General features: G+C 36.6%; 55 protein-coding genes and 1 pseudogene (2 of these 56 only partly in view). 11 read left to right on the forward strand and 45 right to left on the reverse strand.

All coding sequences use genetic code 11. The features are described from left to right. From MHI47_RS16340 to MHI47_RS16380, 9 genes are all read right to left on the reverse strand, one after another. Window positions 1-2,220 carry the 5' portion of a YcdB/YcdC domain-containing protein gene (locus MHI47_RS16340; protein WP_340831507.1) on the reverse strand. The gene continues 9 nt to the left of window position 1, outside the view, so only the first 2,220 of its 2,229 coding nucleotides appear in the window; the start codon lies at window positions 2,218-2,220; its stop codon lies beyond the left edge, outside the window. Between the two features lie 80 nt (window positions 2,221-2,300). After that, window positions 2,301-3,050 carry an EcsC family protein gene (locus tag MHI47_RS16345; RefSeq protein ID WP_340831508.1) on the reverse strand — a complete coding sequence of 250 codons (750 nt, stop codon included), beginning with the start codon at window positions 3,048-3,050 and terminating at the stop codon, window positions 2,301-2,303. Between the two features lie 159 nt (window positions 3,051-3,209). After that, on the reverse strand, window positions 3,210-3,509 hold the full coding sequence (locus MHI47_RS16350) for a DUF1292 domain-containing protein (RefSeq protein ID WP_093538312.1): 300 nt from the start codon (window positions 3,507-3,509) through the stop codon (window positions 3,210-3,212). Window positions 3,510-3,585: 76 nt separating this feature from the next. Next, window positions 3,586-3,864: a DUF1292 domain-containing protein gene (locus MHI47_RS16355; RefSeq protein ID WP_093538360.1), complete on the reverse strand. Its 279-nt coding sequence runs from the start codon at window positions 3,862-3,864 to the stop codon at window positions 3,586-3,588. Window positions 3,865-4,098: 234 nt separating this feature from the next. Then, complete coding sequence (locus tag MHI47_RS16360; RefSeq protein WP_093538311.1) at window positions 4,099-4,629, reverse strand: D-glycero-alpha-D-manno-heptose-1,7-bisphosphate 7-phosphatase; 531 nt, start codon at window positions 4,627-4,629, stop codon at window positions 4,099-4,101. 72 nt (window positions 4,630-4,701) lie between these two features. Beyond that, window positions 4,702-5,196 carry a GNAT family N-acetyltransferase gene (locus MHI47_RS16365; RefSeq protein ID WP_340831509.1) on the reverse strand — a complete coding sequence of 165 codons (495 nt, stop codon included), beginning with the start codon at window positions 5,194-5,196 and terminating at the stop codon, window positions 4,702-4,704. 123 nt (window positions 5,197-5,319) lie between these two features. Next, entirely contained in the window at window positions 5,320-5,955 is a 636-nt protein-coding gene (locus MHI47_RS16370) for a lysozyme inhibitor LprI family protein (RefSeq protein ID WP_340831510.1), read from the reverse strand. 146 nt (window positions 5,956-6,101) lie between these two features. Next, complete coding sequence (locus MHI47_RS16375; RefSeq protein WP_093538309.1) at window positions 6,102-6,419, reverse strand: hypothetical protein; 318 nt, start codon at window positions 6,417-6,419, stop codon at window positions 6,102-6,104. Window positions 6,420-6,436: 17 nt separating this feature from the next. Next, window positions 6,437-7,144, reverse strand: coding sequence for a nucleotidyltransferase domain-containing protein (locus MHI47_RS16380; RefSeq protein WP_340831511.1), 708 nt, complete (start codon window positions 7,142-7,144; stop codon window positions 6,437-6,439). 298 nt (window positions 7,145-7,442) lie between these two features. Here MHI47_RS16380 and MHI47_RS16385 point away from each other — a divergent pair, with 298 nt between their 5' ends. Both MHI47_RS16385 and MHI47_RS16390 read left to right on the forward strand, forming a co-directional pair. Then, entirely contained in the window at window positions 7,443-8,393 is a 951-nt protein-coding gene (locus tag MHI47_RS16385) for a DUF1672 family protein (RefSeq protein WP_340831512.1), read from the forward strand. Window positions 8,394-8,406: 13 nt separating this feature from the next. Then, window positions 8,407-10,485: an SA1320 family protein gene (locus MHI47_RS16390; RefSeq protein ID WP_340831513.1), complete on the forward strand. Its 2,079-nt coding sequence runs from the start codon at window positions 8,407-8,409 to the stop codon at window positions 10,483-10,485. A 53-nt stretch (window positions 10,486-10,538) separates the two neighbouring features. On the opposite strand, the gene MHI47_RS16395 is transcribed toward MHI47_RS16390, so the two are convergent. The 11 genes from MHI47_RS16395 to MHI47_RS16445 all read right to left on the reverse strand — a co-directional run bounded on the left by MHI47_RS16395 (window position 10,539) and on the right by MHI47_RS16445 (window position 22,402). Further along, a complete protein-coding gene (locus MHI47_RS16395) occupies window positions 10,539-10,715 on the reverse strand; it encodes a hypothetical protein (RefSeq protein WP_340770333.1) in 177 nt (58 codons plus the stop codon). Between the two features lie 120 nt (window positions 10,716-10,835). Further along, the gene (locus MHI47_RS16400; protein ID WP_340831514.1) at window positions 10,836-11,897 is read right to left on the reverse strand and encodes a sugar ABC transporter substrate-binding protein; all 1,062 of its coding nucleotides are present in this window, start codon (window positions 11,895-11,897) and stop codon (window positions 10,836-10,838) included. Window positions 11,898-11,909: 12 nt separating this feature from the next. Further along, window positions 11,910-13,457 carry a response regulator gene (locus MHI47_RS16405; RefSeq protein WP_340831515.1) on the reverse strand — a complete coding sequence of 516 codons (1,548 nt, stop codon included), beginning with the start codon at window positions 13,455-13,457 and terminating at the stop codon, window positions 11,910-11,912. Further along, window positions 13,432-14,895 carry a sensor histidine kinase gene (locus MHI47_RS16410; protein WP_340831516.1) on the reverse strand — a complete coding sequence of 488 codons (1,464 nt, stop codon included), beginning with the start codon at window positions 14,893-14,895 and terminating at the stop codon, window positions 13,432-13,434. The genes MHI47_RS16405 and MHI47_RS16410 overlap by 26 nt, the downstream gene beginning before the upstream one ends. Beyond that, window positions 14,892-15,872 carry a sugar ABC transporter substrate-binding protein gene (locus tag MHI47_RS16415; RefSeq protein ID WP_340831517.1) on the reverse strand — a complete coding sequence of 327 codons (981 nt, stop codon included), beginning with the start codon at window positions 15,870-15,872 and terminating at the stop codon, window positions 14,892-14,894. The genes MHI47_RS16410 and MHI47_RS16415 overlap by 4 nt, the downstream gene beginning before the upstream one ends. A 239-nt stretch (window positions 15,873-16,111) precedes the next feature. Then, on the reverse strand, window positions 16,112-17,287 hold the full coding sequence (locus MHI47_RS16420; RefSeq protein ID WP_093538302.1) for a sugar ABC transporter permease: 1,176 nt from the start codon (window positions 17,285-17,287) through the stop codon (window positions 16,112-16,114). 13 nt (window positions 17,288-17,300) lie between these two features. Beyond that, window positions 17,301-18,821 (reverse strand): sugar ABC transporter ATP-binding protein, encoded by a 1,521-nt coding sequence (locus tag MHI47_RS16425; protein WP_093538301.1) that lies wholly within the window; start codon window positions 18,819-18,821, stop codon window positions 17,301-17,303. Between the two features lie 235 nt (window positions 18,822-19,056). Further along, the gene (locus tag MHI47_RS16430) at window positions 19,057-20,160 is read right to left on the reverse strand and encodes a sugar ABC transporter substrate-binding protein (protein WP_340831518.1); all 1,104 of its coding nucleotides are present in this window, start codon (window positions 20,158-20,160) and stop codon (window positions 19,057-19,059) included. A gap of 294 nt (window positions 20,161-20,454) precedes the next feature. Then, window positions 20,455-20,814, reverse strand: coding sequence for a helix-turn-helix domain-containing protein (locus MHI47_RS16435; RefSeq protein ID WP_340763536.1), 360 nt, complete (start codon window positions 20,812-20,814; stop codon window positions 20,455-20,457). Between the two features lie 176 nt (window positions 20,815-20,990). Then, the gene (locus MHI47_RS16440; RefSeq protein WP_340831519.1) at window positions 20,991-21,803 is read right to left on the reverse strand and encodes a class I SAM-dependent methyltransferase; all 813 of its coding nucleotides are present in this window, start codon (window positions 21,801-21,803) and stop codon (window positions 20,991-20,993) included. A 170-nt stretch (window positions 21,804-21,973) separates the two neighbouring features. After that, window positions 21,974-22,402, reverse strand: a complete 429-nt coding sequence (locus MHI47_RS16445) for a MarR family winged helix-turn-helix transcriptional regulator (protein WP_340831520.1) — start codon at window positions 22,400-22,402, stop codon at window positions 21,974-21,976. A gap of 140 nt (window positions 22,403-22,542) precedes the next feature. Between MHI47_RS16445 and MHI47_RS16450 the strand changes: the two genes are divergently transcribed. Further along, window positions 22,543-23,061: a CarD family transcriptional regulator gene (locus tag MHI47_RS16450; protein WP_340763539.1), complete on the forward strand. Its 519-nt coding sequence runs from the start codon at window positions 22,543-22,545 to the stop codon at window positions 23,059-23,061. Window positions 23,062-23,155: 94 nt separating this feature from the next. Here the strand turns inward: MHI47_RS16450 and MHI47_RS16455 are convergent. Next, window positions 23,156-24,063: pseudogene (locus MHI47_RS16455) on the reverse strand (DNA-3-methyladenine glycosylase family protein). A gap of 178 nt (window positions 24,064-24,241) precedes the next feature. Between MHI47_RS16455 and MHI47_RS16460 the strand changes: the two are divergent. Then, complete coding sequence (locus MHI47_RS16460; protein WP_340763543.1) at window positions 24,242-25,381, forward strand: fused response regulator/phosphatase; 1,140 nt, start codon at window positions 24,242-24,244, stop codon at window positions 25,379-25,381. Window positions 25,382-25,549: 168 nt separating this feature from the next. On the opposite strand, the gene MHI47_RS16465 is transcribed toward MHI47_RS16460, so the two are convergent. The 5 genes from MHI47_RS16465 to MHI47_RS16485 all read right to left on the reverse strand — a co-directional run bounded on the left by MHI47_RS16465 (window position 25,550) and on the right by MHI47_RS16485 (window position 32,927). Beyond that, entirely contained in the window at window positions 25,550-26,404 is an 855-nt protein-coding gene (locus MHI47_RS16465) for a CheR family methyltransferase (RefSeq protein WP_093538288.1), read from the reverse strand. A gap of 14 nt (window positions 26,405-26,418) precedes the next feature. Next, entirely contained in the window at window positions 26,419-29,205 is a 2,787-nt protein-coding gene (locus MHI47_RS16470) for a CHASE3 domain-containing protein (RefSeq protein ID WP_340831521.1), read from the reverse strand. Window positions 29,206-29,413: 208 nt separating this feature from the next. Then, a complete protein-coding gene (locus MHI47_RS16475) occupies window positions 29,414-29,983 on the reverse strand; it encodes an SF0329 family protein (protein ID WP_340831522.1) in 570 nt (189 codons plus the stop codon). Window positions 29,984-30,293: 310 nt separating this feature from the next. Beyond that, complete coding sequence (locus MHI47_RS16480; protein ID WP_445678298.1) at window positions 30,294-31,745, reverse strand: vWA domain-containing protein; 1,452 nt, start codon at window positions 31,743-31,745, stop codon at window positions 30,294-30,296. Between the two features lie 6 nt (window positions 31,746-31,751). After that, a complete protein-coding gene (locus MHI47_RS16485) occupies window positions 31,752-32,927 on the reverse strand; it encodes an AAA family ATPase (RefSeq protein ID WP_340831524.1) in 1,176 nt (391 codons plus the stop codon). Between the two features lie 460 nt (window positions 32,928-33,387). On the opposite strand from MHI47_RS16485, the gene MHI47_RS16490 reads away from it, so the two are divergent. Then, window positions 33,388-33,594, forward strand: a complete 207-nt coding sequence (locus MHI47_RS16490; protein ID WP_340832085.1) for a tyrosine-type recombinase/integrase — start codon at window positions 33,388-33,390, stop codon at window positions 33,592-33,594. A gap of 67 nt (window positions 33,595-33,661) precedes the next feature. Here MHI47_RS16490 and groL read toward each other — a convergent pair whose 3' ends face one another. Next, a complete protein-coding gene (gene groL / locus MHI47_RS16495; RefSeq protein ID WP_093538283.1) occupies window positions 33,662-35,293 on the reverse strand; it encodes a chaperonin GroEL in 1,632 nt (543 codons plus the stop codon). A gap of 42 nt (window positions 35,294-35,335) precedes the next feature. Continuing rightward, window positions 35,336-35,620: a co-chaperone GroES gene (groES, locus tag MHI47_RS16500; protein ID WP_340770366.1), complete on the reverse strand. Its 285-nt coding sequence runs from the start codon at window positions 35,618-35,620 to the stop codon at window positions 35,336-35,338. 187 nt (window positions 35,621-35,807) lie between these two features. On the opposite strand from groES, the gene MHI47_RS16505 reads away from it, so the two are divergent. Further along, window positions 35,808-36,536 (forward strand): CPBP family intramembrane glutamic endopeptidase, encoded by a 729-nt coding sequence (locus MHI47_RS16505; RefSeq protein ID WP_340831525.1) that lies wholly within the window; start codon window positions 35,808-35,810, stop codon window positions 36,534-36,536. Between the two features lie 85 nt (window positions 36,537-36,621). Here the strand turns inward: MHI47_RS16505 and MHI47_RS16510 are convergent, their stop codons facing one another. Continuing rightward, a complete protein-coding gene (locus MHI47_RS16510) occupies window positions 36,622-37,251 on the reverse strand; it encodes a redox-sensing transcriptional repressor Rex (RefSeq protein WP_340831526.1) in 630 nt (209 codons plus the stop codon). 129 nt (window positions 37,252-37,380) lie between these two features. Here MHI47_RS16510 and MHI47_RS16515 point away from each other — a divergent pair, with 129 nt between their 5' ends. After that, a complete protein-coding gene (locus MHI47_RS16515) occupies window positions 37,381-39,312 on the forward strand; it encodes an ABC-F family ATP-binding cassette domain-containing protein (RefSeq protein WP_340763549.1) in 1,932 nt (643 codons plus the stop codon). A gap of 562 nt (window positions 39,313-39,874) precedes the next feature. Here MHI47_RS16515 and tsaD read toward each other — a convergent pair. The 6 genes from tsaD to MHI47_RS16545 all read right to left on the reverse strand — a co-directional run bounded on the left by tsaD (window position 39,875) and on the right by MHI47_RS16545 (window position 43,937). Further along, window positions 39,875-40,894: a tRNA (adenosine(37)-N6)-threonylcarbamoyltransferase complex transferase subunit TsaD gene (gene tsaD / locus MHI47_RS16520; RefSeq protein WP_340831527.1), complete on the reverse strand. Its 1,020-nt coding sequence runs from the start codon at window positions 40,892-40,894 to the stop codon at window positions 39,875-39,877. Continuing rightward, entirely contained in the window at window positions 40,891-41,346 is a 456-nt protein-coding gene (rimI, locus tag MHI47_RS16525) for a ribosomal protein S18-alanine N-acetyltransferase (protein WP_093538277.1), read from the reverse strand. The genes tsaD and rimI overlap by 4 nt, the downstream gene beginning before the upstream one ends. After that, complete coding sequence (tsaB, locus tag MHI47_RS16530; protein ID WP_340763551.1) at window positions 41,336-42,022, reverse strand: tRNA (adenosine(37)-N6)-threonylcarbamoyltransferase complex dimerization subunit type 1 TsaB; 687 nt, start codon at window positions 42,020-42,022, stop codon at window positions 41,336-41,338. Before tsaB ends, rimI begins: the two co-directional genes overlap by 11 nt. Next, window positions 42,019-42,471 carry a tRNA (adenosine(37)-N6)-threonylcarbamoyltransferase complex ATPase subunit type 1 TsaE gene (tsaE, locus tag MHI47_RS16535; protein WP_093538275.1) on the reverse strand — a complete coding sequence of 151 codons (453 nt, stop codon included), beginning with the start codon at window positions 42,469-42,471 and terminating at the stop codon, window positions 42,019-42,021. The genes tsaB and tsaE overlap by 4 nt, the downstream gene beginning before the upstream one ends. 382 nt (window positions 42,472-42,853) lie before the next feature. Then, on the reverse strand, window positions 42,854-43,264 hold the full coding sequence (locus tag MHI47_RS16540; RefSeq protein WP_093538274.1) for a YugN family protein: 411 nt from the start codon (window positions 43,262-43,264) through the stop codon (window positions 42,854-42,856). A gap of 61 nt (window positions 43,265-43,325) precedes the next feature. Beyond that, complete coding sequence (locus MHI47_RS16545; protein WP_340831528.1) at window positions 43,326-43,937, reverse strand: GDSL-type esterase/lipase family protein; 612 nt, start codon at window positions 43,935-43,937, stop codon at window positions 43,326-43,328. A gap of 110 nt (window positions 43,938-44,047) precedes the next feature. On the opposite strand from MHI47_RS16545, the gene MHI47_RS16550 reads away from it, so the two are divergent. Further along, a complete protein-coding gene (locus tag MHI47_RS16550) occupies window positions 44,048-45,094 on the forward strand; it encodes an acyltransferase family protein (RefSeq protein ID WP_340763554.1) in 1,047 nt (348 codons plus the stop codon). Window positions 45,095-45,594: 500 nt separating this feature from the next. Here MHI47_RS16550 and purU read toward each other — a convergent pair whose 3' ends face one another. Next, a complete protein-coding gene (gene purU, locus MHI47_RS16555; protein WP_340763555.1) occupies window positions 45,595-46,503 on the reverse strand; it encodes a formyltetrahydrofolate deformylase in 909 nt (302 codons plus the stop codon). 142 nt (window positions 46,504-46,645) lie between these two features. On the opposite strand from purU, the gene MHI47_RS16560 reads away from it, so the two are divergent. Continuing rightward, a complete protein-coding gene (locus MHI47_RS16560) occupies window positions 46,646-47,164 on the forward strand; it encodes a hypothetical protein (protein WP_340831529.1) in 519 nt (172 codons plus the stop codon). Window positions 47,165-47,189: 25 nt separating this feature from the next. Here the strand turns inward: MHI47_RS16560 and MHI47_RS16565 are convergent, their stop codons facing one another. Continuing rightward, a complete protein-coding gene (locus tag MHI47_RS16565) occupies window positions 47,190-48,182 on the reverse strand; it encodes an ABC transporter substrate-binding protein (RefSeq protein ID WP_340763557.1) in 993 nt (330 codons plus the stop codon). A 113-nt stretch (window positions 48,183-48,295) separates the two neighbouring features. On the opposite strand from MHI47_RS16565, the gene MHI47_RS16570 reads away from it, so the two are divergent. Further along, window positions 48,296-49,330 carry a FecCD family ABC transporter permease gene (locus MHI47_RS16570; RefSeq protein ID WP_407691723.1) on the forward strand — a complete coding sequence of 345 codons (1,035 nt, stop codon included), beginning with the start codon at window positions 48,296-48,298 and terminating at the stop codon, window positions 49,328-49,330. Continuing rightward, complete coding sequence (locus MHI47_RS16575) at window positions 49,327-50,355, forward strand: FecCD family ABC transporter permease (RefSeq protein WP_407691721.1); 1,029 nt, start codon at window positions 49,327-49,329, stop codon at window positions 50,353-50,355. The genes MHI47_RS16570 and MHI47_RS16575 overlap by 4 nt, the downstream gene beginning before the upstream one ends. A 55-nt stretch (window positions 50,356-50,410) precedes the next feature. Here the strand turns inward: MHI47_RS16575 and MHI47_RS16580 are convergent, their stop codons facing one another. The 8 genes from MHI47_RS16580 to MHI47_RS16615 all read right to left on the reverse strand — a co-directional run. Next, on the reverse strand, window positions 50,411-51,169 hold the full coding sequence (locus MHI47_RS16580) for a 3D domain-containing protein (protein ID WP_281249763.1): 759 nt from the start codon (window positions 51,167-51,169) through the stop codon (window positions 50,411-50,413). 169 nt (window positions 51,170-51,338) lie between these two features. After that, window positions 51,339-51,965, reverse strand: coding sequence for a 3D domain-containing protein (locus MHI47_RS16585; protein WP_093538267.1), 627 nt, complete (start codon window positions 51,963-51,965; stop codon window positions 51,339-51,341). 332 nt (window positions 51,966-52,297) lie between these two features. After that, complete coding sequence (locus tag MHI47_RS16590) at window positions 52,298-53,248, reverse strand: sensor domain-containing diguanylate cyclase (RefSeq protein WP_093538266.1); 951 nt, start codon at window positions 53,246-53,248, stop codon at window positions 52,298-52,300. A gap of 290 nt (window positions 53,249-53,538) precedes the next feature. Next, a complete protein-coding gene (locus MHI47_RS16595) occupies window positions 53,539-54,417 on the reverse strand; it encodes an ROK family protein (protein ID WP_340831530.1) in 879 nt (292 codons plus the stop codon). Between the two features lie 5 nt (window positions 54,418-54,422). Continuing rightward, a complete protein-coding gene (locus MHI47_RS16600) occupies window positions 54,423-55,127 on the reverse strand; it encodes an N-acetylmannosamine-6-phosphate 2-epimerase (protein WP_340831531.1) in 705 nt (234 codons plus the stop codon). A gap of 18 nt (window positions 55,128-55,145) precedes the next feature. After that, window positions 55,146-56,057, reverse strand: a complete 912-nt coding sequence (locus MHI47_RS16605) for a dihydrodipicolinate synthase family protein (RefSeq protein ID WP_445678299.1) — start codon at window positions 56,055-56,057, stop codon at window positions 55,146-55,148. A gap of 16 nt (window positions 56,058-56,073) precedes the next feature. Continuing rightward, window positions 56,074-56,955, reverse strand: coding sequence for a carbohydrate ABC transporter permease (locus MHI47_RS16610; RefSeq protein ID WP_245762756.1), 882 nt, complete (start codon window positions 56,953-56,955; stop codon window positions 56,074-56,076). A gap of 14 nt (window positions 56,956-56,969) precedes the next feature. Continuing rightward, window positions 56,970-57,671: the 3' portion of a carbohydrate ABC transporter permease gene (locus MHI47_RS16615; RefSeq protein ID WP_445678300.1), read on the reverse strand. The gene runs 195 nt beyond the window's last position; 702 of the gene's 897 nt are visible here — the last part of the coding sequence; its start codon lies beyond the right edge, outside the window; its stop codon occupies window positions 56,970-56,972.

Here is a 57,671-nt window from a genome sequence, read left to right on the forward strand (position 1 = left end):
AAAAGTTCTTCCTTTTTCTGAAATCTTGTGAGCAAGGTGAATTGTTGAAACTACTAGTTCTGCATAGGTTACTTCTTTTTTAGGATTGAATACTCCTTTTTCCGCCTCCAATAATTCTAATGAATTAGCAAGTGCGACATAACCTAGTAATTCCTTTTGTACTTTATCAGCATCTGTAAAAGGAAGTTTATAAATAGTCGAATTTTTGGCAGCCTGTTCGAGACCTAATGCACGAATATACCAAACTGCTAGCTGTTCTTTACTTACCGGCTCATCTATCGCAAAACTCTTTGTATCAGCTTTTAGGATTCCCATATCCACAGCACGCTCGACCGACTGGTATAGTGGATGCTTAGGATCGATATTGTCAAATGATTGTTTCTGATTGTCCTGCTCAGGATAATAATAGCCATCATACATATAAGTAAGTGATTTCATCATTACTTTTAGCGCTTCTCCCTTGGAAATAGCAGCATCTCCGTCAAACTGTTTTGGATCTTTGACATCAAGGATTTTTGCATTTATAAAATAATTTAGTTCCTCTTGCGCCCAAGGATGGGAAACAACAGTTGTATTGTTCTCTCCATTAAGCACTTGCCACTCACCTGTTAAAGCATCTAAAGTACTAAAAGATTTCTCATTAAATAATTGAGAGTAGACTAGGTCATAGTGGTTATTTCCCTCTTTTTGATTGGATTTCATATAGTTAAGTCTTAAACTCAATGCCTTAGTTATTATTTCCTTCGCTTCTTTTTCTGATATTGCTTTTTCTGGTGATGGCCAACTCTTCACCTCTTGATAATTAACATAAAGGTTATTTAGTGAACCATCCTTCGCCACTCCGACATTAATAGAATCACCCGAAACCACAACTCCATTTACAACTCTCGGGAAATTAAACATAAAGCTACCCTGCATTTCATCTATATATGCTACCTCTGTAGGTTTTGCATAGTTATGAAGGTAAGATGGAATCCACTTTTTCATATGTTCCACTGCTTTTTCAAGCGCTTGTTTTTCGGAAAGAGGCTTCGCTTCACTTGGCTTCTCACCCATCTGCGCTAAGATCTCACTCTTCATATTATAGTACTGAATTACTTCACCTGTTTGTTTGTCTATCTCTATACTTGCTCCAGTACCGCCATTTGGAAAATTATACATATATTGAACACTAATAACTTCCTGTCCGTTATAATTAGTCATTTCTCTGATAGAGTCGATGTTCAACTTAACATTTTTCAAATCTATTTTCAGTAATTTCTCGGACATTTTCTTTGCTTCTTCTATAGTGATCCCATTCTTATAGTTGGCTGGGAGCTGCTTGGAAGAAAGCAGCGAAATGGTTGATTTTTTAGGGAAATCTACTGAGTATCCTTTGGAAGTTAAGTATTTTCCAGAAGAAGCATGAACACCAAGTAAATTTGGTGACGGTTGATATACGAGTCGTACATGTCGTTCACCAGTTTGGTAATCTGTTTCTACTTGATATTGCTTTTCCACATATATATTTTCTTTTACCTTTTTTAATACGCCATCTTTCGCTTTTACTTTTTTCACGTCATCAAAAGTGGATGCTTTGTTAGTTTCTGGATTTCTATAAAAGCCAACAATTTCACCGTTTCCTAGAATGGAAACTTCAATTCGTTGGTCAGTAACAGAAACTTTGTTTTTCAAACGAGTGTAGGAAAATGAATATCGTATTGGTTCCGTTAATATCTGATTTGGATAATAGCCATAAGAATCCGTCTCTAATTGATATTCACCGCCATCTAGATATTTTTTCATAAAATCTCCGGCTATCTTTTGCGCTTCCACTTTAGAAACTTTAGCTGGAAAAAGCGCTTCTGTTACAGTTGCAGGTTGATAAGAGAAGTTTTCTATTTGTAAATCTTTACCTACAAACGAAACATTGCCATATAACTGTTTTCCATCGATTGTTTTTGTGAAGTATAGATCATAACGCATTGTCTCGTCACCAGGAAAATAATAACCACCGTTCATCTGGAAATCGGAACTCTTCAAGAAATCGAATTGCTTTGGAAATAGACCTCGAAACTTTTTGATCAAATCCTCTTTTGTAAAAACATTGTCTGTTGATGCTGCTTGAATTTGTACAGGGGGTTGTTCTTTCAAAGTAGTAGTTGCATGGACGTTCGCTGAAAAAAGTCCGATTGATAGTGCAGAAGCGCCTAGTATGATACCAACATATTTAAAACTCATAAAAAAATCTCTCCTTCTTTTGCAGTCTTTGAAGTCTATGATTGCAAGATAGAGAAAATACCAATAATTTGGTATGGAATCTAATTATTAAAGTCAATGCCCTTTGTTATTTCAAGACCATTTTTTGACAATAAACGAAGTCGGTATGAATTCATCGCTGTTTCACCAAGTTGATCGAGCAAATTATAGTTAGCAACAGCTCCTACCATCGCTCCTATTCCAGGTAGTAATTGGAGCATTTTCACTAGATCAATATAATCCCGATATTCCTGTTGGAAATCTCGCCAATCCATCTCGCCAATTAAGCTCTTTTGTTGCTCCCAGTGCTCCATAATTTCTAGCGTTTCTTTTCTTTTTTCCTCACTAGAAAAAGCTAAAAGGAATATATGCAATATATATAACCTTTCCTCGTATTCATCCGTGTCGAATCCATAAACCGTGGCTGCTTCAAAGAGAAACTTCATCTTAATTGATAATAGTAGCGGGAAGTCAGCGAGTCCAAGGAGTATACCTCCTGCTCCTGTCCCTGCTCCTTCTACTACAGCAGTTTTTCGGAACGTAGTAAGTTTTTCCTGTAAAAGTTCATCTCGCTCCTGAAGGTTAAGTTCCAGTGGCAGCCTTTTTTTCATTTTTATATTTGACCCAACAAGCGTCACCTTTACCATATTCTTAATACTTTCCGTTATCACTTGATGGACCTTTTCAGGAATAAGTCCGTTAACCTTTGTTTGTACATTCTTAGACGTACGACCTATTAATCCCGTTCGTTTCGTCATCTTCCTTTTCCAAAGAAATAGTTCCTCTTCAACTTTCCATCTATACGTATCCACTAGTTCTACCCCCTTATCTTTTACTATTATTATTCATTTTATCTTATTATAGCTATATTAAAATTAGCCCCTAGGTACGGTTCTATCTCCGCCTGAAGATGTATATAAAAAAACATGATACCTATTGTGTTAGGTATCATGCTTTAAAGTTACAAGTATTTATCTTTTTTTCTTTTTAGCAAAGTTATTTTTCTCTAGCTTGATATATGCTGCCGATACATTTTCGAACTCTTCGTCGCTTTCCATCATGACAAAGTTTTTGTCTTCATCTAACCGGAAAAAGAAAATACCTATATCTTCTTCAGAATCTTCTTGTATATCCTCTAGGAAAATGACTGCAACATATTCCATCTGTTCTACAGTCAAATATCCTACAACTTTCATTTCTTGTTCTTGGTTATTTTCATCTAACACTTTAAATGTACTGCCAATATCTAGTTTACCTTCATTTTGTAACATTCCATTTACCTCCTACCAAAGCTATCCTACTACTAATTGAAAAAAAGAGGAGATTATCCTCTCTTTTCTAGTTTTTCTATTCTTCGTCTTCTACTGCCTCTTCTGCTTCAAGAAATGCTGCAGATACTTTTTCAAATTCTTCATCTGTTTCGATTTCCGCTAAGTCCTCACCTTCAACTACTTGGAAAAAGAATACATCCATGTCTTCGTCGGTTTCTTCTTGCGTATCCTCCGCAAATGCAACTGCTGCATATTCTTTTTCTTCAATTGTTAAAAGCCCGATTACTTCGATCTCTTGTTCGCGATCTTCTTCATCTAATACCGTTAGGATTTCTCCTACTTCAATACTACCCATTTTTTCTTCCATTTCAAATTCCTCCTATTAATATCACGTATTCTTTCTAGTATTCACTACCCAATACAACTTGCATTTACACAAAACTTATATGATTTGTTTATCCATATAGTATTTCACATACATATGGTATTATTCGTGGATCCATGCATATTCAAATCATCTCATATTCACGAGTCTTTAGCAAAATCCTACTCCTTTTCAAATTATACGCTTGATGTAACATAAAATACCTTAACTTGTTTTTGCATCCTGTAAAATCCATTCTACCGCGCTTATAAGATCCGGAAATACAGCATCCGCAATAGGATCGCTTTTCCCTAGAAAAACTCCTTTTGTTCCGGCTTTTTTCCCAGCAATAATATCTGTGTCCGTATCCCCCACCATATAGGATTTAGACAAATCCACATTATACTTTTTACCCAGATCTACTATTAACTTACTGTTTGGCTTTCGACATGCACAACCAGACTTTGGCTTATGCGGACAGTATACAACCTCATGAATAGTAGCACCTTCCTTTTTTAAAACTGCAATCATATGGTCATGGATTCTTTGCAACTGGGATTCCTTCATAAACCCCAATCCTACTCCTCCTTGATTGGTAACGACAAATATATGATCGAAGGAAGCGTTCAATTTCTTAATAGCTTCAGGGACCCCTTGTAAAAAATATAGCTGCTCTGGTTTGTTCACAAATTTAACTCGCTCCGTGAGCACCTCATTAATTACACCATCCCGATCCAAGAAAACTGCAGTCTTCATGTGAAACACACCCTTGTTTAAGATTTAAATAGTCACTTTAGTTGTTCCCCAAACTGACTTTATTATTTAATATTAAACTTTGCTCTCTTCTCGGTAAATCATCGTTATCGATGTCCCTGATATGCCGTAGTCTACAAAACCTAGCTGTCGATAAATATGAACTGCGCTTCTGTTATTAGGGTCAACACTTAAGGAGAGCGTTTTATATCCATCCACTGCAGCCTGTTCGATTATCTTTTTCATAAGTAAAGTGCCTACTCCTAATCCTCTTGCTTCTTTCATAACTGCGATTCCTAATTCCGGAGTTTGATTGTCTACATAGCCATATCCCATATTAGATTCATCAAAAAGTCTATACCAAACTGCTCCTACTGCTCTATTATTGGCATCAGTTGCTATTAATGCTATATCTCCTTTTCTTCCCCAATCTTCATAATACTTTTTTATTGAAGGGGAGTTTAATAGCTTTGCTTTATCTTTTACATCCTCTGGCATATAAATCGATTCATATAGCATATCCTTCAAGAATTCCAGTTCCTTATTCTCCATATTTTTAATGATCCACATGGTTTTTCACCTCATATTTAAGCCTATTGTTTAATTCAACAAATGAGTAATTATTCCTTCAGGTATATTGAGTAAGTACAAAAATAGTTGAAAATCAACATTAGCTGACTTTCAACTCTATTTTCATTTCATATATTTTTGTACTAATTCATAACAGCGTTCTTTCGTCAGCTGTGCCTGTGTAGATACGTATATAGTAGCTTCCATTGTTCCACCTGTAAAAACAGAGGATTCATCTTTAGCCTTTTGATCTCTTTGTTTAATCCAATTTCGCTGTTCCACTTTTAGACTACTCATTTCATCTGCAGACAGCTGTTTTTTCAATACACCATAGATCTCGTTTAAGGCTACATCCCATTTATTTAAAATTTTTGACTTTGCTTCGTGCATCTCGGTTTGTGTACCATTGTTGTATTGATTGTTTAAATCACCTAGACTATTTTCAATGTCATTTAGCTGCTTTAAATATTTATCTTTTGTTCCGGAGAGATTTACAGTTTCTGTTTTTTCTTTAGTTACAGGTTTTTCCTTCATTACTGGCTTTTCACTCGTATTCTTATTTTCCTCCACTGCATTATTATTATTATCTTCTTCAACAATAGTAGTCTCTTCTACATCACTTTCTTCAACCTCTTCTTTTGGCTCGTCTATTACCGTCTCGCTTCCAAGCTTATCGGTTTCTGTAGCGGGTTCTGTCTCCTCATTATTGCACCCTACCAATAGCATCATTGGCATTAAAAGAACTAGTAAATTCTTCACGCTATTCCTCCTGTTATATGCCTATTAAACCGGACTTTTTAAAGTTAGTATTTATTAGACGTCGAACAAGAGTTAAAAGTTTGCAAATTTTTTAATAGTCGGCATTATATTTATTTTGGACATCGACTTCATTCCAGCTCATTATCCTATAGTTCTAAATAATCTACTAATGAAAATAACAAACCAAGGATAATTATGGTCATTCCAAAACTGCTACCTGCTTCACCTGGTTTCAATACGAACGCAACTCCAAATAATATCATCGCAATACCTATTCCTATAACTCTTGTATAAATTTTACCATTTGTTATTTTTCGATTGCTAAGTACATTAGCACCGAGTACACATAACGTTATCCCGTAAAAGGTCAGCATAATATTTCCTATTTTCTCGAATTGATTAATTGTGATATTTATAAACAATGCTCCAAATAATATGGATAATATTCCAATTATAGTTCTCATATGACCTCCTTATTCCACTATTTCCCTAATGAAAAACTTTCTAGCAACCGACCCCCATGAGGCTCCATCGCTGCCTCTACTAAACAAATTACTCTGCTTTTATCGCCGGTTGTGTAATATGTATCAAACGCTTCAACAAATTGATTGACGAAGTCTTCATCAAATGCTTTTAAAGTGCGAACAATCCATTTAGAAGTTCCTATCCAACGTTGGTTAGTTCTAAGAACAAATTCGCTTGTAAGTTCTGCTAATGTGTTTGCGATGAATATTCCTTCCGCTCTATTAGAACTTCCTATAAAATCATCTAATGTATCTGTAAGAAAATACCGTTTGATTCGTATAGTTTTCTCGGTCCATTTTTCTGGTCCTTCCTTTAAAAGTTCCTCTGCTTCTTTTTTTATAGCTTCTATAATCCCGTCGTTTCTTAAAATTATTCCCTCTGACACCATTCTAGGCAGCGAAGGTCGTGCACGCTCTCGATCAATCTCAAAAAACGACTTATAGGAGCTTCCATTATGTACAAACACTTCAATCGGCCACTCGAATTCTATAAATGTCTCTCGATAAGAAGAAGGAAACGTTTCATCAAAAATTACAATGTCTAAATCAGACGTTTCCGTCGCCTCTCCCCGAATGACACTCCCTGCTAACAAGGCCCCATTACAATTTGGAAAATACTTATGTACAAATTTCTGCGCCGCCTCGTATGGATTATTTTTTTTCATATCTCTCGCCCCCATCCCTCTAATAATTTCTATATTAACGAGGAAATACCTTCATCATTTTGATAATGGATAAAATAAAAAACCATTTTAACTCTGATCATCCAATTCGAAGTTTAGTCCTTTCATCTAAAACAAAAGTCCTGTTTATTTTTTATTAAGTCATACCCTTACACCTGTTTTTTAAAAATTCAAACAAAAAATAGGTTTATATTTTCATATTACTTCTCGTTTTAATATAATTAGTAAATATAGGAATTTGAAAATATAAATTGTATATCCACGTTAGGAGGATTTTCATATGCGTAAGAACAATAAAGTCTTGGCAATTAGTATAGGCATAACAGTTATGCTAGGAGGATGCAACATGGAAACTGATAATACAAAAGGTACTCAAGCGAAAACTGAAACAGAAGAACAACCAGTCCAAGATCAAGAGATTGCTATCAACACAGAAAATCTAGTTAGCATTCAGGATTATAACGGGGAAGGCTACGCGTTAAAAAATGGTGAAGAAACAGATAAGATTGCAGAAACTAACCGCGAGGATATTGAAGTTGCGGTTAAAAAATTCTTTAGCGATAAATATAAAACGGAAGTAATTGTGCATAATCTGGTAGGTGCTGCCGACGGTGTTTCGGTATTTGTAGAATCAGTAGGTGAACCACATTTTCACGCTTTTGCAATAGTACCAATTGATGTGAAAGGTAAAACAGTGAAAACAGATAGTGTTTGGTCACAAGAAGGTCAAGTAGAAGATGCTTTATCGGGTGGATTATATGCAATGGCGTATGAAAAAGAAATGAGTAATTTGGATACCTTTGTAAATCAAGTAATTACGAATTATCCTGTTATAGGTAAAAATATGGAGGCAGTAAACAATACTGACTCTGGTTACTCTACCCCCTATTACTATATTAGTGTGTTCGATGATGTCTTCAATGAGCTTAACAACTTGTATTTAAAGAACCAAAATATTAGTAAAGAAGAGTTGAGAAAAATACTAGATGAAAGTAAATTTAATCCAGATGCAGTTAACGTAACTCTTAACTTTTTCATGAAGGAAGCCAACACTGACCCTGACGAGGAAGCTTACGATGAGATATATAATAAGATTAAAACTACAGATGGGTTACCAAGAGGCTCCTATGCTTTGATATTAAATGACAATTTAATTAATAGTAAATATGGCTCTGGTTCAAAACCAAACACTCTAAATAAAAACGTGTTGAATCAGATTATGAAGGAATAGGAGTTGATCACCTATGACCACTATTAAGAATGTATCAAACACAAACGACAAGGATTTGGTCGAGCTTGCGGGATATCACGCATACAGGCATTATCTTGTTTACCAAAGTATACAAGTTAATGGAAAAAAATTTGATGTAATAGACACAAGATATGATTCTTCCTCTGGTTTAGATGCATTAACTATACAAAATTTTGAAACGAAAGAGCTATCGATTGTATTTGTAGGTAGTGAACAATTAGATAAGGACTGGCTCGAAACGAATACTACGTTAATCGGCAAAGTTCCACCACAGCAAATTTTAGATGCCAAAACATATTATCAGCAAATGCATGATAAATATGGACCAATTTCTTCGGTCTCCGGAAATTCACTAGCCGGTGCCTTAACAAATGCAGTTGCAATGGAGAATCCTAAGGTGAAAGCAGTAACGCTTAATCCTGCTATTCTTCCTTTTGGAATGGTCGACTCTAGTAAAGAATATCCCAATATTACAAATTACTATAGTAAGTACGATTTTCTAACCGGGACGGAGGAATCTCTTGGTTTAGGCGATCGAATTCCTGGAAATAAATATGGCATAAACAATGGTGTTCCTCTTTTTTCAATGCTTGGTTCTAATCACACAGGCTACGTAGAAGCCGATGAGAATGGTGAATTTAAAATTGAAGTTGGGATAAAGGGCCAGCCAGGGCATGGATTTATTTACATTGGTGCAGATGATCACATCGTCACAAGCCTTTGGACTGGTTCCCCTTTATATGGTGGTCAAACAGAAAAAATTGTTTTAAACAAAGAGAATATGCTACTACTATCAAACGGTATTCGAGATCAGGTAAAAGGCAGAATTACGAATGTACAAAGCTATCTAAACAATTCCGTAAGCATTGTATTAGATGAAAGTATGCAGTTTAGCAATCGCGTAACTGTCTTACAACAAACCTTTCAAACTATGTTTGATGAAGCTGCCGGTGATCCTTTATACAACGGCATCTCCAACACGGGGACGATTCTTAAAGGGTGTATCGACTATTTAATTTCTCTATTAGACTCTGCAGAATCTAAATGCAGAATACTAAATTCTATCCTGAACTCTAAGCCTGCAGAAATAATAGAATTTATCACTTCGATAAATATTGATGTAGAGAGCCTCTTTGCTCCTGCAAGAGAATATTTAAATCAGTTAAAAGATGATGTCGATAACTTAGTGAATGGTGCTCAAATAATCATCCAAACACACATACCCGAGCTTTTTAAAGGTGGCAAGGATATGTTTGTAGATGCAATAGTGGGTGAACTAAATGCGCATTACTCAATCGTTCACAAGAACAAAGAGGCTGTTCATAACCAATTAACAAACTATGAAACCCAAGTTAAGGATATTGCTACTTCCATGTTTAACAAGGATCAAAACCTAGGAGGTTCTATCCAATCAGGAAAATCTCTTGCAGATGGTGTAGATACTATACAAAAAACGGAAATCATGAATATTGATACTTCTCCATATTTGACAATTGGGATGAAAATAAAAGAAATTCAAGTGGAGCTAGCCCATAAACAAATTACATCATTAGTAACTACTATAGTACACCCAATTGTTGACAGAATTTATACTGTTGCTCTAATGATTGAAAGTGCAGTATCCGCTATAATTTTTTCGGTAAAGGCAGCTTTAAATGTCGGACTCTATGGTAATCCAATTAGCTTACTTATAAGTATATTTACGGATTATGAGGAAAAAGTAAAAGCAGCAGTAAATAATGCATTAGTTCCATTAGAAGAGATAGAAACAATAGCAGAAACCGTTCGTATGGGATCAGGTAGTCTATCAGCTAACCTTCCTGAAATGCTTCAAAATTTTATGCCTTATCTAGATACTGCTATTTTCGAACCTGGGAAATTTGATGATGTTCGTCTCTATAACATTTCGACGTTAGCTATTTTAGACGAAATGGAACTACTTTTTAATGATATTATTTTTCAATTATCCGGCGAAAAAGCTAAAGCTATTGAAGCAACTTTAGAAATATCCAAAAATGTCTTAAACAATATTCAACTATTAAAGGAGCAAGTTAATCGCGGCACGCTCTAGATACGTAAATAATATAGAAAAAGGTGAGCTCAATTGATCTCACCTTTCGTATACTAATTATTTTTTCTTTTGTTAGACGGGTTTTTGTTAATTTTATTTGTGATCTTATTTTTGGATATCTCCACAAATTCTTCTGAAAACTCCTCGTCTGGATTATTCGTAGGATTTTTGTACAGCTCATAACTATTATGCGTTCTCATATTAGTTGTTTTATTGTTATTTTTACTCATGAATATTCACCTCCTAGAGTCTAATTTGCTCTGAACAGAAGTGAATATTCTTCCATAGAAAATAATCGTACAACTATCTCGCTTTAAACCAGGTAATAATTTATTTGAACTCTTCCCCAGTTACTTTGTTACAGTCCCATAAATATCTTCTGCTGCATGAAATCCATCCTTAATAACAGTACTCTCAAGATTAGCTAAATCTACTGCAATCGGAGGTAACAAAACAGATGGTACTTCTTTCTTACCGTTATTAATTTGTTGGTCGGCCGTTACAATTTCTCCTTTTGCCATGGAAACTGCAATTTCAGCTACTTTGTTGGAAAGTATTTGTATAGGCTTATAAACAGTCATTGTTTGTGTTCCAACTACAATTCTTTGAACACCAGCGAGATCTGCATCTTGTCCCGCTACTGGTATTTGACTAATTAGTCCATGATTCTGGAGTGCTTGAATGGCACCGCCAGCTGTAGCATCGTTTGCAGCAATCACTGCATCAATTTGACCATTCGAATTACGAATAGCTTGTTCCATATTGGCCTGGGCATTTGCAGGAGTCCAATCTTTCGTCCATTGGTCATAGACAACGTGAATATCTCCACTTTCTATAAATGGTTGCAACACCTTAAATACACCTTTTTTTAAAAGATGTGCATTATTATCCGTGATGGCTCCTCCTATAAAGACATAATTCCCCTTTGGAACAAGTGCCGTCATAGCCTCCGCTTGCATTTTACCAACTTGTTCATTATCAAACGAAATGTACATATCGACCTCTGCATTTTTAACTAGACGATCATAAGCAATTACTTGGATTCCCGCAAGATGTGCTTTATGGACGATTGCTGCTGTAGCTGCCGCATTATGAGGTACGATTACCAATAAATCGATACCACTTTGAATAAGTGTCTCTGCTTGTGAAATCTGTAACGCATCGTCGCCATTTGCAGCAACAATCTCTACTTCTGCTCCTAGATTTTCTACAGCCTCTTTAAACAATTCACGGTCTTTTAGCCAACGCTCCTCTAGCAATGTATCCATGGAAAAACCAATTCTAACAGGCTCTTCCTCATTAACAACTGGACTATGTTCCGCCTCTTGAGTTTTAGGTACAGAATTATCCGTGCAGGCAAAAAGAAACATGGTCATTCCGAAAAGACAAACGGTCATAAACTTACTTTTCATCTGTCTCCTCCTCTAGACTTCCGCTTTTTTAGTCCATAATGTTTTTCTATATTCTTTCGGAGACACGCCACACATTTTCTTGAATACTTTACTAAAGTAATTGGGTTCATGATAACCAATTTCAAAAGTAATCTCTTTTAAACTTTTCTCTGGGTCATTCAATAATTTCTTTGCTTTTTCAATGCGGCACTCTGTTAAATAGTCTATATAGTTGACGCCTAGCTTTTCCTTAAACATTTTACTAATATAAATTGTGCTCAAATTCACTCGATATGCTAGTGCATCCAAAGAAATATCTTCATGTGAATGTTCACGAATATACTGTTGAATTTGATGTATCTTATCAGCTTCTATTTGATCGTAATGGGCGTTATAAACAGCATTCATCTGTTCCAACAGTAATAGTGTTTCTGTTCGTAACTGTCTATAATCATTTGCCTGGAACGAGAAAAACAATGCATTCGTTTCCATTCCCATTTCATCCATTACACGGTTTGCCACCCAAAGTAACTCGAGTATGCGTTGCTGAGTATAGATCAATGAATTTCCCACATTTTCATATTGCTGAATTACTTCCAACAAACGGGTACGAATAGCAGCCCAATCCCCAAGCCGGATATGATCAAAAAATTCTTTTTGTTGCTGCTTAATAATATGATTATCGGTTTCTAAAGTAAGGGCTGGAACGTCCATATAAAATCTATACTTAACTGCTAAGGTTGTATCCATTGTCGCAATAAGTGCCTCCTGGTAAGACAGGCGAATTTCATCTAGATTTTCACATACCTGACCTATCCCCATGAACCACTCTGTCCCTTGCTGCTCATTGCCCAAGGATAGAATGGATTTAGCTAAAGCTATCGCCTGCGATCGAAAGCTACACTTAGAATCTCGAAAAATAATTAGAGGTAACTGCCTCCCGTTTAGAGCACCTATCCAAGCATCTCCAGTTGCTCTTACCTTTTCTTTAATCGATAAATAATAATGATGTGCACCTTCTGGCAATACAAGTACAACAACAAATTTTTCTAGTGTGGAACGAGTTTCAAGCATTTCTACAAGCATATCAATATGGACCTCATGAACATGGTCAAATAATAACTGGGTGACAATATCCGTTTCCGCCAAAGTCAGTGCCTGTTCCCACTTCTCGATTTGCATTTTACTATTATTCTCTGCCTCTAGCTCTTTCTGACACTCATCTAATACTCTTCCTACTGTTATAACAATTTCACTAGCTTTACTAGGTTTCAATAAATAATCTTTTACTCCAAGTTTGATAGCCTGTCTTGCATAATCGAACATATCAAAAGCAGTTACCATAACAAATTTGGTAGTCGGATGAGAAACCTTCATTGCTTCAATGGCCTCTAATCCATTAATCCCCGGCATCATTATGTCCATTAAGACTAAGTCAGGCAGAAAAGTATCTGCTAATTCGATTGCCATTTTACCGTTTTTCGCCTGTTCAATTAAAAGGTCAGGGAATGCCTTTTGGATGATGGCCTCCATTCCCTCTCGCTCAATTGGTTCATCATCCACTATTAGTAGTCTCATCATTTACCTCCTCCCTAGTTTCTGGGATTTGTATGATTACTTTCGTTCCAATACCCTCTTCACTTTCAATAGATACTAAATTTTCTACACCGTAAAATAGTTGGAGCCTTTTCACTACATTCTGAAACCCAATTCCAGTGGAATGTCCTACATTTGTATCCAGATGCCCACTTAGTAGCAATTCTATATTATCCTGAGAAATACCTTTCCCACTATCCTCTATCTCCATAATAATCCAGGACCCATCTCTTGAAATTCTAACCGAGATAGTACCTCCATCCTCTTCTGGTTCGATTGCATGTATAACAGCATTTTCGATAATAGGCTGAAGGGTAAGGCCAGGAATATTAACATGTAAGCAGGATTCATCGATATTTGCTTCAAAATGCAGACGGTCAGCAAAGCGTGCTCTCTGTATTTCCATGTATTGATAGAGCACAAGCACTTCCTCATACAATGTAACTGGGCGATCGATCCGCTTCAGATTATACCGCAGTAACCCAGCTACACTTACTAACAGATCACTCGTTTCCTCTGCCCCGTCTAAGTAAGCTTTCTTGGACAACGTATTTAATGTGTTGAACAAAAAATGGGGATTAATCTGGCTTTGTAAACTCTTTAATTGGCTCTCCTTTAACAGTAGCTTACTTTGCTGAAGTTCATGTTCAAGCTGTGCCTTTTGCTGAATCTCCAATATCAAGTCATTAATATTTATGCGCATTGTATCAAATGTCTGTGCTAGGAATGCAATTTCATCATTAGATTCTACTATTATTTTTTGATTGAAACGACCATGTGCTAACTCGTTTGCAGCTTTCGTAAGCTGATGTACAGGTTTTGTAATACTGAGCGAGAACCAATAAGTAGCTAGAAGCAACACTGCTGTTACTAGAAGGAGTATCCAGATTCCTAGTTTTTTTAACTCCTCTGACTGATCGATGATTTCTCGGTAAAATAGATTATAGGTTTTTAACTCCCGCTCTAAAATAGTTAATGTCATTTCTGATATGTACATTGATATACGATTTGCCTCATTGAATTCATTTGTGGAGCCCTCTAATTCCTGCTCTTCTGAAAATAATATAGAACGATTGGCCGTCTCTACTAAACTATCGATTAAATGAATATAATTCGTAACAGAAAACGCATTTTCTTCATTGCGAAGCTTTACTACATCCTGTTGAACTTCCTCAATGGTTTTAATACTTTTCTCTATCTTTACTTTATGTATTTCTGTAGGATCCAACAAATAATTATTTAAGTCGGTTATCATTTTTTGACTAGCAATTGTTACTTCATTAAGGCGTAAATAACGCTGTAGAATAGAATTTGTTTGTTCTTGTGTTTGCTGATTGTAATAAGTGAGCGTCATCCAAATAATTCCCATGATGAGCAACATAACAGAAACGAGTAGCCAAATCTTTCGTTGAATAGTAGTCATGGCTTGTCACCATCTGATACAAGCATCTTGGTTTCCGTCAAATAACCACCAGAATTTAGAGGAACTGTCTCGCCAGAAATCCACTCCATGAGCCATTTCACACTTTCCTGGCCCATTTGTTCTGGTTTTTGTTCTAAAATGCCATCTAGTTTTCCCTGCTCCAAAAGAGTAGTCGATTCAACTCCGTCATCGAACGTATAAATATGATACGGTTCTACTTGCGTTCGTCTTCCTATTTCCTGAATCATAGGTCCCGCATAATTTGCATTAATCGCGATAAACGCAGTAGCTCTCGGCGCATCATTCATAAGCTGTTGGGTTGTCGAAATCACTTGTTCGTTTGTGTCTTCTGTTCCTCTAATAATTATGTCAATCGCCGGATAATTTTCGAGGACATCTTGTATTCCAGCCAAGCGCTCTTTTTGGTAATATGCTTGTACTTCATCTCTAAGTACTATTACTTCTCCAGACGTACCCATTTCTTTAATCAGTTCATAAGCAACCATTTTACCCGCCCCAAATTGGTCGGATCCTACATATGTTTTGCGCAAGCTTTCTTCTACCGGAACGTCGTTAGCTACTGTAATAACAGGTATTCCATAAAAAGCAGCTTTAATTTTGGTTAGTTCTTTAAATTCATCCGTGTCCAGGCCTTGAACAATGATTCCATCTACTTTTGAGTGAATAGCGATCTCCATCTTTTTCAAAAAATCGTCTTCGTTATTTCCATAGCTTCCCCATACTTCGAGGTCCACATTTTCTAGCTTTGCTTGCTGTTTTGCTCCTTGTCCAACCTTATTCCAAAAAGGGGTGTCCAGTTCTTGTGTTATCAATACAAGGCGAATGGAATCTTCCATCTCGGAAAGGGAAGCAGGTAATTCACTAGAGGACCGAAAAGCCTTTGTTGCAGATACAATTGTTAAATAACTAAAAATAATAATTAGTGCTCCTAATAATAGAACAATTGTTTTTCTCATTCACCTTCCCCTTTCCATAGGCTAGTTTCTTCCATATTAACACCTTGAATTAAATTGACAATCCTATATTCAGATGATTCCCAATCTTTTTATCCCTTTTGCAAATACTTCACCGACTGGAGCAAGTATTGTTTCCCTTTCCGTGAGTAACTAACAGTTGTTCGCAAGTAAACTCCATAATCTCCTAGATAAAATACAAGGCACCCCTTGAAAGAAAGGGTGCCACATTAACCTATACATTAAGCTCTTTGCTTACGTGTCATCACATCGAAAATTACTGCTCCTGCCAAAACTCCTCCACGGATCATGTATTGATAAGATATACCGACACCTAGCAAGTTCATCCCGCTTGATAAGCAAGCCATTACAATGGCACCAATAACAGCACCTGTTACTTTACCAACACCACCAGCAGAAGATACCCCTCCAACATAAGCAGCAGCGATTGCATCCAGTTCAAATAATGTACCTGCTGTAGTCGTAGCTGATTGTAGTCTCGAAGTAAATAGAATCCCAGATAATGCTGCGAGCATACCCATCGATCCAAATACGATATATGTAATCTTTTGTACATTGATACCACTTAAATGAGCAGCTTCTGGATTACTTCCGACTGCGTAAATATGGCGACCAAGTACGGTTTTCGTCGTTAAGAAATGATAGATAACTACTACTATAATCATAATGATTACTGTCCATGATAAACCATTGTATCCTGCTAAAATCCATGTAATATATCCAATAATTGCGGATATTAACACCAGTTTCGCACTGAATAACCCACTAGACATAACTTCGAAACCATAAGTCATTTTGTTGCGACGAGTAGAAATTTCATTGTAGACAAATAAAAGAATCCCAACTAAACCAACTAATAATGTTAATAGATGCAAACCATTTATTTGCATAATCGAAGGGATAAATCCATTCCCAATCGCATTAAATTGATCATCTTTAATAATAATAGTTCCTGTTTTTTCTGTTACTTGAAGTAATGCACCTCGGAAAATTAACATTCCCGCAAGCGTTGCTACAAAGGCTGGTATACCTATTTTAGCGATTAAGACACCATTAACCAATCCAATGAGTGCTCCAAGGATTAAAATTGCTGGAATAGTAATCCAAACCGACACGCCCATTTGTGTTAAAAATATTGCTGCAATTGCTCCTAAAAATCCTGCTAAAAATCCAACCGATAAATCTATATGGCGAATGACAATTACGAGCGTCATCCCTACTGCCAATACAGCGATATATCCTGCTGAATCTAATAGATTACTAATGTTTCTTGAGGACATAAATAGTCCGTTCGTCATAATCGTAAACGTTAACATAATGAATATTAACGCAATATACATTCCATAATCCCGAATGTTGGCTTTGACGAGTGCTTTTGCTTCTCCAAAAAAGTTCATCATTATCCCCCTTTTATTGCGTCGCAAGTTCCATTATCGTTTCTTGTGTCGCTTCCTCCATAGTTAGCTCTCCTTTAACGGAGCCCTCTGCCATGACATAAACTCGATCACTCATCCCTAGTACTTCGCCCAGTTCAGAGGAAATCATTATAATACTCATTCCTTCATTGATCAGTTCATTCATAATTGTGTAAATTTCAAACTTCGCGCCGACATCGATTCCCCTTGTCGGTTCATCTAATATCAAAATCTTAGGTCCTGTAAACAACCACTTACCAAGTGATACTTTTTGTTGGTTTCCTCCACTGAGCTTCCCGACAATCTGTTCTAGTGAGCTAGCTTTTATATACAGAGAATCCTTATACGTTGTTCCAACTTTCACTTCTTCGTTTAAATTTAGTATTCCCTTTGTAGAAATTCCTTTGAGATGCGCTGCAGAAACATTACTTTTGATATCCTGTAATAGAAATAAGCCGTCTCCTTTACGATCTTCTGTTACATAGGCAATACCAGCTTTAATCGCCTCACTTGTATGCTTTAATACCTTTTTTTCTCCAAACATTTTCATATTACCCTGTATTTTATAGTTTTTAGGGTTACCAAAAATGCTGAGGGCAAGCTCTGTTCGACCAGATCCCATAAGACCTGCAATCCCGATTATTTCGCCTTTTTTTACCTCAAGCTTTACGTTTTTCACTACATTCCGACCGAGCTGAGAATCATAAGCAGTCCAATCAGATAATTCAAGAATTGTTTCACCAATTTTCTTATCGGGACGTTTCGGATAAATATCTTCAATATCACGGCCAACCATATTTTTTATAATGACGTTTTCAGATACTTCTCCCTCACTCGCATCAAGGGTGCAAATTGTCTGTCCATCACGCAATACTGTTACTTTATCTGCAATATTTATAACTTCCTTAAGCTTATGAGAAATCATAATGCAACTAATCCCTTGTTCTTTCAGCTCTTTTAGAAGTACCAACAAATTTTCACTATCATCTTCATTAAGTGCCGCAGTTGGTTCATCTAATATAAGCAAGTTAACGTCCTTACTTAGAGCTTTGGCGATTTCCACCAGCTGCTGCTTGCCGACACCTAATTCCTTGATAAGTGTTTCTGGAGTTACTCTTAACTTCACTTTTTGCAATAATTCGGTTGCTTGAACGATTGTTTTATTCCAGTCTACAAAAGGACCTTTTTTTTGTTCGTTTCCAGCAAATATATTTTCATAGACAGTCAAATCGGGAAATAGAGCTAGTTCTTGGTAAATAATACCGATGCCTACTTTGACACTATCCGAAATTTCATTGAACTGTTGAACTTTTCCCTCATATACGATGTCCCCAGTGTAATTACCATATGGGTAAACTCCACTTAACACTTTCATCAGAGTTGATTTACCTGCTCCATTTTCTCCAACCAAACAATGAATCTCGCCTTTTTTCACTTTGAAATTCACGTTTGAAAGTGCCTTAACTCCTGGGAATTCTTTAGAAATATTATTCATCTCTAAAATATACTCACTCATATTATTGCCTCCCTTACTTAAACAAAAAAAGTGAAACCTCAAACAGTAGGGAACTCATTAACATCTACTATTTGTTAATTGAACCATTCGGACATTTACGGCCATTTGCACTTTCACTTACGCCTTAGTCCTTTACCTTCTTGTAGAAGATAGAGGCCTACCGCCCGTCGATGCGGGGTAAAAATGGAGAAATAGTGATAGACGAATCTATCACTATTCCTCCTTTTCAACTGTTTTACTCTAGACCTGTAAATTCACTTGACTCATAATACTCAGAATCGATAAGTTCAGCTTTAACATTGTCTTTGTCCACTACGATTACATCCGTTTGTTTCGCTTTTACTTCCACAGATCCATTATCGTAAGAACCTGTTGTTTTTGGTGTGTTGCCATCTAGAACTTCTACTGCCATACCCATTGCATCTTTTACTAATGTACGAACATCTTTGAAAACTGTCATCGATTGTTGTTCGTCAATAATGTATTGAATGGAAGCTTTTTCTGCATCTTGCCCTGTTACAAAGTAATCAGTAATAGCGCTATCAGATGCAAATACATCTGCGATAGAACGAGCAGTTCCATCATTCGGTGCAAGTATGGAAACATTTCCTTTTAGATTATCTGCTGCTGCTGTTAAATGAGTTTGTGCTTTGTTTTTTGCATCGTTTGGATCCCAGTTTGTAGTGATTTGACCAATAATTTTACCTAGCTGATCACGTGAAAGATCTGCTGAGTCTTTTAATGCCTCTGCTTCACTTGAATTGGCAATTTTAAAAGTCCCATCAGCAATTTTCGGCTGAAGCACTTTCCATGCTCCTTCAAAGAACAAGAATGCATTGTTATCAGACGCTGCACCTGCATACAAGTAAAGTGGAACATCTGAGCCATCAGCATTGTCTACTAGATACTGCGCTTGTGCTGCACCAACTGCTAAGCTATCAAAAGTCACATAGTAATCTACTGCATCCGTATCCGTGATTAAACGGTCATATGCAATAACTGTTACACCCTCTTTTTTCGCTGCCTCTACTGCTGAAGCCGCTGCTGCACCATCATGAGGAGTGATGATTAATACTTTAATTCCTTTATTTAATAATGCTTCTACATTTTCTTTTTCCTTCGCTGAAGAACCTTGGCTGAATAGAATTTCTGTAGAATAATCCGAATCTGCTAAAGCGTCTTTGAAGCGTTGCTCATCTTGAACCCAACGTGGCTCATCCTTTGTTGGTAATACAATACCAACATCTACCGAATTACCTTCGCCATTATTACACCCTGCGGCCACTAATGCGAAAACCATTAATATAACTAAAAAAGTTAACCCCTTGAACTTCTTCATTCTTTATCCCTCTCCCTTTTTCTAAAAGTTGGTTACTTCTTTATTATAAATTTAGAATATTTATATGAAAGCGCTATCAACTGTATTCTTTTATCATTACCTATACTTTTTTAGCTTTTAGAATAACTTGTAGGATATTGGGGTAGAATTCATAGTCGATTGGCGATTATTACATTTTTCCATAAAAAAGAAACCTTTAGCATCAAATGCTACTGGCTTCTTTCATAACCTATTTTGCGGATGAACCAGGTTGTGGTATGTTCGTTTTTTCCTAAACACCTGCATCCTGTCTTCTTAACCATTTCTCCATTCATCTTCCCAGAATTCCTGCTTGTTATTTCCTACACTCTTTTCTTTATCCTGTACATATTGTTCAAATGATTCCATCAAACGTTCAAGCAAAATATTTTCTTCCTCGTACGTATCTATAGATTTCACTTCCACTGATGCAACATTTGGTGGAACTCCAGTTAACTTATGAACACTTACATCTAAGGCTTCCGCAATTGGTCTAATATATCGGCCGTCTGGCACATCCTGACGTTCCCAATTAGAAACAGTGCTGATTGTTACCTTTAACTCTAGGGCAAGTTCCTCCTGTGACATGTTCTGTTCTTTTCGAACTTTGCGCAGAACCTCTCCTTTTACTTGCATTGTATAATCCCCTTTCTAAACGTTATTTAAAAAGTAATCTACTAGTATTTACCCCACTTCATAAATATTATGTAAATTATCTGATAATAACTAAAAAGTACCTATACTGGAAGAATAGTTATTTAGACTGACTAAATAGATTTTGATATCTTATTGTAAATCTATATTTCTATGTTCTAAATCTTTTTCCCAATATAAAGTAAATGCGAGGAGATTCCTAAAACATGGGGATCATTAGCTTTCTCGGTTAGTAATCTAATAACTTTCTCAAACTCACTTGAACCTTTATCTCTCCAGTAGCTCCAATTATCATCGCTCAAGAGAGTACCTATATTAGAACCTATTAAATCTAGACTTTCAAATCCGTTTGCCTCCATGAATGGTTTTATTTCTTCTATATTAAAGTAATAAGCTCCTGTAAATCGTCCTTCCTCCTTATGGTTAAAACGTCCACTTTGAGAAAACTGGTCTATATTATCCATTTGGTTATTCGGCTTCCAATTTTCTGGATACATGAGAGAAGTTAAAATATGTCTAACTCTCGGCATAAACGCCACAAAAACAATTCCACCCATTTTCGTAACTCTATATAACTCATTTACCGCTTGAACACGCTCTGCTTCTTCTTGTAAATGATACAAAGGGCCAAGCATTAATGAGGCATCAAATTGGTTATCTTTCAGTATAGTAAGATCTGTTGCATCCGCTACATGGAATCCATTAAAATTTTGTTCTAACTTAAGCTCGTTTGCTTTATCTTTAGCCATTTCCACAAGCTGTGGAGTTAAATCGGTGAGTGTAACTCTGCATCCCTCATTTGCTAATCGCATAGAATATTTTCCCGGCCCCGCTCCATTATCTAGAATCTCTCCATTTAAAGGAAGATACTTTTTTAAATAATGCCAATTCACTTGGAACTCGATAGGCTCCCTATCCAATCGTCCCCATTCATCAAACCTATTATAATACTCCATAATAATGTTTTTCATATTGCCTCCTTAATTCTGTTCATTTTATAAGTAATTCTTCACAATGGCACAAAGTTCCTTCAATGATCTAAGTTTACATATATAAAAAAAAACCACTCACCCATTTAATTATGGAGAGTGGTCTTCAATTTTAAAAACTAGACGCTTGTATGATCTTAATGGGTTCCAAATTAAATTCCCCAGTCCAGTTTCAATATTTCTTTGAATACATCTAACTTTTCTCTATCTATTTGATCTGCAATTTTTTTCTCTAATCCAGCCTTAAGGGATTCATTTTTTTCATAGCATGCTTCTCCTAAGGTAGTTAACCGAATGCATTTTTCTTTTTTATTGTGTGTTACTTGATTAACTTCCACTAATCCCTTTGATTCTAAGCTTCTTATGAACTTATGCGTTGCCTGGCGTGTAATATTTACTTGTTTATTAATAGAGGATATGGTCGGATTCTTTTTGTATATTCTTGCGATGATGAACCACTCTGAATTAGATATATAGATATCATTGCCACTATTCCATAATTCTTCTGTTACCTTTCGAATCATAAGATTCCTCTCACTTATTAGATCAAATAAATCTAAATCATTTATCTCGAAATTCAAGCACTTTCCCCCGTTCAATAATGTCCTTTACAAATATACAAGCCCTCTATCAAATCGTCAACTAAGTTGACTATTTTTATATTTGGGTTATAATTAGCTTAGTTAACTTAGTTGACAATATTCTTTAGAGGAGCATGTAAATGTTTAAAGTTGGCGAACTAATTGTTTATTCTACTCATGGCATATGTCAGATAGATGATATTTGTGAAAAAACATATTTCGATATTACAAAGAAATATTATGTTTTACACCCATTAGACAATCTGAAGTTATCGATAAGCACTCCGGTCAATAGTAAAGCGGTAGCAATGCTTGAACTCCTTGATCAAGCTGAGGCTAAAACAATATTAAATTCCTTTGGCTCATCGGGTATTGAGTGGATTGAAGATAGTAAACAACGTACAAAAACTTACTCTGAGATTATTAAAAGTGGTAATCGAAAAGGGCTCGCAAAAGTAGTAAATACACTTTTACGAAAAAAGTATGATGCCCAGTTGGAAAACAAAAAATTAGTTGACCAGGACTTGAAACTATTGATTTCCGTTCAAAACATTCTGTATAGAGAACTGGCATATTCTTTAAATACTTCCTTTGAATCCATATTGGAAGAGATTTCAAACAGTATTCACTCAAAAATGAAAGTTTCCAGTACTGTGTGATATATTCTATACAAAAAGCCCCGACCAATTCAGTGAATTGATTGGAGGCTTATTTAGTTCTTTTCATACCAACGAACCTAAGAACATCTTCAATTCAATATAAGAATCTCCATAAATAAAAAGTTGCATATGACTCCCAGCCCCTCCATGGGACTGCTAGTTTCGATATTTCTTCTTTTGTTGGTTTATCTACTGTACCGGTTAAATGTTTGATCGCATTATGCAATCCGACATCATCAATCGGAAATGCACTCGGAAATCGTAGACAACGCATTAATACATAGTTTGCAGTCCAGGGACCGATGCCACGAATTTTGACAAGTATTTTTTCTGCTTCTTTAAAGTTTCCAGTCCCCTTTAAAAGCGTTTTTGAGAGACTTCCTTCAACAATTAGCTGTGCAACACCAATAAGATATTCACATTTTTTGACGGTCATTTTTAGTGGAGCAAAATCCTCCACTGTTAAATTAGCAATATCCTCAGCTTTAGGGAAGATCCAATATCGATGACCCTCCCATTCAATTGAACTTCCGAATGTTTCCACCAATCTTCTTTTAATGTATATGCATATGCCAGATTGATCTGCTGTCCAAGAATTCCCCAAACTATTGCTTCAAATAAATCTGGAATCCCAATATTACGAAGCCCATAAAACTCATCCACTGCATTATGTAGTAAGTAATCTTTTTTAGCCATTTCATAAAAAGGTCTTAAATCATTTTCTAGATCAAACCATTCTCTTTCATAGTGGTGTACCTCGCCACGCACCTTTTCGCTCACTAGTGAGGAGTCCCTTAAAAAACGAATACCAATATTTCCGTCAACATTCTCGCTAATATCAACCAATGGAACCGCATCTGTTACTGGAATTGCCTTTGTGACTTTATCGTCCCTGATTTCGAACAAGCACTCATTGGAAGACCTTAACATATATCTAATATTTTCACTGAAGCTAAATTCTTTTGGAACAGTAACTATATCATCATAGTGATAAACACCCATAAAAAAACACTCTTTCAACACAAAATTATTAAACTAAATTTTAAATTAAAGCATTAATCTTTTAAATACCGTATCTGTTTAATCTTTTGTATAATAAAGAGATAATAAGTATTAACTCATATTATTAAGTGATAAAATACAAAAATATATCTTTATAAACTACTGGGGGAAATAACCAATGACGATTTTACTGGTAGATGACAATACCGTCAATCTATTTGTAATAGAAAAAATATTAGATAGCGCTGGTTATAAAGATACAGTTTCACTAACATCGGCTCAAATGTTATTTGACTATTTACAACTTGATCATCCTAATCCAACCTTTAATTCGGTTGATTTAATTTTACTAGACATCATGATGCCCGAAATTGATGGCATTGAGGCTTGTAAACGTATTAAACAAAATGAGAGATTTAAAGATATCCAAATTATCTTCGTAACAGCACTCGAAGATAAAAACAAACTAGCTGAAGCACTTGATATTGGTGGGAGCGATTATATAACTAAGCCAATAAACAAAGTGGAGCTATTAGCACGTATTCGCGTAGCCCTTCGATTAAAGGCAGAACTTGACTGGCATACCCAACATGAAAACAAAATTCAATACGAGCTAGACTTGGCCACACATGTCCAAAGAAGTTTATTGACCGCTCCTTTTAAAGAAGAAAAGATACAAATCGAAGTATCATACCTTCCTTCTTTTAATCTTGCCGGAGATATGTACTATTGGCATAAAATAAGTGACAATCGATATGCGATCGTTTTATTGGACATGATGGGACATGGTATTTCGGCTTCCTTAGTATGTATGTTTATATCCTCCGTACTAAGAGAGTCTATTAAGCAATTAGTAGAGCCGGAACTAGTTATTAAGGAATTAAATCGTTATATGCTTCTTTTACATAATGAAAAAATTGGAATCCCTTATTATTTTACAGCTATCTATATGGTCGTAGACACAGAAAAGAAAACGATTGAATACGTGAATGCTGGTCATCCTCCGGGATTCGCACTTGTAGACGATACTAAAATGGTTCCATTAGATAAAGGGAGCTGCGCAGTTGGTTTCTTCGATGAGATTGAGGTTAAAAAAGAGGTTATTACGTACGAGAAAGATATACAAATTATATTGTATACAGACGGAGTTCTAGAAGCTATGGATCCTTGTGAAATAGAATCTGAAAAAAAACTTGAACAGTTAGCTTCTAAAAGATGGAAACAATCACAGTCATTGATTGATAACCTATTAACAAAAGAACAACAAACTGCTCAACCTGACGATATGTGTGTGTTAATGATTAAATGCAACGAATAATTTAAAAAGTACATTCTTATATAAAAAAAAGCACAAATGTTATTTTACAACATTTGTGCTTTTTAAAATTTATTGGTTAACTTAGGAGAGATATGATAGTCAGCTATGATTAGAAGCTTAAAAAGTAAATGTAAATACTCCTCCTAAAACATCCTAACGAAATCATTATCAAACCCTTTGATAAATACGTTCATTCCCTGCTATTTCTTGATACTTCTCCGTGACTTGAGAGAAACGGAGTGTTTCTTTGTCTCCCAATCCGAGGAACCCTTGAGGACTTAAACTCTCATAGAATAGATGCTGTACCTGTTCTTGGAGATCTGCAGTAAAGTAAATAAGGACATTTCGGCATATAATCACATGAAACTCATTGAATGATTGATCTGTCACTAGATTATGCTGAGCAAAGATAATATTCTCTAGTATAGATGGATGAAAATAAGCATATTGATCATCTGCTTTATAGTACTCAGAAAATGCGTAATTTCCTCCTGCAAGCATATAGTTTTTCGTATATGCTTGCATTTTTTGGATAGGAAAGGCGCCTTTTCTTGCCTTTTCCAATACTTGTTCATTCATATCCGTCGCATATATAACTGCTTTGTCCTTGAGTCCTTCTTCTTCTAACAAAATTGCCATGGAGTATACCTCTTCACCCGTTGCACATCCTGCATGCCAAATTCGAATCTCTGGATACTTGCGAAGAATAGGAACTACTTCTTTTCTAAAAGTCTTAAAGAAGCTAGGATTACGAAACATTTCTGTTACGTTGATGGAAAAATCATTTAGCAAGCTTTCTAAAAAGTGCTCTTCATGTATCACTTTTTCTAGTAACCCGGTAACTGTCTCAATGCCATTTATATTCATGCGATTGTGAATACGACGAGAAATGGAAGATCGGTTGTACTGTCGAAAATCGAATCCTGATAAGCGATAGATGGCTTCCAGCAAGAAATCGATCTCCAAGTCTTCATGTTGTTTATATACTTCCTCAAGTTTCATATTTTCACCTTGCTTGTCCATCTTTTAAAACTCCCTTAAGATACTAACCATACTCGAAGAACAGAGAATAGTTGATCTAGATTTAGCGGTTTACTGATATAGTCAGAAGCACCAGCTTCCAAACACTTATCTCGATCATTCTTCATTGCCTTCGCTGTTAAAGCTATTACAGGTAATTCTTTCAATTGTAAATCGTTTCTAATTCTATACATTGCTTCATATCCATCCATATTCGGCATCATGATGTCCATTAGTACTATATCAATTTCAGTATTGTCCTGTAATATATCCAAGCATTCAATGCCATCTTTGGCTACCAGGATATTCACTCCCCTTTTTTCAAGGGCCGTTTTAAGAGCGTATATATTACGGTAATCATCATCAACGATTAAAATATTTTTGTTTTGGAAAACATTCGTGTGATCATGCAATGAAACTAACACTTCATCTTTTTCAATTACAGTTTGCTTCTGGACCTCAAGCTTAGCCAAATCTGACACAAAAGCTGTGGACGGTTCGTATGATGCCTGTGATACAGCTACCTCTGAATAATCTATATTTAGATGTTTATCTAGAATAAGGCCGTTCGGAAGACTTGGAATAACTAGTTTAAATACGCTCCCAACTCCTTCTTCACTTTGCAGTGTAATCCAACCACCAAGCAACCTTGCAAACTGTTTACAAATAGATAAACCAAGACCTGTTCCACCAAACTTACGAACGGTTGCACCATCCGCTTGCTGGAATGTCTCAAAAATCAGCTCATGCTTGTCTGCAGGAATACCAATACCTGTGTCGGTTATCGATACTTCCAACCAATCTTTGCTTATTGCTCTCATTTCCTCTGTTTGAAGTTGGTTCTCAATTTGTTTAATCGTTAATGCAACGGAACCTTCTTCCGTGAATTTAAAGGCATTGGATAGAAGATTTTTTAAAATCTGCTGAAACCTTTTTTCGTCTGTAAAGAAAAGGTCTATTACATCGTCCTCTTTGAAAATATGAAATTCTAAATTTTTCTTCTGTGCAATAGGCGAGAATACATGCTCCATATGTTGAGGTAACTCACTTAAATTGACTTCTTCAAATAGAACTTCGAGTTTACCTGCCTCTACCTTAGAAAGATCTAAGATGTCGTTTATTAGCGAGAGTAAATCTTCTCCTGAAGAATGGATAACATTTGCAAACTCTGCATCCTCATCAGTTAAATGTCCTTGATCGTTTTCTGCTAGCATTTCCGATAATATCAGAATACTATTCAAAGGTGTTCGGAGTTCATGAGACATATTCGCCAGAAACTCCGATTTATAGTTTGAATGTAGGGTAAGTTGCTCTGCCTTTTCTACTAATTCTTTCCTAATTTTCTCTAGCTCTTTGTTTTTTGTTTCCGCATCCTTTGTTTTTTCTTCTAACTGCTCATTAATTTGTGTTAATTCTTCCGTTTGCATTTGAAGCTCTTCGGATTGAGTTTGTAATTCCTCAGACTGTACTTGTAATTCTTCTGTCATCGCTCTAGATTCGTTTAGTAGTCGAATAATTTCCATGCGTCCTATGACACTATTAATCGATAATCCAAAGGTCTCCACAATTTGTTTTACTAAGTCCTGCTGTAGCTTACTATATTCAGACATAGTAGCAAGTTCCATCACTGCTATAACGTCCCCTTCAAATAATATAGGAACAATAAATATACTACGAGGAGGTACTTCCCCTAAACCAGTAGATATATAGCGATAATCTTCGGGTATTTCATTAAAGATGAAGGTTTGTTTCTCTTGCACACACTGCCCAATTAGCCCCTGTCCAATTCGAAAACTTTCTCTTCCAATATCCTTCTCGAAATTATTATCTGCAAAGGAGGCATTCTTTATGAAATGATTTCGGTTATCCTCTATTTCTCTTACATAAAATGCACCAGAAGAAGAGTTAGTCATCTTAGCTATTTCAGACATAAATACTTTTGCAAGTGCTTCTATAGAAGCAACACCTTGATATTTTGTCACAATTTCAGCAAGATTTGTTTGCAACCATTCTCTGCCATCCAAATTATCCAATAGATCATTGGTTGCATTTGCAAGTTCATTTATTTCATCATTCGTATTTACATGTATTCTTTCTTTCAAATCACCATTGTTAGAGGCAATTTTTTTAATGGTTTGTGTCACATCATTAATAGTTCTAACAATTGATTTCGAAACCTGGCTTGATATAACTATTGCAATGATAGAAACAGTTAAAAGCAGACCGAATAATCCTACTGTCAAATTATTATTTTGCTTATCTAACTCCTCTGCCCTAACTTGGGCAATCTCTCTTTCGGATTCACGGAAGTCGTTAAACTGATTTCTAATAGATTGCATGTATTCACGACCACGGTCATTGGCATAGAACTGTTGAATAGCAGCATCATCATTGTCCCTTTTCAGTCTAATCGCGTTCTCCCCAGCCTCCTCTATCCACAGGTCAGTTGTTTCTCTTACCACCTGTAGTTTTTGTTGCTGATCTGGTTTATCCGCCATTAACTGATACAGTTCTTTGAATTCAATCTGCCACTCACCAGCTGCTTTGTAGTAAGGCTCTAAATAGATTTCATTTCCTGTAATGACAAACCCACGCTGACCTGCCTGCATATCCATCACAAATTTCTCTACATTATTTGTCAGTGTTTCTACTTTATTATTATATTGAAGAAGAAAATTTCTTTCTTGCTGAAGTGAACGAATTTGATTGTTTAATATAATCACGGAAGCAAATAAACAAACAATAATAATGATGTATCCGATGGTAATCTTAGGACGTATACCAAACTTCCATTTATTCTCCATTTATATCCTACCTTTATTTTAGATTTCTTATTTTATACTATAGCAATTAGCCGTAAAATAACAGTGTTCCTTAGACTATTTAAAACAATCTATTATTTAAAATATTTAAATATAAAAAAGAAGAAAGACCTCTCTCCAAAGCTATGTTTGGATGAAAGGTCGCTAAAGTTTTGAATGTCATTATAAATTTTCACATCGTTATTTATTATCATAATTTACTAAGTCGTATTGCATAAAAATACTGTACAATTGGATGCTTTAGCTTAATCTTCTCAGCCATATTTAAAATTCGTTTTTTTCCAAGCCGTCTGTCTACCAAAGCTAGAATATTCATTAGAATATCATTGCTCTCTAGGCTTTCCTCTAGAGGAGTGGATAAAAACTTATTAGCTACAACGATAAAGTTTGATTTGCTTAATGATGACTGCGCTGACAAAAGCTCCTTTGCCAATTCTGATAACTTTCTGCTCCTTGCTATTACTAGTAGGCGATCCTCTGGAACTAATCCCTTGGTTTCTTTTCTCAATACTTCAATTTCCTCATTACTGATAGGAATTTGTATACCAGAGTCATTCTTAATTTCTAGCTCTGTCTGATACCATTTGATTAATGTAGTTTTATCGCTCATATTGAAGACATTCTTCTTATCGACCGCGATATAACAACTCCCTGCTTTATCGGGTAAATAACGGTAGCTAGTTGCACGGTATTCAACTCTTCCTTGTAATGCAGGACTGAGAAAACTCTCCAAATTTTGTTTCAATTTGCTCCAGGACATATCATTCTCCTTAATTTTCATACTGTATAAATAAATTGAGTTAGTTAAGCTGTTCTAATATTATCATACAATAATCAACACATCGAACATACTAAATGCTAGGTGATTTTAAAAGATATCAGGCTTTACCAAAATTTTTGATTTGGTGATTACTCATTTTTACTATATAGGAAACTTACTATTCATCCTTGTTAAATTGAATAGTATTTTAAAAGCATAAAAAATAACCACCTCTCTACTTACGTGAAGTGGTTATAGCTTTATTTTATTAAAGCAAATGAAAAGAAAAGCCAAAATGGAAAGCTTTCTTTTATATTTCAAACGCAGTAAAACTACCCTCTTCATCAAAATCTTTAACTTTAATAACCTTATCGGCAAACTGTTCAACAGTATCTATGCTGCAACCTATTACAAGGGATAGCACTTTAAAATTCTTCTCCTTTTTCTTTCTATTAAATGCTTCAAGAAATGAAGCCGAAACCTTATCTTCCCCGTCTGTTACAAACACAATATCCGCTTGCTTAAACTGGCTTTCATTTATTACATTCAATGCTCCATCAAGAGGAAGTGCAAAGTTCGTACCTCCACCTAAGAAAGTTTGAGCTAAATTGATCATATCTGAACTTTTTATTTTTCCTTTTTCGAATGTTAAAATCTGCGTGGAGGTAGAGAACAAAATTAAACAAAAATCCCTTCTTTGCTTTCTTGCAATTGACATAAGAGCTAATGTAAAGCCTTTGGATTGGGTGTCTAGCCTTTGCATACTTCCTGATTGATCTAGACAAAGTATGATTGGTCCTTTCCCCAATACTTCTTTCCCTATTTGCTCATATTGCATCGTCTGCCCTTCTACAAAGCGACGAAGGAAGTCGTTCTTTGTTATTGGGTGTATATATAAGCCCAATTCTATCGGCAGTATTCTCTCCACATCGTTGCCTAACGTAACCCCACTTCTTTCTATTGAATCACTTTTATTGGGCTTTTGCTTATTGCGAGCTATCTGTTTAAATCTTCCAGCCCAATCCGCAATTTCTTTCATCTTTTTATTAGATGCAATTTTTTCAGCTAATGAGATTTGGTCACGCAAAGGAATCTTTTTCAGTTCTGCATCACCATTCCCTGCACTGTAGCCACCAAGCAACGACTTCAGACTATCTTTCACTTGTTTTGTTTCTTGCATAGCGTGAACCAATGCATGGGAAAAGCTGTCACTGTTGATTTGAAGCATCCATTGCAATTTCTCATTAAACTTAGTCATCGCTTCTGTAAGATTCTCTTCTGACACCAAAGGTTCTTTTCCTATATACTCTTGCCGCTTTTGCTTTAGAAAATTCCTTTGAATCATGTGAAGTTCCTGCATCTGTTTCTGAATTTTTTCATCTTCCTTTATTTGGTCAACCAGCCATTGGTTCGTCCTCTCTCCGATTTTCACAGTGGCAATAGCTGACGACAAATCATCCAATCGGGTGAAGTTCCGGTATTCTACAAAATATTCATCCTTCATAATTCTTTCCATGAGTGTTTTATTGACCATAAGCATGTTATCTACATCACTTTCCGTAATTTCAGGTTTCATCTTATATAATGATGCCCAAATGTCAGCTAGTAATGGTTCGAACATCGGTAATACACCTTCAGCTCTAACCTTTTGAAGGCCGGGTGACATCTCAAATACTTCTTTGAAGCGTCTTTTATCGAATGAGTCCGTGTTCAATACGGAAAGATTATCGATGTAACTTTTAGGAGATTTCACAGAGGTCATCCCTTTTCACATCTTAAAAAAGATACTCGTGGAACATCTTTTTTCTTTTAGGTTATCCAAATAACAGGGTTCTAAAATCCTATCCAACATTTCATGTTGCATCGAGGTTACTTTATTTAGTAAGACATCGATATCAGCCTTTCGACTTTCATTTTGATTTTTAAGCTTATTTAAATCAGCCACTAAGACCATCATTTTTTGAGTCGCTTCCATTCCAGTCTCTGGTGACTGATCCTTGAGTATGGAGTAGAACACTTCATTTGCTTCATTTTGTAAGGAATAGAGAGTTTGCGTAATAACGTCATGTGCATGATTCCGAATAATGTAAGACACGGCATCTTTTTGCTCCACCTTTTCCCAAAGAACATTTTCAAGAATCGCGATATCATCCATCTGGACAGCTTGCCTTTGGTTAATCATTGCTTTCGCTTGTAGAACACTCAATGACTGCTTGAACCTTCTATCTGATGGGCGAATTCCTTCATCCCTTAACTCCACACGAATTTTCGATAGGGCTTTATATACCTCGTCAGGAATGACTACCCTATCGGTCAAAAACTGGAGATGCAGCAATTCTTCCATTGTCATGAATGGCATTTGTATAGTTTGACCAGAAGCTTTCAACATCGAGACAAAATTTGTTTCATCTGCGATAAAGTCAATCTCAAATCGCAAAAGGAAACGATCAAATAGCGCATCAAGCCCTTCTTCTTCCTCAGGGTATTCATTGGAAGCACCTATTACAGACATCAAGGGAACTTGAACTGGTGACCCATTATTATAGAATAGTCTTTCATTAATAAGCGTAAGTAAGCTATTCAAAATAGCAGAGTTCGCTTTAAAGATTTCATCTAAGAAAACTATATTAGCTTCCGGCATTTTAGATGTAATAATCCGTTGGTATACGCCCTGTTCCAAACCTTTTAACGATAATGGGCCAAATACTTCCTCAGGTGTACTGAACTTTGTCAGCAACCATTGAAAATATGCAGATCCCTCTATAATTTTAGATAATTCACTCGACAATGCCGATTTTGCAGTTCCTGCAGGACCAATCATGAGCATATGCTGCCTAGAGAGTAATGCAACTAGAATTCCCTCAACCTCATTCTCTCGTTCAAAAAACTTTGAATTGAGCGCCTGTCTGATTTCCTCTAACTTATTGCCATTAGTAAATATCATTTTATATAACTCCTTACTTTGTAATATAAATAGAAACAGTAACCCTTGCTTGTAGTCTCACTTTCCCATTTCTCGAAAGAAAATATATGCGAGAATTGGTTTTAATACAGTTTGATTCAAACTCATTCACTTTACTCTTCCCACTACTATATTTTACTGAAAGATGCTTCTTCTCCTTCCAAAACAGAACTAAAAATACCTCTCCAAAATTCAGCGAATTAATGAGAGGCATCAATATTTAATATAAATTAAAGTGCATAAACACCAAACTATCGTTTTTTTCCTAGTAACAGCACTACAGAAGAGGTGAATAGAAACTATGGCCATAAGGATAGAAGAGTAAGAAAAAAGGTCTTTCAACAATTCAGCGAATTGATGAAAAACCTTCCTATTTGGAGTATTTAGAGGCACAGATGGGGCTCTGTTCCTATATAAGTGGAATGGTTGACTAAACCAATCGATTTCAACGCATTCATTAAGGCATACGCACACTTCATTATTAGCAGAAGCAGGTGTCGCACTCGAACAAGTCATGGATAGACTTGGCTATTCAGATGATCAAATCACCAAGAATGTCTATCTCCACGTTACAAAAGAAATAAGAAAAGAAGCTTCCCAAAAGTTTACACAACTAATGAGAAGCCTCGATTATAATCCTCTATGTTAGCAAAATGTTAGCATTTCACTTTCACCTTACATACAAACCCATACATATCAAGGGTTGAAGCGGCTTATTACATCATGCCGCCCATTCCACCCATGTCAGGCATACCCATGCCGCCGCCTGCTGGTTCTGGAATATCTGCTACTACTGCTTCTGTAGTTAAGAATAATGCTGCTACAGATGCAGCATTTTGAAGTGCTGAACGAGTAACTTTAGTTGGATCTACGATACCAGCTTCGATCATGTTCACCCATTCGCCTGTTGCTGCGTTAAAGCCGATACCAACTTCTTCACGTTTCAAACGATCTACAACGATAGATCCTTCAAGACCTGCGTTGTTAGCGATTTGACGAACTGGTTCTTCTAATGCACGAAGTACAATTTTCAGTCCAGTTGCTACGTCGCCTTCTTTAGTTTCTGCTAATTCTGCAACTTTGTTATATACGTTTACTAGTGCAGTACCACCACCAGCTACGATACCTTCTTCTACAGCTGCGCGAGTTGCGTTTAAAGCATCCTCAATACGAAGCTTACGTTCTTTTAGTTCTGTTTCTGTAGCTGCTCCAACTTTTACTACTGCTACACCACCAGCTAATTTAGCAAGGCGTTCTTGTAGTTTTTCTTTGTCGAATTCAGATGTTGTGTCTTCTAATTGAGAACGGATTTGTGTTACACGTCCAGCGATGCGATCAGAATCTCCGTTACCTTCTACGATTGTCGTATTGTCTTTAGATACAACAACTTTAGAAGCGCGACCTAACTGTGTAATATTAGCAGATTTTAAGTCTAAACCTAAATCTTCTGTAATTACTTCAGCACCAGTTAATACGGCAATATCTTCTAGCATTGCTTTACGACGGTCACCAAATCCTGGAGCTTTAACAGCTACAGCATTGAAAGTTCCACGTAATTTGTTTAACACTAGAGTAGCAAGTGCTTCTCCTTCTACGTCCTCAGAGATTAGTAAAAGTGGTTTGCCTTGTTGAACTACTTGCTCAAGCACAGGAAGAATTTCTTGAATGCTTGTGATTTTTTTATCAGTAATTAAAATATATGGATTATCTAAAATAGCTTCCATTTTATCTGAATCTGTCACCATATAAGGAGATGCATATCCACGATCGAATTGCATACCTTCTACTACATCAAGTTCAGTTGTAAACCCTTTAGATTCTTCAATAGTAATAACACCGTCGTTACCAACGCGTTCCATTGCTTCAGCGATTAGTTCACCAACTTCAGAATCACCTGAAGATATAGCTGCAACTTGAGCAATAGACTCTTTGCCTTCGATTTGTTTAGAGATTGCTTTTAGTTCTGTAACTGCTGCAGCAACTGCAAGGTCAATACCTTTACGGATCCCTACTGGGTTAGCACCAGCTGTTACGTTTTTCAATCCTTCGCGAATCATGGATTGTGCAAGTACTGTAGCAGTTGTTGTACCGTCACCAGCGATATCGTTTGTTTTAGAAGCAACTTCTGCCACTAATTTAGCACCCATGTTTTCGAATGCATCTTCCAATTCGATATCTTTTGCAATTGTTACACCATCATTAGTAATAAGTGGTGAACCAAATTTTTTCTCTAGAACAACGTTACGTCCTTTTGGTCCAAGTGTTACTTTAACAGCATCTGCAAGTTTATCCACTCCACGTAGCATTGCACTACGAGCGTCTTCACTGAATTTAATTTCTTTAGCCATGTGTATAGTTACCTCCTGAATATATTTTGTGAAGTTTTATTATTAGCCAATTACAGCTAGTACATCGCTTTCGCGTAATATTAAATAGTCATTGTTGTCATATTTCACTTCTGTACCTGAATATTTAGAGAAGATGATACGGTCTCCCTCTTTAACGTCAAGTTCAACGCGAGTGCCGTTTTCAAGTACTCGTCCAGTACCTATAGCAACAATTTTTCCTTCTTGCGGTTTTTCTTTAGCAGAGTCTGGAAGTACGATGCCAGATGCTGTTTTTTCCTCAGCTTCGATTAATTCGATTATGATACGATCACCTAATGGTCTTAACAAGTGAAACTACCTCCCTAAAATAGTAAAATGTAATATTATTAGCACTCTTACTCTTTGAGTGCTAACACACTTATAATAATAATTAATCACAGAACATTTTGCAAGTGAGAAGGTATCTTTTTCTTTTATTTCCTATTTCCTATACAATAAAAGGAGAAGGTACATACAGAGAGGAATCAAACTGTTCATGAAACAACAAAAAACCGGTATCTACATTTTAATTGTTTATTGTATTATGCAGTTATCAGGAGCTGTGTTTGCACCGCTTCTTTATAAGTTATTAGAAACTATGGAAATAGAAAATGCAGCCCTCATTGCTTCTGGATGGTGGGTATTTCTTAGTATGGGGATCGCCACATTAATCACCTTGTTCATTATTAAGAAAGACAGTAATTACTTAAAACCGTTAAAAGGCAAGTCTAGTCCACTCCTTCAAACAGTTGGTTGGGGAGTTATCGGTTTTTTCCTAGTCCTTTTAGGTCAAGCTTATGCAGCTAACATTGAACAAAAGTTTGGTGTGGATCCTGGATCAGAGAATACAACCCAGTTTATCGAAATCGCCCAAGCTGTACCATTAGCTATTTTTTCCATCGTTATTTTCGCTCCTATTTTAGAGGAGCTCATATTCAGACGCATAATCTTCGGAACATTATTACCAAAAACTAATTTCTTTGTAGCTGCTTCTGTTAGTGCGATTGTATTTGGAATTATTCACTTTGACTTTACGCACATACTACTATATGCAGTATCAGGATTTATATTCTCCTTTATCTATTACAAGACGAAAAGGATTATGGCGTCTATGATTTCCCATATGCTATTAAATGGATTCGTTGTACTCGTTCAATTTTACGGAGATGAAATCCAGCAATTTTTGAAGCAATATTCCAATATGCAGTTAATATTCTTTCAATAGTACACTCCTATAACTTCTAGTCATCAATAAAAAGCCTTTGACCCATTAGCATTGTGGTCAAAGGCTTCTTTAGTTATTCAGTATGTTAGTTTCTTATGAGATAAATCAAGGTTTGCAATTCGACAGATAAATCGATTGTGTGTACTCGGATCGCATCCGTTGTTTGAATACGAATTGGTGTAAAGTTTAGTATCCCTTTAATAGACGAAGTCCCTAGTTGGTCTGCTACTTGCTGTGCTGATCTACTCGGTAAAGTGAAAATAACTAACTCAATTCCATATTCCTCTAGTTTTTCTAGCATAACACTAGAATGATATACAGGTATATCACTAATAGTCGTTCCCTCAACAGGTGCCTTTGTATCAAAAGCTACAACAATCTTAGTGTTATGATTTTTTTGGAAGTTATACTTCAAGAAAGCAGTTCCCAAACTACCAACACCAATAAGCGCGACATTCGCTGCCTCATCCTGATCTAGTGTTTTACGGAAAAACTCCAGTAACGTTGGTACTTCGTAGCCGTAACCCTTTTTCCCGAGAGCACCAAAATGAGAGAAATCTCTTCTAATTGTTGCGGAATCAATCTTCATCGCTTCACTCAATTCCTGTGAAGAAACTCTTTTATGTCCGGCATTATCAAAGCTTTGTAAAAATCTATAATATAATGGAAGTCTTTTTGTAGTTGCTTGAGGAATTCTTGGTATATCTGGTTTCATAAAAATCCTCCTAGTTTAGTCAAACAAATCGTTTTTATCTTACTAGACATTTCTACCATTGTAAAGCTATGGCGTTGCAACAACAAGCCCTATCTATTACACTTAAGTTAGAATTGAGGTGCGAATACTGTGATCGTTTTACAAGTCAATCAAATAACAAAATCCTTTAACGGTGAAGATATATTAACAAACGTAAAGCTAGAGGTTCAGGACAGAGACCGGGTCGCCCTTGTTGGCAGAAACGGTGCTGGAAAATCTACTTTACTTAAAATAATTGCTGGTGAAATGTCATACGATTCAGGCGAAATCATTATGCCCAAAAATATTCGTCTTGGCTATCTAGAGCAACATGCAGGTCTAGAATCTAAGCTGACTATTTGGGACGAAATGAAGACTATTTTTAGTCATCTCATTAACTCAGAAAAAGAGCTTCGTTCCTTAGAATCACAGATGGCTGATCCTTCTGTATATGAAGATACCGAGGCTTATGCAAGAGTGGCAGCAACGTACGATGAATTGCAATTAGCTTTCAATGAAGCTGGTGGTTATCGCTTCGAATCTGATATTCGATCTATCCTACATGGCATGCAGTTCTTCCCAGAAGATTATGAGAAGCCAGTCCAAGCATTATCTGGTGGTCAAAAAACGAGACTAGCATTAGCTAAAATGCTTTTAAGTAAGCCAGACTTACTCATCCTCGATGAGCCTACCAATCATTTGGACATTCAAACATTAAGCTTTTTAGAAAATTATTTAAAGAATTATAATGGTGCTGTTCTTATCGTATCGCATGATCGTTACTTTTTAGATCAGGTAGTTACCTTTGTGTATGAGGTATCTCGTCATAATGTAGCAAGATTTGTTGGAAACTATAGCTCTTACTTAACGCAAAAAGCAAAAAACTATGAATTAGATAGTAAGAAATATGAAAAACAGCAAGAGGAAAAAGCAAAGCTAGAGGAGTTTGTTAGTAAAAACCTAGCTCGTGCCTCTACGACTAAAATGGCCCAATCTAGACGGAAGGTTATTGAAAAAACAGACTGGATGGATTCCCCAGACGGCGATGAAAAATCTGCTTCATTCGGATTTACTATCGACCGACCTAGTGGGAATGACGTTCTCCGCCTAGAGGAAATTGCAGTCGGTTATCCAAACAATACAGTTTCATCTAACATATCCTTTTCTGTGTACAAACAGGATCGAATTGCGCTTGTTGGACCAAATGGAGTTGGAAAATCGACTTTACTAAAAACCATTATGAAACAACTGGAAGCTGCTGGAGGCAAAATTCAATACGGAACAAATGTCCAATTTGGTTATTATGACCAAGAGCAAGCGGCACTGACTGGCAATAAGACAGCTTTGTTAGAACTGTGGGATGAATGGCCATTGATGAATGAGCGAGATATCCGTAACGTATTAGGCCGATTCTTATTTACGGGAGATGATGTACAAAAAACGGTATCTACACTGTCTGGTGGTGAAAAAGCTAGACTTGCACTTGCCAAGCTCATGCTTTTAAAAGCGAACACCCTTGTACTCGATGAGCCTACTAACCATCTAGACTTAGACAGTAAAGAGGTTCTCGAAAATGCATTACTTGATTTCCCAGGGACGATTATATTCGTATCCCATGACCGTTATTTCATTAACCGAATAGCAACAAAAGTGATTGAGTTAGCAAGTGATGATGCAACCCTGTTCCTTGGAGACTACGACTACTATTTAGAGAAAAAAGAAGAAATGGAAGAGCTTGCTTTAGAAAATGCTGTCGTGGAAAATACAGTAGTTACCAAAGTGAACACATCCACTATAGATAAAGAAGCTAAGAAAAAAGAACGTCAGCTTCGACGCCAGCTAGAGGAATTAGAAAGTCAGATGCCGACGGTTGACGCGGAAATTACGATAATCGAAGAAAAGCTATGTGAACCGGAGATTTTCCAAGACCATGAAGCTGTTCAACAATTACAAATGGAACTCGATCAATTGAAGGAAAAACAAGATAACTTATCCAATGAGTGGTTGGAATTACAGGAACAACTGGAAGAAATAGCGACTTAAAGAAAAAAGGTAGTGTAACCAATTTTGTTTTGGCTTCACTACCTTTTCTTTTTGCTTTCTAATCTTGGTATTTTCTCCCTAACTACTAAAATTCTACAATTTTAGTATTAATCCTTCCTTTATATTAATTTTTCATTGAATGTCTGTCGTATGGTGTACATATATGTTGGTCAAGTGCTATTTTGCAATAATTTTTCTCCACATATTTATTCACAAAGAAAAACGAGTTATATCAATCTATCAACAGGTTTATCCACATTGTCCACAATTCAAAAACTTAGTTGTCCACAGTGCTGTGCATAACAATCATACTATATATAGTTTTATCTTAAGTTACACACATGTTATCCACAAATTGTGCATAAGTACGGATGTTCTCTATTGACAACTACTAAATTCCGTGTTAAAAAACCCTCTTTTCTTGTCGAAGAAAAGAGGGCATCAATTATTTGTCTAGGCTCTAGCCCCTTGAGTTGTTTCAGAATGTCGGATAAAGGCAAAAGAAGCCTTACCGTCAATTCTCCGACGCTTTTCAGGGATATTATAGGTATTTCCGTTTTTTTCAGTTCCAACTATCTAATTCTAGTCCAGGTCTACCATTCATCGACATATTACCTCTATGACCCGCTGAAAATTTCGAATTTCCTGCAGCTGCAATCATCGCAGCATTATCGGTACACAGTTTGATGGGAGGAACATAAAAAGGTATATTTTCTTTAGTAAAAGCTTCTTCTAGTGATGTACGAAGTCCTTTATTGGCAGCAACTCCACCTGCCGCTATGACTTGTTTAACTTTAAATTCTCGTGCAGCACGAATTGTTTTTGTTGTTAACACTTCCACTACACTTTGCTGGAAGCCCGCCGCCAGATGGTTCGGATTTACTTTTTCCCCTCGTTGCTCGGCGTTATGCTGATAATTGATAACTGCTGATTTTAATCCACTAAAGCTAAAATCATAGGACCCTTCTTCTAGCCAAGCTCTTGGAAATTGCAGTGCTTCGTCACTTTCACTAGCTAGTTTATCGATATGTGGGCCTCCTGGATAAGGGAGATTCAGTACACGTGCTACTTTATCGTACGCTTCACCTGCAGCGTCATCTCTAGTCTCACCGATTAATTCGAACAGACCATCGTCCTTCATCAATACAAGCTCTGTATGCCCTCCAGAAACAACTAATGCAAGAAGTGGAAATTCCATCTTCTGTACTAACGCATTTGCATAAATATGTCCTGCTATATGATGAACTCCAACAAGTGGAAGCCCATTCGCAAAAGCAAATGCTTTCGCTGCATTTATACCTATTAGAAGAGCCCCTACTAACCCAGGTCCTTCTGTTACTGCAACTGCATCTAAATCCTGAGGTGTCATGCCTGCTTGTTTTAATGCTTCTTCAATGACAATCGTAATTTGCTCCACATGATGTCTGGATGCAATTTCGGGCACTACCCCACCGAATCGTTTATGACTTTCAATTTGTGAAGCGACTACATTGGAAATAATCTCTTGCCCATTTTTTACTATCGATGCCGCTGTCTCATCACAGCTCGTTTCTATCCCTAAGATATATTGGTCTTTCATCATTTAAATTCCACCCACATCACAAGTGCATCCTCTCCGGTATCTGAATAATAATTTTTCCGTATGCCTCCGTCTTGAAAATTGAGTTTATGATATAAGTTCTTCGCTACATCATTTGAAACTCTAACTTCTAACGTCATGAGAACTACATTTTGCTCTGTTACAACACGGATAGCTTCACGCATTAAGCCTTCGCCAATTTTGTTTCCACGCATTCTTTCCGATACCGCCACATTGGTAATATGACTTTCATCCATCACTACCCACATGCCACAGTATCCAACTAACTCTTTCGTTTCAGTTTCAGCTACAAGATAGTGTGAATATTCATTTGTCGTCATTTCGTGCTCAAAGGCTTCTCTTGTCCACGGTGTATCGAAAGCTTCCTCTTCGATTAACAGAACTTGGTCTATATCATCTATTGTCATTTTGCGATACGTAATATTAGTTTCCATTTTTCTTCTGCTCTTTCATCCAGTTTGCCTCTGCTTCTGTAATACGTAAATACTCCGGCACTACTGTATGCACTTCGTCAGGCTCCATTTTTTTTGCCATTTCTATTAAAACTGCAGCATTTGGTAAATCGAAAGCAGCATTAACACGTTGCACCTTATCTCCAAGTACTTCCTTTATATGCTCCCAGTGAATTGTAACGTCCATCCCAACAAACAAAACTGGCTGTTCTAAATTATCTAACGTGGTCAGTAGATCTACTAAAGACATATGCGCTTCTTTTACTACTTCACCGTTTGTATAGATTCCAGCAAAGACATTACCGCGACGTGCATCCATAATAGAACACACTACTCCTTGGAAATAGGGTGCATTCTCGGCAAGTACATGTAAGCTCGATACTGAATATATCGGCACCTTTAGTGTCCATGCGAGCGTTTTTCCAATCGTAACTCCAATACGTACTCCTGTATAAGAACCGGGTCCTTTCGCTACAGCAATTGCCTCTATTTCATTTGGCTTGATATTTGCTTTTTCCATTAATTCTTCAATTGCAGGCATTGTTCCAATCGAGTGAGTAATTTTCATAGAGGACTGAATCGAAGCAAGTACTTGTTCGTCCTTTACAATAGCTACCGCTAGCGGTGTATGTGATGTATCTATTCCTAACCAAATCATTCAAAAAGCTCCTCACATAATTGTTCATATCGTTCGCCCAGGGGCATAAACGTAAATTTTCTGGCATTCTCATCTAGCCGCAGTATCTGAATCGCTAATCGTTCTGCTGGTAGGTCTTCTTCTATCAAATGGGCCCACTCAATAATGCTGACCGCATCCCCGTAAAACAGCTCGTCCCACCCTAGATCCTCGTCACTATTTGCAAGTCGGTAAACATCTAAATGGTTTAACGGGAGCCTACCCTCATACTGTTTTAATATAGTAAAAGTGGGACTGTTCACGTTACGCTTAATACCCAAACCTTTTGCCACACTTTTAGTGAATGTCGTTTTACCTGCTCCTAAATCACCTTCTAGAGTCAGGACATCCCCGGCATGTAAGCGAGCTGCCATTTGCTCAGCAAGAGCCTGTGTTTCTTGCTCCGAATTAATCATTCGTTCATATTTCATCGGTTGCTTTCCTTTCCAGTTACATCTCTAATGCTTCTATTATAATGAAATACGTCGAATATTGTAAGTGTGGGGTCTTTCAGTTAGCTTCTAGCAAGAACAAAAGCGCAAGCGCCTATGTAAGACAAGCGATGGAAGAATAGCAATAAAGGCGCTCTTTGCCTTTATTTACAATTCTGAAGCGACTCGAGGGGCTAGGAGCGGCGACACCAGCTATATAGCTTGAGCTGAAGCCAAGCCCTCGGAAAGCATCCGCCGGAAGTGAAAATCAGTAGTATAATTTTTTCTTAAACGTTCTGTAAATCCAGATTTCACGCTACATACACTTTCTCATCTGTTAAAAAAAAGATCATTTCGCAACTTGTGCAAAATGATCTTTCACTTATTGAACTAACCGTACGATTTTCTCAACTGCTTGTTCTCCAGCTGCTGTCCATTTATTTTGGTTTTCAATTTGACCATCCTTATCAACTGGAGGTTGGAATTGATTGAACCCTGTAGATGTGAGCAGTGAATTCTCCTCATCATCTAACCCTATATTAACAACATGCTTGATCACATAAGGAGTTTGAAACTTAATCTGTGCGTCGTAATTATCTAACTCCCCTTCCACCACTTCAAATGGAAGTCGCAAGTAAATGGTTTCGCCTTCATTTCGCCATAATACATTGTCAAAACTGCCTTTATGGTAGTCCCAATTTCCACCTATCGTATACCCGAGGCTATCTATTCTACTTCTTAAATCACCAAAACCGATTTCTTTTCCTTCTAACTCTGTTTGTAATTGCAGCATGAAAAATTCACTCCTCATTCGAATCTTTCTATTATCATTACCAACAATCGCTAGAAAAATACTAGCCTCTCATTAATCGGTCTACTAACTTTTTGAAGAAACCATCCTCAATTTCCATGTCCTCTATCTTTTCCACTATTACACCAGAAAGCAATTCATAGCAAGCTTCCCCAAAATGAAGTCCATCATTCTTCTCTCCAACTAATAACTCCTTATAGTTTGGCTTTGAGTATACAATTTGAAAAAAGTCGATAAAATAACTGTTTGTCTCTTCTGCCACCTCCTGAACCACTTGAGCATATTGTTTTAAACGTTCATTCGTTCGGTTGCTCTGAAGGGATTCATCAACGGGAGCTGGGCTTATTAATATAGTCTTTTCTGGACCAATCTGCTTTGTAAACAATGAAATATTACGCCTAAACATATCTATATCTACCAACTTATCAGTTGCCGAATCATTTGCTCCAAATAATACAGTCACTACATCTGGACGCTTAGATAACACATCTTTGTTAAAACGAAACATCGCTTGCTCCGTTGTATTTCCGGATACTCCTGCATTGATAAATTTATAATTAGGCATTTTTGAAGACATTTTATGAGTTAATATGGGCGATGGATACCCTTCTTTTCTGGCAGTGATACTATCACCAAAACAAATTACTTCCAACATATAACAAAACTCCTTTTAAAAATATGTAATATACTTGAAACACATTATACGTTTATAATTACCCAAAAACGGATAAACAAACATAGATATTATGTTTTGGAGGAAGTTTTATGGCTAACAAGCGATTAACATGGGTGGATGTGACAAAAGGATTCTTAATGATATTAGTTGTAATCGGACATTATCCAGGTGAATTGGATTTTCCGTTTATCACATATATATATTGGTTTCATATGCCGGCCTTTTTCTTATTAAGTGGATTATTTTTCAAAGAATTAAAAGAGGAACAAGATACAAAAGTCTCTATCAAAAAAAGGTTTCTACAGCTGATGGTACCTTATTTCTTTTTCCTATTAGCCATTACAACTGTTCGATATGGAATGGAGCTTGCAGGAGGTAACTTCGACTTATCCTGGTACATACAAGATTTATGGAAATTAGTTATTGCGGGTCGTTTTGCACGTGGTGCTTATGGAGTTTTCTGGTTCGTCACCACATTGTTCTTTACATATTTATTGTTCACATTGATGACAAAGTATTTAAATCGATTCAAACAAATAGTATTACTTATCGTATTTTACATCGTCGCACATTTAGAAAGTATTTTTGCAATGCAATATATTAGTGGAGCACCAGATAAAGCTTCACAAACAATTCCAATGCTTTGGAACTTGGATGTCGTCTTAATGGCAATCGTCTATTTTTCTCTTGGCTATTATGCTAAATCTATTTGGATGAACATTACTAAAACGTGGTTTATCGGAGCTCTAATCGTGGCAATAACTGCCATAGTTACTGATAAACTTGGGGTTATTGATTATCACTTAAGTATGAAATTCCTTCGCTATGAACATTTACTACTAGACTTAGTGATACCCATTGCGTTCATAATCGTTATTCTTGGTCTGTTCCAAAGAATTACTACTATTCTTTCGTTAGACTGGTTGGCAAAAATTGAAAAACATTCAATTACTATTATGTATTTGCATATTTTCACTGATATTATCCTGAACGACTATTTCCAATACGGCATTATTGGTTTTACGACACTCGGATTAATCATACCTATCATAGCATCTATCATTATTCAAAAAATGATTCCATACGGAAGGTTCTTATTAGGAGATATTCGAGCAAAGAAACCCATTCAAATTTAATAGAAGCCCTACCTGAGAAATAATTGCTCTGGTAGGGCTTTTATTGTCGGAGAATTTATGTGAAAAATCATGCATCTTTGACATCATTAGATTAGAGATTCGAATAACGACACAACAATAAAATAGAACATTAGTTCTTTTTTGTGTTATAATAAGTTGGCAATTACATAGTAGGGTAGGCGGCTGGTCACTTTTCCGTTAGGAGGTGTTGCCATGACAACATACCAGATGATGAGTTTGTTGATCCAGCTTAGTGCTGTACTGATAGCAACCTTTTCCATAGTAGTGACCATTATCATTTTCTTTGTAAAAAAGAAATAACCGTCCCCTGAGCTAAAGGTTTGACGGTTATTTTCGACCTTGGACCAACCGCTCTTTCCGCGGTCTGTAATTGCTGACTGGATATTCGCGTATCCAGTCTTTATAGTCTCTGTTTCTATATCCATTATATACAGAAGGAGTAGCGCATTCAACCTATATGAGCATTACCAACTTTTGACTTAGTGGAAAACGATCGTCTTATTGCCTTCTACGATAACACGATTTTCTAAATGCCATTTCACAGCTTTTGTTAATACTCGTCGCTCGATATTACGACCAATTTTCTTTAACTGAACTACGTCATCCCGATGATCTACTCGCTCCACATCTTGTTCGATAATTGGACCTTCATCTAAATTGTTTGTTACATAATGAGAAGTAGCCCCAATCAGCTTTACTCCGCGTTCGTATGCCCGCTCATATGGACCAGCACCGATAAACGCTGGTAGAAATGAATGATGGATATTAATAATCCGATTTTCAAAATGCTCTACAAACTCTGGTGTTAATATTTGCATATAACGAGCCAGGATGAGTAAATCTACTTTGTACTGCTCCATTAAACGAACCTGTTCAGCTTCCACTTGTTTTCGAATTTCTTTGTTTGCTGGTATATAATAATATGGAATGCCTAGAGCCTCGACAAATGGTCGGGCGTCTTCATGATTACTAATGACTACAACTATATCTGTATCCAAATCTCCGTTTTGCCATTCCCATAAAAGCTCCATTAAACAGTGTGGTTCCTTAGAAACAAAAATTGCAGAACGTGTACGCTCACGTAAATAATTAAAACTATATTCCATATTATGCACTGCAGCAATTTGTTCGAAATCCTTTTCCATTTGTGCACACTTTCCAACTAAACCTTCGCAATGATATGCAATTCGTATAAAAAATGTACCGTTCACTGGATCACTGGAATATTGGCTAGACTCAATAATATTTGAATTATGTGTGTGTAAAAATGTTGATAGCACTGACACGATTCCCGGTTTATCAGGGCATTTTACTAGCAATCGTCCCCGATTTTCAAAATGACTGTTTTGATGTTGTGAGTTACTTTTTGCTTTCATGTTAATAGACATAGAAACAGCTCCCATTATATAAATATTAATTTTCTTATTATGCTACATTCTATCTGTCTTCTCAACCCTTTAGTAAATTAAATGATTAAAGTGGGGTACAATCGTTGTTAAACATAGAATTTTACGCAAAGAGGGTGTGTACATGCATCAGAAACTGACGAAAAAACTATTTAAATTGTTTACAGGTGAATTGACCGCAACAATCATGTTTGGAGGTGTATGGCTACTATTTTTACATATGTATGAATGGGCAAATCCATACTTAACTTCTTTTCCCCCTTTATATGCATTTCTATTCCTAGAATTTCTATTATTACAAGGAAGTTATTATTGGTATTTAAAATGGAGACATGCTAGGCGTAGAGATTTCACTATATTGCCCGATTATCATCTGAAATTTTTCCGGATTCTAAAGCGAGTGAATCTTTTTCTTATAGGAGTTGGCTTTGTTCTATTGATATATGAATCGATAAATCATTCTAAAGCCTACTATTGGACCCTCTTTTTATATCTGTTTGCGCTAGCAGAGTATATAAATTATTACTATATTCGCTTGTCTTATCAATCCGTGGATGAGATGAAGGACTTTCTGCGACACAGAAAGTTACGTAGATCTAAATTGGCAGAAGAACTAAAACAAATAAAGGCTATCTCCCAATAACAGGGAGATAGCCTCTCTTGGCAAACTATTTTACAATGCTTTTTAAAATATTGTCGATAATTTGTTCATTAGCAATTGTTCCAGTGTATAACCAGCTTTCGTCTGGTGAAAATTCATATACATTTCCAGCTTTTACAGCAGGAACACTGTTCCATAATGCTTCACTTAAAGCAGTAGAACCACTTGTTGTATCACTATTGATCAAGAATAAATGCTCTGCATCTAACTCAACCAGTTTTTCTAAAGATATTTCACTCCAGTTACCAGTTGCACTTGCTGAAATTTCTTTTACTACTGCAGGTGTCTTCAATCCTAAATCACCATACATTACCGCACCACTAGATAAGTTTTCTCCTACTACGAAGAATTTCCCACCTACTAGCCATACAGCAGCTACTGAAGGATTTCCTACCTCAGCTTCTATCGTTGCTTTTGCTTCTGCCGCTTTTGCATCATAATCTTCCAGTGCTTTTTGAGCTTCTGCTTCTTTACCGAATACTTCCCCTACACGCTTTAGTTCGTCGCGCCAATCGTTGTTGACTTCTGTTCCAATTACGTATGTTGGAGCAATTTTACTGTATTGCTCGTATTTACCGCCTTCTACCATGCTTGCTGAATCCATGATGATCAAGTCAGGTGCGTATTCTTGAACTGCTTCGAATGGCAAGTCATAAGGAATCATTGGAACGTCTTTTAAATCGTCCTGTAAATATCCCTGTATGCTTGCTCCATCATTTACACTCCATTGTGCAACAGGAGTTATTCCTAATGCGACTAAATTATCTTCTAAGTATGAAGCTAGTACACGTTCCGGGTTAACAGGCACTACTACTTCATTGCCCATCGCATCTGTCAATGTACGTGTATCGCTTTCCTGTACGTCCGTTGCTTGTTCTTCTGCTTTATCTGTTGTGGACTGCTCTTTAGAATCTTCATCCCCACAAGCCGCTAATGCTAAAGCTAAAGCACCTGCTCCTACTAATTGTATCCATTTATTTTTACCTAGTATATTTTTCATGTTAATCTCCCTTTTGGTATGATATAATAGAATCATTGATAATGATTCTCGATTTCAATTAGAATACAAATTCTTTCATTTGTCAATATTTATTTTTTCTTAAAATGGGGATAATGATACATATGAATACTAAAACAACATTAGATTATAAAAATCCTTTCACTAGCTCTGCTGTCATTATCATTGGCATCATACTACTTGCCCTTAGTGTGGTGGTATCTATAAATTTTGGGGCATCCTCCACCTTAAGCTATCAGGACGTATGGAGTGCTATTTTTCACTTTGATCCAACTAATTCTTCCCATGTTATCATTCGTGAACTTCGACTTCCCCGAGCTATAGCCGCTATTTCTGTTGGAGCTGCTTTAGCAGTATCTGGTGCAATCATGCAAGGGATGACAAGAAATCCATTGGCTTCCCCATCCATAATGGGGGTTACTTCAGGGTCATCTTTTTTAATAGCCATTGCGCTAGCTGCGTTACCAGGTATAAGTTACTTGGGCTTAATGATGTTCTCATTCGTTGGAGCGGGGCTCGGTGCAGCTTTAGTATTTGGAATCTCTGCTATGGCGAAGGGTGGAGTTACTCCGGTAAAATTAGCGCTAGTCGGCTCAGCCATTACCTCCCTACTTAGTTCCCTATCCACAGCTATTGGTATTAAATTCAATGTATCAAAGGATATCAGCTACTGGTATGCTGGCGGCGTATCGAGTATTCAGCCGCAACATATTTTATTTGCTATTCCATTTATCATCGTCGGACTTATATTAGCGTTAATCTTGTCGCGCTCTATCTCTGTGCTAAGTTTAGGAGAAGATGTCGCAAAAGGACTCGGTCAACGAACCGGTTATGTACAATTGTTAGGAACAATTGCTGTACTTCTATTAACGGGAGCTGCAGTATCCATTGCTGGGATGATTGGTTTTGTAGGTCTGGTAATTCCTCATATCACTAGATTTCTAGTTGGAGTAGATTATCGGTGGATTATTCCATGTTCCGCTATTTTAGGGGGTATATTATTGATCACTGCAGATATCGTTGGACGTAGTGTAAATCCTCCCTTTGAGACACCTGTCAGTGCAATTACTGCCTTGATTGGTGTGCCTTTCTTTCTCTACCTAGCACGTAAAGAGGGGAGAGGATTATGATGCCAAACACTTTAGCTAAAAATGAAGCCAAATATAAGTTTCTTATGATCACTACATTTATTTTAATCATTATGGCTATTCTTATAAGTATTAATGCAGGATATATGAAAATACCGATTGCCGATGTTATTGCTACATTGTTTGGTAATGGTACTCCTCAAAATGAACTTACTATATTTGAATTCCGCTTACCTCGAATATTCATGGCCTTACTGGTAGGTTTAGGAATTTCTATATCTGGTGCAATTTTGCAAGGAATTTCTGGAAACCCACTAGCTGATCCCGGCATTCTTGGCATCAATGCTGGTGCAGGTTTTACCATCGTGCTTTATATGTTCTTTTTTCAAGGAACTGTCTTTATAACTGGTTGGCTTTCTATTTTCATCATGCCATTTGCAGCACTAATCGGAGGATTTATAGCAGCATTCCTCATCTATATAATTTCCTGGAAAAATGGTCGTGTAACTCCTATACGGCTAATACTTGTAGGAATCGGGATTAATGCTGCATTTGGAGCAGGTCTAACTATTTTCCAAATGAAAATGGAGCCGATTGACTTTATGAAAGCGATCGTTTGGCTTTCTGGTAGTATTTGGGGAACAAATTGGACATTTGTTTGGATGATTGCACTTTGGTTAGTTGTCCTAATCCCAATTGTTCTTTATAAATCTCGAGTCTTAGATGTATTAAAGTTAGGAGACTCTATTGCAATAGGTGTCGGGGCCAATATTGAAAAAGAAAGACGCTTCCTTCTGTTCATTTCCGTAGCGATTGCGGCGGTTTGTGTATCAGTTGGAGGAGGAATTACTTTTCTCGGTCTAATCGCTCCACATATGGCACGCCGTTTAGTAGGTGCTTCTCATGCCAAGTCACTACCCCTAGCTGCTTTGCTAGGAGCACTGTTACTATTACTCGCAGACACCCTTGGCCGAGTCATATTAGCACCAATGGAACTCCCAGTCGGATTGGTTATCTCCGTTCTTGGTGCTCCTTACTTTATCTACTTACTTATAAAAACGAACTAAATATGTATTACTAAAAAAACAGATCAGCATAAGTCGCTGATCTGTTTTTTGGGATTTAATTGATAACTCTAAGTTTTACTTCTTTGACTCCCCAAGCGATAGCATTATCATGAGAAGGGATAAAAACATCAATTTTATTGCCTTTAATAGCTCCCCCTGTGTCACCAGCTATTGCTTCTCCATAACCCTCTACCCACACTCTTGTACCTAATGGGATTACCCGAGGATCTACTGCTATTACTTTTTGATTGGGGTTAGCTCGCAAATCGATTCCATATGCGGTCGTCCCTGAGCACCCTGCGCAATACGCTGTGTAAGCCGTGGCGGTAACCGTCATCTCTGCTCCATAACTTTCCGGCTCTTCTTTGGAAGAAGATACGGTTACTTTTGGTTCTTCCACCGTATTAGTTGGTGGGGAACTTCTAGCTACAGTTGTTGAAGCAGCCGCTACCTTCTTAATAGTTTCAGGAATACCAGTGTTGCTTACAGTTAATACATCGCCAGGTAAGATTAGTTCCCCTTCGATATTATTCCATTCCATCAGAGATTCCAATGAAATACTGTGCTCTAGAGCAATCCTAAATAGATTATCCCCTTTTTCTACCGTATATGTCTTAGGTTCCAGTAGAAAATCATAAGCTAGTTCGATATTTAGTGCATCATCAAAAAAAGAAAAATCCGCGACGCTATCTGAATTGTATATATCAAATTCTTCTCCATCACTAGTGGCGACTAGAAATGGATCAGCAGCGTACGTTACTGAGCTCATCGAAAAAGTAGCTACTAAAATCATTAACAACGTTTTTGCTTTCAATACTTTATCCTCCTTACAAGCAATCTTTCAATCACTTTTAAATTTGATTAAGTATTGCCCAAAAACTTTCAAAAACAAACATTCTAACAAAATAAAAAGAAACCATCCTCCCAAACATATAAAATCTGTTTGGAAAAATGGTGTTATATACACATAGTTTACATCTAAATTACTCCAGGATTTTCAATATTATTTCCTGTCTTCCCCACTCAATTGCTCCATCATAAGTAGGAATGAACACATCAATTCGATTACCTTTTATAGCACCACCAGTATCCCCAGCAATTGCTTCTCCGTATCCTTCTACCCACACTTTAGTGCCAAGCGGAATAACTGTAGGGTCCACTGCAATCACTTTCTCTTCTGGATTAGATCTTAGATCGATGCCGTAAGCAGTTATGCCGATGCAGCCATAGCAATAGGCTGTATAGGCTGTTGCCTCCACTATCATCTCTTGTCCTGGTCCGTCTGGCGGAATAGTACTTGGGTGCTTCACTAGCTCCGCATCCTTACTTAGTATTAACTGGTCTTTTGGATAAATCACATGATCAGACAATCCATTCCACTCCATTAGTAAGTCAATGGGAACATTATAAGCTTCCGCAATATCATACAGATTATCTCCTTCTACAACTGTATGAATAGTTGGATCTGGAAGACTTTCTTCTACGATAGGTGTATCCTCTACCTTTGTATTTGGTAAATCTAGTTGGTTTATCAATGGTTCTGAAGCACTTGCTGTAGATAAAGTTATACTTATAAATATTAGTGTAAATATTATAATTCTATTTTTCAATGTTATACCTCCGATGTACTTTTCAATAATCCCTTTTATGTATTGCCCTAAAAAAGAGAGATACAAACATTTCTGTCTATAAGTGCAATAGGTAGCTTTCCAAAGAGCACATTATAAAGGTCTCTTAAAATCTGAAGTTGTCGACTGTTTTAATATGCATCAAAACAATTATTTTATGTAAGGTTTTATATGGAAATAAGTATTTTACATACATCGAATCATTATTTGTAACGCAAAAAAGAAGCTACCAATGAGGATTGGCAGCTTTTTACTTTCTATTTAATTGGATATTGAACTATCATGATTTCAAGGCTTTAGATCACTTTCTTTTTTTATAACTCTACAAGTTTTCTTTTGCCTATTTTTTCTTCATACATCTTTTTGTCCGCTTCCACGAATAGAGCATCCATTTTCCCTAAAGAAGATGGACTATATGCATAACCAACCGATATTTTAACACGGTAAGGTCTACTTACACTATTAAAAAGATCAATTTCTTTTCGAAGATCCGTTAAATACTTTTCAATATGTAATAATTCAGTATTGATGAATATAACAGCAAATTCATCCCCACCTATTCTTGCTACTATTCCATTTTCAATTACTGTACTATTTAATAATTTGGCTGTTTCACGGATTAAAGAATCCCCTACTCTGTGTCCAAAATGATCATTTACTAGTTTTAGTTCATCTACATCACATATGAGAACTGCAACAGGGACATCTCTTTTCCAGTTGAAGTAATCTAACTGTGATTCAAAAAAACCTCGATTATATACATTCGTCAAAGCGTCATGGGTGACTTTGTATTCTAGTTTCTGTTGCAGTTCCACTTTTTCACTTATGTCTCTTAACACTCCTTGAATAGCAATTAGCCCTTCCTGGTCATATACAGGTGTAGCGTATTCCTCAAACCAAATGTATTTACCATCCGCATTTTTCAGTCTAGTTACGATGGGCTTACTATAATCCAGTTCGCCATTATTTTTCTTCACTAAAATATGCCGATCATCCGGATGCACAAGATCACGAAAGATTATACTAGGATTTTTTATATGTTCCTGCATAGCACCCTCTCCAAAAAACTGGTCTACTACAGGACTTAAATAACGATATTTTAAGTTTGGCTTTAACTCGCAATAGTACATAATATCTTTTAAGTTTTCTACGACTTCTAGCATTGGGATTACAGAGTCTACCTCTTGTTGTAACTTTGACCGTTTAAAGTTTAATAGAAGAATTACAATAATAAGTACTACTAATAGTACACTCAATATCCACATCCAAAAATTCCCTTCACATCTATCATAGTTATAATTGCATATAAAGTAGTTAAATTAACTCATGTCTTTTTTCCTGTTACTTTGACAATTTTACTATTTATAAGCCCTTAAAACAATGGGTGAAAGGTTATTTTTATATCGATTTGGAACCTAATATATTTACTCATATATGTCTAAATACCCTCACATAATTTATTATCCTTATAAAAAAAGAAATACCCGCTACCTCTAATTGGATAGAACGATTATTTCTCAGTTGAAAAGAACTTAAGACTTACACTAAGATTCACTCATAAATGCAAGGAAACTGCACCTAATAACCCCGCTTTGTTGCCGAGTGTTGCCTTTACAATTTCTATGTCGGAATAGCTTTCCATTACTAGTTCCTTAACTTTACTGTTTACCAATGATACTAATTTATCCTGTTCCATAACTCCACCGCCTAATATAATTACAGGCGGATTAAATATGTGGGTCAATGAAACTAAACCATATGCTACATCCATTATCCATGCATTCAGAATCTTCTCCAGTTCTGCATTACCTCTTTCAAGCCCTTCAAATATCGCTCGACCGTTCGCATACTTATGATCGACTTGAAGTGCTTTTTCAACTAAGGCTGTGGTGGAACCATACACTTCATAACAGCCTAAAAACCCACAAGTACATTTCCTTCCACCTGGATATAGAATGATATGTCCAAACTCAGCTGCTGAGCCATTAAATCCTCTATAGATACTAGAATTATATACAATAGCACCACCTATACCAGTTCCATAGGTTAAACATAAAAAGTCAGTATACCTTTTACCAGCACCAAACCTTTTTTCACCTAATGCTGCAGCATTCACATCATTTTCTACAGCAACTGGGACATTAAAAGTCAACTCAAAAATATCCTTTAACCTCATACCAGTAAAATTAGGAATGTTATCATTTGCATAGGTGATAGAGCCTTCTTTACTATTAACCTGCCCAGCAGTACTAATGCCAATAGCTTGGAAGTCTACATAATTCATTTTGACTAACTGAATTATTCTTTCTATTAAATGGTTCCCTCCCATTTTAGCTTGAGAATCGAACTCTTGAAAATTTACTATATTTCCTTTTTCATCAGAGATGCCAAGTTTAATAGATGTTCCACCAATATCGATAGCTAATATATTCATCGGCTTCATCCTTCTAGATCGAACTTTACGGCTTTTACAAATCTTTTCGTAATATCCATCGGTCTCGTAATGGCAGTTCCAACTACCGCTGAATATGCACCTAATTCGAATACTCTCTTTAGTTCCTCAGGTGTCCAAATTCCACCCTCTGCAATGATTGGAATTGGAAAATCTCTAACTAGGTTTGCAATCAGCTCCCCATCTGGTAATTTAGTACCTTGAGTATATGTTGTATAACCACTAAGTGTAGTACCTAAGCAATCAAAACCTAATTCAAATGCTTGTTTTGCTTCATCGTAAGTGGAACAATCAGCCATAAACAACTGGTTCCTATATTGTTCCCGAATATCTGGAAAAACTTCGCTAATTACTTTACCATCAGGTCTAATCCTATTAGTTGCATCAATCGCAATAATTTCGACGCTTTCCTGGTAGAGTAAATCTATTTCTTTACGTGTTGGTGTGATGAAAACATTCGATTCATCATAGACCTGTTTAATAATGCCAATGATCGGCAGGTTAACTGCTTTTTTAATCTCTCTAATATCATCAATGCTATTCGCTCTAATCCCCTTTGCGCCACCCAACATCGCAGCATAAGCCATTCTTGCCATAATGTAAGGGCTATGCAATGGCTCTTCAGGCAAAGCCTGGCAAGAAACGATGAGTTCACGCTCGATGGATTTTAATATTTCCTCTTTACGTTTCATCTATATTCATCTCCATACTTAAGCCATTTGATATTTTTCGATTGCCTCATCGATCATCCTTTTAATACCTTCTGCTTTTCCTAAATCTTCTCCATGTAGTGCCTCTAATGGACCCCGGACACTTCCAATATTTATGCCTCTTATTTTTAAAATCTCTTTTATAACGGAATACATCGAACCATTCAATGAACAAAGTGCAATAATAATATCGTTAATATCATGTTGGATTTCTCTAGCATTTGAGAAGTTACCTGTTGCAATAAATTCCTCTGCCTTTAAGAATAACTCTGGCATTACTCCGTACGTTCCTCCAATTCCTCCATCTGCCCCTATTAATCTACCAGACACATATTGTTCATCTGGTCCATTAAAAACGATAAATTCCTCATGGGCAGCTGCTTTAAATCGCTCAATATCCATCACTGGCATAGAAGAATTCTTAACTCCGATTAGCTTGTCATTTTTTAATAGCCTTTTCAGTAACGAAACAGAAAGGTTATAGCCCGTCGTTTGAGGAATGTTGTAAATGATAAATGGCAATTCCGTTGAATTCATAATTTCCAACCAGTATTTTTCAATCGCACTTTCAGGTAGTTGAAAATAGATCGGGGGAATAGCAGATAACGCGTCATAGCCTAATTCCTCCGCATACTTGGCTAATTCCACACTTTCCTTAGTAGATGGTGCTCCGACATGTGCGATGAGCGTCAATTTCCCTTGCAGGCTTTCCGCAACATACTTGAGTGTTGCCTTTCTTTCGGCAAGAGATTGATATATACACTCGCCCGAACTTCCCCCCACATAGAGACCCTTGATCCCTTTTCCATATAAATACTGACTTAATTTTATTATTCTCTCTTGTGATATTTCCCCTGCATCATCATAGCAAGCATAAAAAGCAGGTATGATTCCATTAAATTTGTTTAGCAATATAATCCCCACCTTTTTACTTGATAGAACCCATTGTAATTCCTTGTGTGAATGATTTTTGGAAAAGCATGAAGATGATGATCATAGGAACAGAAGCTAATGCAGCACCGGCCATCATTACACCGTAATCTGTTTTGTATTCACCCTGCATGGTTGCAATACCTAATGGCAGAGTCATCATATCCGTGGAACGTGTAATAACAAGTTGGCTAAAATAATCATTCCAACTTAACATGAAGGTGAAAATGGCCAAAGCACCGATTGCTGGTTTAAGCATTGGCAACACGATATGGAAAAATGAACGAATCTCACCACAGCCATCTATTTTTGCAGCTTCTAGGAGTTCATTTGGTATTGTTTGTGAGAACTGCTTCATCAAGAAAACTCCAAATGGCCAGCCAATTGCGGGAATGATCAGTCCCTTATATGTATCTACCCAGCCCAAATCTGCCAGCATCGTAAACAGCGGAACTAAAATAACCTGTTTAGGTAGTGCCATTGCAGCGATAAGTGCGATAAAGATAAGCTTACGACCAGGAAATACCTTTTTTGCTAGTACAAAACCTGCTGTTGCACTTACAAAACATACGGCAATCATCTCTGCACTTGCTATGAAGAAACTATTAAATGTCCAACGCCAAACTGGATTGTTAAATAATATTACCCAGTTATCCAGTATAGGATTTAACGGAAACCATTCTGGTGGAATTGTGATTGCTACAACTTGAGATTTAAACGCGCCAGTAACAATCCAGTAAAGTGGGAACAAAAAGAATAATCCAGAGAGGACTAATATAATTGTGGATATTATTTTAAATGCGCTTAAGTCGCGAAACCATTTTGGACGTCCACGCCCATCATTTTCTTTCTTCATTTTTACCGGAGATATTGCTTTCAAGATGTTTCCTCCTTTTAATACTCCACGTCATTCCCTAAGTATTTAAATTGAATGATTGAAATTATGCCAATGATAATGGCTAGAATTACCCCCATAGCTGAGGCTATACCAAAGTTACCTAAAAGAAATGCTTGTTGGTAAACACCATACATGACCGTCGAGGTACTATGAATTGGTCCGCCGGAAGTAAGTAATTGTATAAGTGCAAAACACTGAAACGAATTTATCGTAGTAATGACAATTACATACAAGCTTGTTGGCATTAGTAATGGCCAAATAATTTTGCGGAAAATTTGTCCTGGGCTTGCACGGTCAATTTGAGCAGCTTCTATATAACTGGCAGGAATATTACCTAAAGAAGCAACATATAAAATGATCGGCTGACCGACAGATGTTGTGATTAATATGACTGTTATGGCCATTAATGCTGTTTTTGGATCTCCAAGCCAGGATATTGGCTCCATTCCGAAAAAATTAGTTATATAGTTTAGCAGTCCAAAGTTTGGATGATAGATCCATCCCCATACGATGGTCACACTTACAACAGAAGTAACCGCTGGCAGATAGAAGATGCCTCTACAAAATGACCGGATAAACTCACTTTTCTTGTAAATCGCCATTGCGACGAAAATAGAGAAGCCAATAACTATAGGGACTGCAACAGCTACTAATACAATCGTATTGATGAGTGACTTATGGAAAGTTTCATCATGATA

The organism is Psychrobacillus sp. FSL H8-0487 (assembly GCF_038008385.1).
GTDB classification, from domain to species: Bacteria; Bacillota; Bacilli; order Bacillales_A; family Planococcaceae; genus Psychrobacillus; species Psychrobacillus psychrotolerans.

Excerpts from the sequence above, each read along its gene's own strand:
- MHI47_RS16350 (WP_093538312.1), bottom strand. The coding sequence starts at position 3,509 with ATGTTACAAAATGAAGGTAAACTAGATATTGGCAGTACATTTAAAGTG.
- MHI47_RS16355 (WP_093538360.1), bottom strand. The coding sequence starts at position 3,864 with ATGGGTAGTATTGAAGTAGGAGAAATCCTAACGGTATTAGATGAAGAA.
- MHI47_RS16360 (WP_093538311.1), bottom strand. The coding sequence starts at position 4,629 with ATGAAGACTGCAGTTTTCTTGGATCGGGATGGTGTAATTAATGAGGTG.
- MHI47_RS16365 (WP_340831509.1), bottom strand. The coding sequence starts at position 5,196 with ATGTGGATCATTAAAAATATGGAGAATAAGGAACTGGAATTCTTGAAG.
- MHI47_RS16375 (WP_093538309.1), bottom strand. The coding sequence starts at position 6,419 with ATGAGAACTATAATTGGAATATTATCCATATTATTTGGAGCATTGTTT.
- MHI47_RS16380 (WP_340831511.1), bottom strand. The coding sequence starts at position 7,144 with ATGAAAAAAAATAATCCATACGAGGCGGCGCAGAAATTTGTACATAAG.
- MHI47_RS16385 (WP_340831512.1), top strand. The coding sequence starts at position 7,443 with ATGCGTAAGAACAATAAAGTCTTGGCAATTAGTATAGGCATAACAGTT.
- MHI47_RS16390 (WP_340831513.1), top strand. The coding sequence starts at position 8,407 with ATGACCACTATTAAGAATGTATCAAACACAAACGACAAGGATTTGGTC.
- MHI47_RS16395 (WP_340770333.1), bottom strand. The coding sequence starts at position 10,715 with ATGAGTAAAAATAACAATAAAACAACTAATATGAGAACGCATAATAGT.
- MHI47_RS16400 (WP_340831514.1), bottom strand. The coding sequence starts at position 11,897 with ATGAAAAGTAAGTTTATGACCGTTTGTCTTTTCGGAATGACCATGTTT.
- MHI47_RS16405 (WP_340831515.1), bottom strand. The coding sequence starts at position 13,457 with ATGATGAGACTACTAATAGTGGATGATGAACCAATTGAGCGAGAGGGA.
- MHI47_RS16410 (WP_340831516.1), bottom strand. The coding sequence starts at position 14,895 with ATGACTACTATTCAACGAAAGATTTGGCTACTCGTTTCTGTTATGTTG.
- MHI47_RS16415 (WP_340831517.1), bottom strand. The coding sequence starts at position 15,872 with ATGAGAAAAACAATTGTTCTATTATTAGGAGCACTAATTATTATTTTT.
- MHI47_RS16420 (WP_093538302.1), bottom strand. The coding sequence starts at position 17,287 with ATGAACTTTTTTGGAGAAGCAAAAGCACTCGTCAAAGCCAACATTCGG.
- MHI47_RS16425 (WP_093538301.1), bottom strand. The coding sequence starts at position 18,821 with ATGAGTGAGTATATTTTAGAGATGAATAATATTTCTAAAGAATTCCCA.
- MHI47_RS16430 (WP_340831518.1), bottom strand. The coding sequence starts at position 20,160 with ATGAAGAAGTTCAAGGGGTTAACTTTTTTAGTTATATTAATGGTTTTC.
- MHI47_RS16435 (WP_340763536.1), bottom strand. The coding sequence starts at position 20,814 with ATGCAAGTAAAAGGAGAGGTTCTGCGCAAAGTTCGAAAAGAACAGAAC.
- MHI47_RS16440 (WP_340831519.1), bottom strand. The coding sequence starts at position 21,803 with ATGAAAAACATTATTATGGAGTATTATAATAGGTTTGATGAATGGGGA.
- MHI47_RS16450 (WP_340763539.1), top strand. The coding sequence starts at position 22,543 with ATGTTTAAAGTTGGCGAACTAATTGTTTATTCTACTCATGGCATATGT.
- MHI47_RS16460 (WP_340763543.1), top strand. The coding sequence starts at position 24,242 with ATGACGATTTTACTGGTAGATGACAATACCGTCAATCTATTTGTAATA.
- MHI47_RS16465 (WP_093538288.1), bottom strand. The coding sequence starts at position 26,404 with ATGGACAAGCAAGGTGAAAATATGAAACTTGAGGAAGTATATAAACAA.
- MHI47_RS16470 (WP_340831521.1), bottom strand. The coding sequence starts at position 29,205 with ATGGAGAATAAATGGAAGTTTGGTATACGTCCTAAGATTACCATCGGA.
- MHI47_RS16475 (WP_340831522.1), bottom strand. The coding sequence starts at position 29,983 with ATGTCCTGGAGCAAATTGAAACAAAATTTGGAGAGTTTTCTCAGTCCT.
- MHI47_RS16480 (WP_445678298.1), bottom strand. The coding sequence starts at position 31,745 with ATGACCTCTGTGAAATCTCCTAAAAGTTACATCGATAATCTTTCCGTA.
- MHI47_RS16485 (WP_340831524.1), bottom strand. The coding sequence starts at position 32,927 with ATGATATTTACTAATGGCAATAAGTTAGAGGAAATCAGACAGGCGCTC.
- groL (WP_093538283.1), bottom strand. The coding sequence starts at position 35,293 with ATGGCTAAAGAAATTAAATTCAGTGAAGACGCTCGTAGTGCAATGCTA.
- MHI47_RS16505 (WP_340831525.1), top strand. The coding sequence starts at position 35,808 with ATGAAACAACAAAAAACCGGTATCTACATTTTAATTGTTTATTGTATT.
- MHI47_RS16510 (WP_340831526.1), bottom strand. The coding sequence starts at position 37,251 with ATGAAACCAGATATACCAAGAATTCCTCAAGCAACTACAAAAAGACTT.
- tsaD (WP_340831527.1), bottom strand. The coding sequence starts at position 40,894 with ATGATGAAAGACCAATATATCTTAGGGATAGAAACGAGCTGTGATGAG.
- rimI (WP_093538277.1), bottom strand. The coding sequence starts at position 41,346 with ATGGAAACTAATATTACGTATCGCAAAATGACAATAGATGATATAGAC.
- tsaB (WP_340763551.1), bottom strand. The coding sequence starts at position 42,022 with ATGATTTGGTTAGGAATAGATACATCACATACACCGCTAGCGGTAGCT.
- tsaE (WP_093538275.1), bottom strand. The coding sequence starts at position 42,471 with ATGAAATATGAACGAATGATTAATTCGGAGCAAGAAACACAGGCTCTT.
- MHI47_RS16540 (WP_093538274.1), bottom strand. The coding sequence starts at position 43,264 with ATGCTGCAATTACAAACAGAGTTAGAAGGAAAAGAAATCGGTTTTGGT.
- MHI47_RS16545 (WP_340831528.1), bottom strand. The coding sequence starts at position 43,937 with ATGTTGGAAGTAATTTGTTTTGGTGATAGTATCACTGCCAGAAAAGAA.
- MHI47_RS16550 (WP_340763554.1), top strand. The coding sequence starts at position 44,048 with ATGGCTAACAAGCGATTAACATGGGTGGATGTGACAAAAGGATTCTTA.
- purU (WP_340763555.1), bottom strand. The coding sequence starts at position 46,503 with ATGTCTATTAACATGAAAGCAAAAAGTAACTCACAACATCAAAACAGT.
- MHI47_RS16560 (WP_340831529.1), top strand. The coding sequence starts at position 46,646 with ATGCATCAGAAACTGACGAAAAAACTATTTAAATTGTTTACAGGTGAA.
- MHI47_RS16565 (WP_340763557.1), bottom strand. The coding sequence starts at position 48,182 with ATGAAAAATATACTAGGTAAAAATAAATGGATACAATTAGTAGGAGCA.
- MHI47_RS16570 (WP_407691723.1), top strand. The coding sequence starts at position 48,296 with ATGATACATATGAATACTAAAACAACATTAGATTATAAAAATCCTTTC.
- MHI47_RS16575 (WP_407691721.1), top strand. The coding sequence starts at position 49,327 with ATGATGCCAAACACTTTAGCTAAAAATGAAGCCAAATATAAGTTTCTT.
- MHI47_RS16590 (WP_093538266.1), bottom strand. The coding sequence starts at position 53,248 with ATGTGGATATTGAGTGTACTATTAGTAGTACTTATTATTGTAATTCTT.
- MHI47_RS16595 (WP_340831530.1), bottom strand. The coding sequence starts at position 54,417 with ATGAATATATTAGCTATCGATATTGGTGGAACATCTATTAAACTTGGC.
- MHI47_RS16600 (WP_340831531.1), bottom strand. The coding sequence starts at position 55,127 with ATGAAACGTAAAGAGGAAATATTAAAATCCATCGAGCGTGAACTCATC.